The 57,671-nt window shown below is 40.6% G+C and carries 52 protein-coding genes (1 of these 52 running past the window's edge); 49 read left to right on the forward strand and 3 right to left on the reverse strand.

What is annotated here, in order from left to right:
* Positions 1 to 402 precede the first annotated feature (402 nt).
* The 36 genes from VXK47_RS19115 (at position 403) to VXK47_RS19290 (ending at position 32,493) form a co-directional block, all read left to right on the forward strand.
* Positions 403 to 1,032: a polysaccharide biosynthesis/export family protein gene (locus VXK47_RS19115; RefSeq protein ID WP_435550384.1), complete on the forward strand. Its 630-nt coding sequence runs from the start codon at positions 403 to 405 to the stop codon at positions 1,030 to 1,032.
* 38 nt (positions 1,033 to 1,070) lie between these two features.
* Positions 1,071 to 2,288, forward strand: coding sequence for a hypothetical protein (locus VXK47_RS19120; protein WP_435550385.1), 1,218 nt, complete (start codon positions 1,071 to 1,073; stop codon positions 2,286 to 2,288).
* Positions 2,289 to 2,309: 21 nt separating this feature from the next.
* A complete protein-coding gene (locus VXK47_RS19125; protein WP_435550386.1) occupies positions 2,310 to 4,070 on the forward strand; it encodes a GumC family protein in 1,761 nt (586 codons plus the stop codon).
* 106 nt (positions 4,071 to 4,176) lie between these two features.
* Positions 4,177 to 4,959, forward strand: a complete 783-nt coding sequence (locus VXK47_RS19130) for a CpsD/CapB family tyrosine-protein kinase (protein WP_435550387.1) — start codon at positions 4,177 to 4,179, stop codon at positions 4,957 to 4,959.
* Between the two features lie 52 nt (positions 4,960 to 5,011).
* Positions 5,012 to 6,613, forward strand: a complete 1,602-nt coding sequence (locus tag VXK47_RS19135; protein ID WP_435550388.1) for an MraY family glycosyltransferase — start codon at positions 5,012 to 5,014, stop codon at positions 6,611 to 6,613.
* Between the two features lie 19 nt (positions 6,614 to 6,632).
* Positions 6,633 to 9,023: a tetratricopeptide repeat protein gene (locus VXK47_RS19140; RefSeq protein WP_435550389.1), complete on the forward strand. Its 2,391-nt coding sequence runs from the start codon at positions 6,633 to 6,635 to the stop codon at positions 9,021 to 9,023.
* A 35-nt stretch (positions 9,024 to 9,058) separates the two neighbouring features.
* Positions 9,059 to 10,066, forward strand: coding sequence for a peptidylprolyl isomerase (locus tag VXK47_RS19145; protein WP_435550390.1), 1,008 nt, complete (start codon positions 9,059 to 9,061; stop codon positions 10,064 to 10,066).
* Positions 10,035 to 10,325 (forward strand): hypothetical protein, encoded by a 291-nt coding sequence (locus tag VXK47_RS19150; protein WP_435550391.1) that lies wholly within the window; start codon positions 10,035 to 10,037, stop codon positions 10,323 to 10,325. The genes VXK47_RS19145 and VXK47_RS19150 overlap by 32 nt, the downstream gene beginning before the upstream one ends.
* 46 nt (positions 10,326 to 10,371) lie before the next feature.
* Positions 10,372 to 11,082 carry a hypothetical protein gene (locus tag VXK47_RS19155; protein ID WP_435550392.1) on the forward strand — a complete coding sequence of 237 codons (711 nt, stop codon included), beginning with the start codon at positions 10,372 to 10,374 and terminating at the stop codon, positions 11,080 to 11,082.
* Positions 11,083 to 11,093: 11 nt separating this feature from the next.
* A complete protein-coding gene (locus tag VXK47_RS19160; protein WP_435550393.1) occupies positions 11,094 to 11,297 on the forward strand; it encodes a hypothetical protein in 204 nt (67 codons plus the stop codon).
* Between the two features lie 18 nt (positions 11,298 to 11,315).
* Complete coding sequence (locus VXK47_RS19165) at positions 11,316 to 11,531, forward strand: hypothetical protein (protein WP_435550394.1); 216 nt, start codon at positions 11,316 to 11,318, stop codon at positions 11,529 to 11,531.
* A 164-nt stretch (positions 11,532 to 11,695) separates the two neighbouring features.
* Positions 11,696 to 11,848: a hypothetical protein gene (locus tag VXK47_RS19170; RefSeq protein WP_435550443.1), complete on the forward strand. Its 153-nt coding sequence runs from the start codon at positions 11,696 to 11,698 to the stop codon at positions 11,846 to 11,848.
* A gap of 40 nt (positions 11,849 to 11,888) precedes the next feature.
* Positions 11,889 to 12,974, forward strand: a complete 1,086-nt coding sequence (gene gmd, locus VXK47_RS19175; RefSeq protein WP_435550395.1) for a GDP-mannose 4,6-dehydratase — start codon at positions 11,889 to 11,891, stop codon at positions 12,972 to 12,974.
* Positions 12,967 to 13,890, forward strand: a complete 924-nt coding sequence (locus tag VXK47_RS19180; protein ID WP_435550396.1) for a GDP-L-fucose synthase family protein — start codon at positions 12,967 to 12,969, stop codon at positions 13,888 to 13,890. The genes gmd and VXK47_RS19180 overlap by 8 nt, the downstream gene beginning before the upstream one ends.
* Positions 13,891 to 14,050: 160 nt before the next feature.
* Complete coding sequence (locus tag VXK47_RS19185) at positions 14,051 to 14,299, forward strand: hypothetical protein (RefSeq protein WP_435550397.1); 249 nt, start codon at positions 14,051 to 14,053, stop codon at positions 14,297 to 14,299.
* The gene (locus tag VXK47_RS19190) at positions 14,299 to 14,703 is read left to right on the forward strand and encodes a type II toxin-antitoxin system VapC family toxin (RefSeq protein WP_435550398.1); all 405 of its coding nucleotides are present in this window, start codon (positions 14,299 to 14,301) and stop codon (positions 14,701 to 14,703) included. Before VXK47_RS19185 ends, VXK47_RS19190 begins: the two co-directional genes overlap by 1 nt.
* Before the next feature lie 346 nt (positions 14,704 to 15,049).
* Positions 15,050 to 15,295, forward strand: a complete 246-nt coding sequence (locus VXK47_RS19195) for a hypothetical protein (protein WP_435550399.1) — start codon at positions 15,050 to 15,052, stop codon at positions 15,293 to 15,295.
* Positions 15,274 to 15,675 (forward strand): PIN domain-containing protein, encoded by a 402-nt coding sequence (locus tag VXK47_RS19200; RefSeq protein WP_435550400.1) that lies wholly within the window; start codon positions 15,274 to 15,276, stop codon positions 15,673 to 15,675. Before VXK47_RS19195 ends, VXK47_RS19200 begins: the two co-directional genes overlap by 22 nt.
* Positions 15,676 to 16,130: 455 nt before the next feature.
* Positions 16,131 to 16,322: a hypothetical protein gene (locus VXK47_RS19205; RefSeq protein WP_435550401.1), complete on the forward strand. Its 192-nt coding sequence runs from the start codon at positions 16,131 to 16,133 to the stop codon at positions 16,320 to 16,322.
* Positions 16,303 to 16,551, forward strand: coding sequence for a type II toxin-antitoxin system PemK/MazF family toxin (locus VXK47_RS19210; RefSeq protein WP_435550444.1), 249 nt, complete (start codon positions 16,303 to 16,305; stop codon positions 16,549 to 16,551). The genes VXK47_RS19205 and VXK47_RS19210 overlap by 20 nt, the downstream gene beginning before the upstream one ends.
* A gap of 379 nt (positions 16,552 to 16,930) precedes the next feature.
* Positions 16,931 to 17,155 (forward strand): hypothetical protein, encoded by a 225-nt coding sequence (locus VXK47_RS19215; RefSeq protein WP_435550402.1) that lies wholly within the window; start codon positions 16,931 to 16,933, stop codon positions 17,153 to 17,155.
* Positions 17,155 to 17,439 (forward strand): type II toxin-antitoxin system RelE/ParE family toxin, encoded by a 285-nt coding sequence (locus VXK47_RS19220; protein ID WP_435550403.1) that lies wholly within the window; start codon positions 17,155 to 17,157, stop codon positions 17,437 to 17,439. Before VXK47_RS19215 ends, VXK47_RS19220 begins: the two co-directional genes overlap by 1 nt.
* A gap of 385 nt (positions 17,440 to 17,824) precedes the next feature.
* Positions 17,825 to 18,796: a Gfo/Idh/MocA family oxidoreductase gene (locus VXK47_RS19225; RefSeq protein WP_435550404.1), complete on the forward strand. Its 972-nt coding sequence runs from the start codon at positions 17,825 to 17,827 to the stop codon at positions 18,794 to 18,796.
* A 23-nt stretch (positions 18,797 to 18,819) separates the two neighbouring features.
* Positions 18,820 to 19,359 carry a DapH/DapD/GlmU-related protein gene (locus VXK47_RS19230; RefSeq protein WP_435550405.1) on the forward strand — a complete coding sequence of 180 codons (540 nt, stop codon included), beginning with the start codon at positions 18,820 to 18,822 and terminating at the stop codon, positions 19,357 to 19,359.
* Positions 19,360 to 19,368: 9 nt separating this feature from the next.
* Positions 19,369 to 20,550 (forward strand): O-antigen ligase family protein, encoded by a 1,182-nt coding sequence (locus VXK47_RS19235; protein ID WP_435550406.1) that lies wholly within the window; start codon positions 19,369 to 19,371, stop codon positions 20,548 to 20,550.
* Positions 20,551 to 20,590: 40 nt separating this feature from the next.
* Positions 20,591 to 22,060 carry a lipopolysaccharide biosynthesis protein gene (locus VXK47_RS19240; protein ID WP_435550407.1) on the forward strand — a complete coding sequence of 490 codons (1,470 nt, stop codon included), beginning with the start codon at positions 20,591 to 20,593 and terminating at the stop codon, positions 22,058 to 22,060.
* Between the two features lie 74 nt (positions 22,061 to 22,134).
* The gene (locus VXK47_RS19245; RefSeq protein WP_435550408.1) at positions 22,135 to 22,776 is read left to right on the forward strand and encodes a hypothetical protein; all 642 of its coding nucleotides are present in this window, start codon (positions 22,135 to 22,137) and stop codon (positions 22,774 to 22,776) included.
* A gap of 116 nt (positions 22,777 to 22,892) precedes the next feature.
* The gene (locus tag VXK47_RS19250) at positions 22,893 to 23,813 is read left to right on the forward strand and encodes a GNAT family N-acetyltransferase (RefSeq protein ID WP_435550409.1); all 921 of its coding nucleotides are present in this window, start codon (positions 22,893 to 22,895) and stop codon (positions 23,811 to 23,813) included.
* Positions 23,810 to 24,955, forward strand: coding sequence for a polysaccharide deacetylase family protein (locus VXK47_RS19255; protein WP_435550410.1), 1,146 nt, complete (start codon positions 23,810 to 23,812; stop codon positions 24,953 to 24,955). Before VXK47_RS19250 ends, VXK47_RS19255 begins: the two co-directional genes overlap by 4 nt.
* A gap of 102 nt (positions 24,956 to 25,057) precedes the next feature.
* Positions 25,058 to 26,308, forward strand: coding sequence for a glycosyltransferase (locus VXK47_RS19260; protein WP_435550411.1), 1,251 nt, complete (start codon positions 25,058 to 25,060; stop codon positions 26,306 to 26,308).
* Between the two features lie 32 nt (positions 26,309 to 26,340).
* Positions 26,341 to 27,249 carry a glycosyltransferase family 2 protein gene (locus VXK47_RS19265; RefSeq protein WP_435550412.1) on the forward strand — a complete coding sequence of 303 codons (909 nt, stop codon included), beginning with the start codon at positions 26,341 to 26,343 and terminating at the stop codon, positions 27,247 to 27,249.
* Positions 27,250 to 27,262: 13 nt separating this feature from the next.
* Positions 27,263 to 29,440 carry a right-handed parallel beta-helix repeat-containing protein gene (locus VXK47_RS19270; protein ID WP_435550413.1) on the forward strand — a complete coding sequence of 726 codons (2,178 nt, stop codon included), beginning with the start codon at positions 27,263 to 27,265 and terminating at the stop codon, positions 29,438 to 29,440.
* 11 nt (positions 29,441 to 29,451) lie between these two features.
* Entirely contained in the window at positions 29,452 to 30,228 is a 777-nt protein-coding gene (locus VXK47_RS19275) for a WecB/TagA/CpsF family glycosyltransferase (protein ID WP_435550414.1), read from the forward strand.
* A 26-nt stretch (positions 30,229 to 30,254) separates the two neighbouring features.
* Positions 30,255 to 31,331, forward strand: a complete 1,077-nt coding sequence (locus VXK47_RS19280) for an exosortase/archaeosortase family protein (protein ID WP_435550415.1) — start codon at positions 30,255 to 30,257, stop codon at positions 31,329 to 31,331.
* A 31-nt stretch (positions 31,332 to 31,362) separates the two neighbouring features.
* A complete protein-coding gene (locus VXK47_RS19285; RefSeq protein ID WP_435550416.1) occupies positions 31,363 to 31,848 on the forward strand; it encodes an exosortase C-terminal domain/associated protein EpsI in 486 nt (161 codons plus the stop codon).
* Between the two features lie 102 nt (positions 31,849 to 31,950).
* Positions 31,951 to 32,493 (forward strand): hypothetical protein, encoded by a 543-nt coding sequence (locus VXK47_RS19290; RefSeq protein WP_435550417.1) that lies wholly within the window; start codon positions 31,951 to 31,953, stop codon positions 32,491 to 32,493.
* A gap of 288 nt (positions 32,494 to 32,781) precedes the next feature.
* Here VXK47_RS19290 and VXK47_RS19295 read toward each other — a convergent pair whose 3' ends face one another.
* Positions 32,782 to 33,084, reverse strand: a complete 303-nt coding sequence (locus VXK47_RS19295; protein WP_435550418.1) for an AbrB/MazE/SpoVT family DNA-binding domain-containing protein — start codon at positions 33,082 to 33,084, stop codon at positions 32,782 to 32,784.
* A 384-nt stretch (positions 33,085 to 33,468) separates the two neighbouring features.
* Between VXK47_RS19295 and VXK47_RS19300 the strand changes: the two genes are divergently transcribed.
* The 6 genes from VXK47_RS19300 to VXK47_RS19325 all read left to right on the forward strand — a co-directional run bounded on the left by VXK47_RS19300 (position 33,469) and on the right by VXK47_RS19325 (position 40,369).
* On the forward strand, positions 33,469 to 34,119 hold the full coding sequence (locus VXK47_RS19300) for a hypothetical protein (RefSeq protein ID WP_435550419.1): 651 nt from the start codon (positions 33,469 to 33,471) through the stop codon (positions 34,117 to 34,119).
* 283 nt (positions 34,120 to 34,402) lie between these two features.
* A complete protein-coding gene (locus tag VXK47_RS19305) occupies positions 34,403 to 34,672 on the forward strand; it encodes a hypothetical protein (protein WP_435550420.1) in 270 nt (89 codons plus the stop codon).
* 849 nt (positions 34,673 to 35,521) lie between these two features.
* Positions 35,522 to 36,322: a hypothetical protein gene (locus VXK47_RS19310; protein WP_435550421.1), complete on the forward strand. Its 801-nt coding sequence runs from the start codon at positions 35,522 to 35,524 to the stop codon at positions 36,320 to 36,322.
* 79 nt (positions 36,323 to 36,401) lie between these two features.
* Positions 36,402 to 37,865: a hypothetical protein gene (locus tag VXK47_RS19315; protein ID WP_435550422.1), complete on the forward strand. Its 1,464-nt coding sequence runs from the start codon at positions 36,402 to 36,404 to the stop codon at positions 37,863 to 37,865.
* A gap of 302 nt (positions 37,866 to 38,167) precedes the next feature.
* On the forward strand, positions 38,168 to 38,995 hold the full coding sequence (locus VXK47_RS19320; RefSeq protein WP_435550423.1) for a hypothetical protein: 828 nt from the start codon (positions 38,168 to 38,170) through the stop codon (positions 38,993 to 38,995).
* Between the two features lie 57 nt (positions 38,996 to 39,052).
* Positions 39,053 to 40,369 (forward strand): thioredoxin family protein, encoded by a 1,317-nt coding sequence (locus tag VXK47_RS19325; protein ID WP_435550424.1) that lies wholly within the window; start codon positions 39,053 to 39,055, stop codon positions 40,367 to 40,369.
* 187 nt (positions 40,370 to 40,556) lie between these two features.
* Here VXK47_RS19325 and VXK47_RS19330 read toward each other — a convergent pair whose 3' ends face one another.
* A complete protein-coding gene (locus VXK47_RS19330) occupies positions 40,557 to 40,928 on the reverse strand; it encodes a hypothetical protein (protein WP_435550425.1) in 372 nt (123 codons plus the stop codon).
* Positions 40,929 to 41,030: 102 nt separating this feature from the next.
* A complete protein-coding gene (locus VXK47_RS19335; protein WP_435550426.1) occupies positions 41,031 to 41,210 on the reverse strand; it encodes a toxin-antitoxin system TumE family protein in 180 nt (59 codons plus the stop codon).
* Between the two features lie 474 nt (positions 41,211 to 41,684).
* On the opposite strand from VXK47_RS19335, the gene VXK47_RS19340 reads away from it, so the two are divergent.
* The 7 genes from VXK47_RS19340 to VXK47_RS19370 all read left to right on the forward strand — a co-directional run.
* Positions 41,685 to 42,038, forward strand: coding sequence for a hypothetical protein (locus tag VXK47_RS19340; RefSeq protein ID WP_435550427.1), 354 nt, complete (start codon positions 41,685 to 41,687; stop codon positions 42,036 to 42,038).
* 92 nt (positions 42,039 to 42,130) lie between these two features.
* Entirely contained in the window at positions 42,131 to 43,813 is a 1,683-nt protein-coding gene (locus tag VXK47_RS19345; RefSeq protein WP_435550428.1) for a ShlB/FhaC/HecB family hemolysin secretion/activation protein, read from the forward strand.
* Between the two features lie 141 nt (positions 43,814 to 43,954).
* Positions 43,955 to 53,755, forward strand: a complete 9,801-nt coding sequence (locus VXK47_RS19350) for a filamentous haemagglutinin family protein (protein WP_435550429.1) — start codon at positions 43,955 to 43,957, stop codon at positions 53,753 to 53,755.
* Positions 53,756 to 53,899: 144 nt separating this feature from the next.
* Positions 53,900 to 55,702, forward strand: a complete 1,803-nt coding sequence (locus tag VXK47_RS19355; RefSeq protein ID WP_435550430.1) for a MotA/TolQ/ExbB proton channel family protein — start codon at positions 53,900 to 53,902, stop codon at positions 55,700 to 55,702.
* A gap of 5 nt (positions 55,703 to 55,707) precedes the next feature.
* Positions 55,708 to 56,115: an ExbD/TolR family protein gene (locus VXK47_RS19360; protein WP_435550431.1), complete on the forward strand. Its 408-nt coding sequence runs from the start codon at positions 55,708 to 55,710 to the stop codon at positions 56,113 to 56,115.
* A 7-nt stretch (positions 56,116 to 56,122) separates the two neighbouring features.
* Positions 56,123 to 56,824, forward strand: a complete 702-nt coding sequence (locus VXK47_RS19365) for an energy transducer TonB family protein (protein WP_435550432.1) — start codon at positions 56,123 to 56,125, stop codon at positions 56,822 to 56,824.
* Between the two features lie 238 nt (positions 56,825 to 57,062).
* Positions 57,063 to 57,671, forward strand: partial view of a putative porin gene (locus VXK47_RS19370; protein WP_435550433.1) — the 5' end (the start) only. It continues 1,065 nt past the right edge of the window; only the first 609 of its 1,674 coding nucleotides appear in the window; its start codon is at positions 57,063 to 57,065; its stop codon lies beyond the right edge, outside the window.

A 57,671-nucleotide genomic window follows, 5' to 3' on the forward strand; every position in this document is an offset into this window, starting at 1 on the left:
TGCGCTGAGAAAAGATGGTTACGTCTCCACTGCCCTGAACGATTGGCTGAAGTAATTAAAGGAGTCAAATTTGTGAATGGAATTGAAAAAAAATGGATCGCCGCCTAATTATTCCATACACAACTCTTGACTATAACTCAACGAAAATGATATCAAGGTTCTGAGATGCTGAATTTGGTTTCTTCCGAGTAGATCCGAAACAATCTTGCAAAGCTTTGGTCTTGTAATCGAAAGAGCGGAGCTGTAACTTTTAACCGGTTACTGCTAAAGTTTTTAGTTCAGTGACTGTATCAGTCTCGGATTTTGCATTAAGATAACTATGGCAGTAAATATATTCAAATCTCACATTCCTTGAACTTGATTAAAGTCCGGCATTCTTCAACTTTTAGAAAGTTAAATAATATGCATTACAAAATCTTTAAAAACAAAAAGGTATTAACAAGAATAGTATTATTGCAAACTGTTTTTTTACTTTTTCAATTTATGCTTGTTCGTACGGCAATATGTGAAGAGATCAGCAAGCCCCGGCTTATTCTTGTTAATCAAAACGACAGGTACCGGCTTTCTGCCGGAGATGTGATTGAAATATCGGTTTGGAAAGACGAAGCTTTGAACAAACAGATGGAAATTCCCCCTGACGGTATAATTTCTTTTCCTTTAATGGGAGATGTTAATACAGCAGGAATGACCGTCACTATGCTAAGAGATACCGTTGAAAAAAAGATAGGCGAATTTATCCCTGATCCAACTGTAACTGTGATATTATTAAAATCAGTCAGTAATCGTGTCTATGTAATCGGTAAAGTAAATACTCCGGGGCAGTTTGCAATTGTCGGTAACACAAATGTAATGCAGATTTTATCGATGGCGGGAGGGCTTAATCCTTTTGCCGACAAAGAAAACATTTTAATTCTAAGATTAAACGGTACTAAAACTATCAAGCTTAAGTTTAATTACAAAGAAGTGGAAAAAGGCGAGAGTCTTGAACAAAATATTGTATTGAATAGAGGCGATGTAGTAGTGGTTCCGTGAGACAATTGCATAACAATTTGTCATTCTTGAAACATCTCTTGGTGAGATTAAAAATAGCATTCATATTTCTTCTGATTATCTGCTGTACACTCAAAAGTTTTGCTGCTGATATGACTATAGTTCCTTCAATTTATTTAAAAAATGAGTATGATGACAATGTGGGTTTCAGAAGTCATTCTATTGAAGATGACTTTCTGATCAGTATTATGCCATCATTAACATATGATTATGCGACTGAAAGAATCGGATTGCATTCAAAAGGAAGTATTGATTTCCAGCGTTATGCTTCAAAAACATATGATGAAACCGAGAATATTAATTTTGAATTCGGAGGCAAGGCCTTATTGAATGAGCGCTTCAGATTTAATGCCGATTTATCTTATCTTAAGGATACAACCCTTGAATCCGAACTTCAGGAAACAGGAATCATAACAACGCGCCAAAACAGAAAAAGATATACAGGCACCGGCGGACTTACTTATAATATAAATGAAGATTCAAGCTTAGGAATGGATTTTAAACACCAGGAAACATATTATGACGGAAAATCCGTCGATTATAAACATGATACTGTTACCTTAAACTATATAAAGCAATTGCCTGATTTAAAAAACGTTATAACAGTAAAACCCTACTATGAGAAATACTGTTCCGATGTAAACGATATCGATAACTATGGCGTTTATTTAGGCTGGAATCATATGTTTACCCGGACCCTTTCAATGAGTGCTTTTCTGGGAGGGCGCTATACGGAAAGCCTTTATAAATATGATATACACATGGGTGACGTTCGTGATTTCAGATTGCCGTATCCTTACTTGCGTCCGATAATAATAAAGGTTGAGGAAAGCGATCACAATATAAATGGTTTGGCAGATATTTCCGTTGAAAAAACCGGAGAAATATATTCGATACTACTGGGGTTTAACTATGATTTGGGATACAGCGCTAATGGATACCCAATCACCACAACCAAGGGATATTTTGAATATACCATGCGCTTGAGTGAACGGCTTAATGTGCAATTAAAAACAGAAGTCTATTCAAATAAGTCTGATGATCCCAATTCAAAAGAAGAAGATTCAAGGCATCTTAATATAATGCCTGTGCTGAATTACCGGTTAACGGAGAATTATAATCTGCAGTTGGGAAACAGCTATGCGCTTCATAAAGATATGAATGCTTCAAACAATTCCGGATATGACCGGAATCGTATATGGATAGGGTTAACATTTAATTTTCCGGATAAATTATAGTAACGAACGGATTTCAATATTATGCAGGAAACAACGATAGATTATAAAACTATCAAAAGAATTATCAGGCGAAGATGGAAAACTTTTGCAGCCGCTTTTTCTCTGCTTATTTTTATCGGATGTGCGATAGCCTTTATTCCGCCGTCAATATACAGGTCTAAATCGACCATACTTATAGAAGGCCAACAAATTCCGCCGGAATATGTAATGACTACAATTACAAGTTATGTAGAGGAAAGGCTTCAGACGATTACCCAGAGAATTATGAGCAGGTCACGCTTGCTTGAAATCATTAACAGGTTCGACCTATACAAAGAAATGAGGGAACACTATACTACAGAAGAAATTGTAGAGGAGATGCGTGATGATATAAAGTTTGATACGATCAGCGCCGAGGTTATAGACAAGCGAACCGGGCGTCCTACTGCGGCTACAATTGCATTTACGCTTTCCTATGAAGGGAAAAATCCTGCAACTGTGCAAAAAGTTGCCAATGTTTTGGCTTCTTTGTATCTTGAGGAAAATCTGAAAACGCGGGAACAGAGCGCATCAGATACAGCCGCATTTTTTCAGCAGGAGATAAACAACCTTAAGGCTGAAATAGATGGGTATCAAAGCAAGATAAGCCACTTTAAGAATATCCATTTAAATGAACTGCCTGAATATAGCGCTTTGAACCTTCAAAACCTGGCGGCGTTGAACCGGAACTTTGATCAGATTGCTGATCAGTTAAATACATTGAAGGACAGAAAAATTCTTCTTGAAGGACAGCTCAGCAATGTTGATCCTTTAACTCCCATTTTGACGGCGGAAGGTAAAACGGTCATGAATCCAACCGAGCGGCTGAAGTACCTTCGTCTGGATTTAATAGGCAAACAAAGCCTTCTTTCTGTAAAACATCCTGATATCAAGCGCTTGAAAAAGGAAATAGCTGAGCTTGAGGCACAGGTCGATATCAAAGATGATTCAGTTGAAAAAATAAAGAAGCTCGAAGATCTTGAGACAAAACTGGCTTTGATGCAAAGTAAACTGGGTTCTAAACATCCTGATGTAATAAACCTTTCAAAAGAAGTAAAAGCTCTTTCAGCCGAAGTAATCTCTCATCCGGAGGAAATAGCAAAAATTGATATACAGGAGGAAAAACCGGATAACCCGGCTTATATCAACATAAAAACTCAGATTATTTCAAGTGAAGCGGAAATTCGGAACATTAAAGAGCAGCAAAAGGAACTGAAAGAAAAAATTGCGGACTATGAAAAACGCCTGGCTCAGGCGCCTCTTGTAGAGAAAGAATATATGGCGTTGATGAGTGATTATGAAAACGCAAAGAGAAAATACACGGAACTGATGAATAAATATATGGAAGCAAAAGTTGCACAGGGGATGGAAGAAAGTCAGCGGGGTGAACGTTTTACAATAGTAGATCCGGCGCAGTATCCTGAAAAACCGTATAAACCTAATCGGGTTGCAATTTTGCTTATCAGTCTTTTTATGTCTTTTGGAGCCGGTTTCGGACTTTTGGCTTTACTGGAAGCTTTTGATACATCGGTCAAGGATATAGGCCAACTGGGTAGTATTACAGGACTGCCCGTTTTAGCTGAAATCTCCATGATGACAAGTCCGGAAGAATTAAAAGCACGGCGTCTGAAATCTATCGGAGCTGCTCTGGCAATTGCTGCTGTGATTGCTCTGGGATTGTTTCTTATTTCTATCTTCTATATGCCTCTTGATATATTGTGGATCAAAATACAGAGGGTAGTAAATAAAATTATGATATTTTAAAAACTATATGGTGCATCAGCGGCTGCATATAAAATGCTGTCTATGAAGAATGATGCAGGGCCGGGTTTTACACCCAGCCGCCATACTTATAGGGAAAAAAATGAGCATGATGGGTGAAACTGCAAAAAATAATAAAGTGGAAGAAAAGAGTCCCATTTCTTCCGGGGTATCCGATCAAACAAATTACAAAAGATGTGAAGTCAATCCTGTTTATACAAATACCAAAAAAATAGAGATTGATACCAACATGTTAAAAAAGCGCAAGATTGTTTCATTATTTCAGGAAGATAATGTTTGCGACCAGATGAGGATACTATACACTCAGGTGTTAAACAAACTTGAAGCAATCGGAGGTAATTCACTTCTTATAACAAGTCCTAACCCGAAAGAAGGAAAAACTACTATCGCAATTAATATGGCAGTCAGTATATCATTCAAACTCGACCGGACAGTATTGTTGATAGACGCAAATCTGCGTAATCCATCTGTGCATAAATTTATGGGCATAACCGGCTGCGCAGGATTGGATAAATATCTGCTTGGTGATTCCGGAATCGATGATATATTGATCAATCCCGGCATTGATAAGATGGTGATTATGCCCGGTGGTTCTTCACTAGTAAATTCTTCCGAACTTCTTGACTCTCCCAGAATGGAAGCTCTTGCCAGGGAAGTAAAAAGCCGTTATCAGGATCGTATTATTATTTTTGACTGTTCAAGTCTTTTGACAAGTGCTGACCCACTAATACTTTCAGGATATGTTGACGGAATTTTGCTTGTGGTAGAATCGGAAAAAACATCTGCAGCTGATGTTAAAAAAGCTATTGAGCTTTTGCAGGGTAAACAAGTAATCGGCACTGTTCTTAACAAGTCAAAAGAAAAAAAGTAAGTTTGTGCAAAGTTCTAATAATACTATTTATTTTTTACTGTGTTTATTTTCCATGCTGACAACAATTGTAGCAGTGCAGTTGTTAAAAAGTATTGCTCAGAAAGTAAATGCAGTAGATATTCCTAATCCCAGAAAGATCCATACTTATCCAATCCCTAAAATCGGTGGAATCGGTATGGCTTTGGGTATATTTATTCCCTTTATTGCATGGCTTCCTTTGGATAACTCTTTAGCATCAATTTTAATAGGTTGCGCAATTGTGGTTACCGAAGGCTTTATTGATGATACAAGAGATCTGAATTATAAAATAAAATTCATTTCACAAATTGCGGCTGCATTGGTTATCATACTTTATGGTGGTATAAAAATCCGTTCACTTGGCATGCTTTTACCCGAAGGTTTCATTATTCCGGAAATTCCATCGATCTTATTGACTTTGTTTGTAATTGTAGGTGTAACAAATGCAATTAATTTATCTGATGGTCTCGACGGACTGGCAGGTGGTATTACTCTTCTTAGTTTCATCTGTATAGGCTACCTGGCATTCCGTGTGGAAAATCAAGCCGTATTAATCATTTCAATGTCTGTTAGCGGTGCCATTTTCGGTTTTTTACGATTTAACACTTTCCCTGCCGAAGTATTTATGGGAGATGCCGGAAGTCAGTTGTTAGGCTTTCTGGCAATAACATTATCATTGGCGATTACTCAGGGACACACGGCTCTTACACCTATATTACCGCTTATTATTCTCGGATTTCCTGTCCTTGATACTTTAACTGTGATGGTGGAACGTGTCAGAAACGGCAGGCCTCCTTTTGCGGCGGATAAAAATCATTTTCACCATAAACTTATGAAACTTGGATTGTATCATAGTGAAGCAGTATTCAGCATATATGTTCTGCAAACATTTCTTATATCTGCTGCGCTTTATTTAAAATATTATTCCGCTATAGTTGTGCTGCTGCTTTATTCAGCATTTTCTATTGTGGTGCTTGCAGGTTTTAATATTGCTGAAAAGAATAATATTATTCTGAAAAGATACGACCTGATTGATGTCGTTATTAAAGGTAAGCTTAGAAAATTAAAAGACAGCCAATTTTTTATAAAGATATTTTTTGGAGTTATAAAATACGGATTGCCGGTATTATTGATTATTGCATCATTAACACCTGCTAAAATACCCCTTCAATTTTCGCTGGTGGCAATTTCTTTAGCTGCTTGTGTTTCCTGGGTGTTGTGGTTCAAGGAACAATGGCTTGCTAATATATTAAGAATAGTAATTTATTTCAGCATACCTTATCTTATTTATCTTGGCCAAAATAACAAGTCTCAATGGATGAATGGTGAAATCACAATAATTTATCATACGCTTTATATTCTGATGCTGATATCAATTGTAATGACGCTTAAAAGCACAAGACGCAAAAAGGGATTCAAGATAAATCCTACCGATTTTTTAATATTGTTTATTGCAATTGTTGTTCCTAACCTTCCGGGTGTTAAAGTCATGCAGGCTGGGTTTATTGTTATGAAAATTATTATTTTAATGTTCGGTTATGAAGTATTGATAGGTGAACTTAGAAGTAGATTAAAATGGTTGAGCAGCGCAACTGCAGTATCTATGGTGATAATTTGCATAAGAGGTTTGTTGTAATAAAATGGAGAATTCTAAAATGAATAAAAGAGTTGCCGCATTATTTTTATTGATCCCGTTCATATTTTGTATGCTTGCATGCAGCGGCCCTGAAGAAAAAAAGATGAAATATTTCAATAAAGGCAAAAAGCTTTATGAAAACAGTGATTATATAAAGGCAGGATTGGAATTTAAAAATGCACTGCAAATAGACCCCAAATTTGCGCAGGCTTATTATATGCTTGGAATGATAGAAATTAAAGCAACGGAATTCCGGAAAGCCTTCGGAGATTTTTCCAAGGCGGTGGAGCTGGACCCGGAGTTGCTGGATGCTCAAATTCAGCTTGGTAATATATATTTGCTTGCAAAATTAAAAGACAAGGCCAACGAAAAGCTTGAACTGGTAATCAGCAAAAAGCCGGATTATCCTGACGCTTTATTATTGAAAGCAGGTCTGTTAATGGCTGATGGTAAATTAACCGAATCTGAAACCGTTTTAAAACAAATCATCAACAGTAATCCCAAAAAAGAAGAAGCATATTTTATGTTGGCGGCAATTAAAAGAATACAAAAAGACATTGCAGGAGTCGCCGATATAATGAGAAGCTTATTGGCTCAGAATCCGGAAAATAAACGGGGGCGTCTGCTATTGGCCGGAATACTGGAGGGCGAAAAGAAATATGAAGAGGCAGAAAAGGAATACAGATACTTCATCGGCCAGGAAAAAGAAGATGGCAGTGTCCAATTGATTCTGGCAGGATTTTTTTCACGTACCGGACGAGTGGATGAAGCGGAAAAAGTAATTAAGGATCTTATTGCAAAATATCCTGAGCAAGTTAAATATCGTATTTCACTTGCTCAATTTTATGAAAAACAAAAAAGAGAAGAGCAGATGGTTGCGGTGCTTAACCGGTCTGTAAATGATTTACCTGAAGCTTATCTTCCTTATGAGGTTCTTGCAAAAATAAAACTATCTGAAAGTAAAGAAGAAGAAGCTGTAAACCTTTTGGACAGTTTTATGAAAAAGACTCGAACCGGTCCGGATTTCTTAAAAGCCAAACTATTCAAGGCTATAATTTTAGCTCAGGAGCAGAAGATAGATCAAGCGCTGGTTCTGATCAATGAGATAATAAAAGAAAACACAAAAGATATTGGTGCCCATACCCTGAAAGGAGATATTCTTGTTTCTAAAAGAGATTTTCCCGGCGCAATTGCAGCTTATAGAGCGGTTATAGGTGAGCAACCGGGAAATACCGATATGTCTTCAAAACTTGCGATGGTGCATTATTTAAACGGTGAACCTGCCATAGCCGAAGACATTTATAAAAAACTGCTTGTACAAAACGATACTCTGCGTTCAGCCCGATTCGGTCTTGCAAATATCTATCAAAGGACCAATAAAATTGATATGGCAAAGGAACAGATGCAAATAATACTTAAAAAAAATCCTGATGATATTGAAGCTCTTGTCATGATGGGAGATCTTGAGATTTTATCAAAGAATCAGCGCAAAGCAATATCATATTATGAAGAAGTTATAAAACATGATCCTGGATCGGTAACGGCAAATTATAAGATGGGGGTTATGCATGCGGCGGAAAATAATTATAAAGAAGCAGTAAAATATTTTGAAAAATCACTTTCTGTGAATCCTGATTATTTCCCTGCTATGAATATGATTATAAAAATTAAGCTAAATGAAAAGAAACTTGATGAAGCATTGGCAAGATGTTTTAAACAAGTTGGGATAAGTCCTAAAAATACGGCTTTCAGGCTTATGCTGGGTCAGCTTTATGTATTGAAAAAAGATCCTGAAGCGGCAAGAAACAGTTTTGAAACCGCTTTAACTATAAATCCGGATAGCCGGGAAGTGCTTATGGCCTATGCAAATTTTGAAATGTCGCAGGGAGCTATTGATCAGGCAATTTTAAAATATGAAAAACTTCGCAGTAATAATCCTGATAATCCGGGATATGCTATTTTGACAGCCGGTCTTTATGAGAAAAAAGGCGATATTAAAAAAAGCAGGCAAATCTACGAAGAAGTATTAAAGAAATACCCGGGTCATATTCTTGCTTCAAACAATCTTGCCTATTATTATGCCGAATACGAACCAACAAAGGAAAATCTTGACAAAGCAGAAAGTCTCATTCTGCCATTGATTGAAAAATATAAAGAATCGCCGAGTGTAATGGATACGGCATCATGGATTTATTATCACAAGGCGCAATACGATAAAGCACTTAATATATTAATTAAAATAGAAGATAAAGGCGATCTGATTCCTGAGATCAATTATCATCTTGGAATGATATATCAAAAGCTTGGCAATTTTGAAAAAGCAAAAGAACATTTAAATTCGGCTATAAACAACCACAGAGCTTTTGCAGGTAAGGATAATGCCAAGAAAATATTATTGAAACTTGGATAGCATAAAATAAAAAATTAACAGGGGGTAAAATGAGCATGAGCAGGATATCGGGATTCAGGATATCAGCTATAATTATCAGCTTAATAGCAGTAATCTCATCAGCACAGGCTGAAGTAAAAAAGCCGCCGTTGGATGAAAAAGCGGCAGTAGTCAACGGCATGCCTGTTTACAGGGAAGAGCTTGATGAAGAGATTATAAAGATTCAAAAAGCCATACTGGGATATGGAAAACCTCTTACCGTGAGCAAGGTAAAATCTGTTCAAAAAGATGTATTGGAAAGCCTGATCCGCCAGGAGATTCTTTATCAGGAAAGCCTGAAATCCGGAATCAAACCCGATGAAAAAAGTATCGACAAAGAAATTAAAACTTTGATAGGGCAATTCAAGAGCGAGACGGATTATAAGAATGCATTAAACAGGCGTAACATATCTCCGGAGATGCTCAGATCTCGTCTGCTGAAAAATAATGTGCTTCAGCAATATATTGGACGTCTTGCTGAAAAGACAAGCGTGTCAGACAATGATATCATCGAGTACTACCAGGGCCGCATCGAGCTTTTTAAACAACCGCTTCAGGTGCGTGTCAGCCATATCTTTATCCGGACTGATCCGAAATGGGACGCCCCCCGTAAACAGGAGGAGCGTCGCAAAGCCGAGCAGATACTGAAGGATATTAAACAAGGGAAGGATTTTGCTGTCATTGCGGGAGAACATTCGGACGGGCCCACAAAAACAAAAGGCGGGGACCTTGGTTATATCAAAATGGGACAACTTGATAATAAACTCGAAGATGCGGTTTTCAAGCTGAAAACCGGCGAACTGAGTAACATTGTTGAGACCGACAATGGTTTTCATATTTTTAAAGCCACGGACAAAAAACCTGAAACCGTGCTTTCGTATGAAGATGTCAAAGAGAAAATAAGACAGTTTCTCCATGAAGAAAAAGCAAAGCGGGAAGCAGATCAGCAGGCTGGAAAGTTACGCGAAAAGGCGACGGTTGAGATTCTGCTGAATGAAGAAGGAAGTTTGGCAAAGATTCAATGATAAATTAAATCGACGAAGCGATCTTGATTTCTATCGACTGGATATTGAATCATTTGCTGCCTGCCCGAGCGATTCCATAGATTACGCGATAATGGAAAAAACATCCTGCGGAGTTATTATTGCCCTTGAATCGGATTGGAATGACCTTTTGGAAAATCCCGGTAAAATACCGCTGGAATTGATTGAGATACAATCCGGTCGATATTTGCGTGAAGACGATATCGAACGCATGGATGATATTTACGGGCGATCTGAATAAAATCTAAGGTCCCGACAAATGGGAAATGAAACCACGAAAAACTTATATGGCATTTATTATTGGTTTGAGTATTGTATTTCTTGTTCTATTTTTCCCTCAGATTCTGGTTTATACGAACCGTCCGGTCAAATCCGATGCAATTATACTTTTTGCCGGTCCTGATTTTAAAAACAGGCAGCAGGAAGCATACCAATTATTAGAAGAAGGATATGCCAGGTTTCTGCTTATCCCTAACAATTATCAGGTATTTCAGATGGTAAAAACATCTGACAAACCGCTGCTGAACCGATCTCATCCTGCAAAAACGGATTTTATTGGACAAACTAAACAATATGCTTCAGCGAAGCCCGGAGGTATGAGCATATTGGTTCCGGTACCCATCAATCTTCAATTTATAAGCGGGATCATAAAAAAGCGCTCGGAAAGATTTGAAGACACCCATCTGGAAATACTGATTGCCAGGGAAATGATGAAACAACTTCATCTTAAATCGGCTATCTTCGTCAGTTCGCCTCACCATATGCTAAGGATCAGAATAATTGCAGTCAGGGTTTTCCATGAAATATTATTTCCTGCTTGGCAAGGAAGGAAAAGTCGGGACGGGTTCATGCTGACATTTGTTTCGAGCAGATATTCGGATGCATCCGGTAATATGCTTTCACTGATAAGAAATAATCGTAACTTAAAGTATATTTACCTGGAATATATAAAAATAATATGGTTTCTGATTTATCAACCTTTTACAGGCTGTAGCTAAACAGGTATATTATGAAAGAGAATAATACTTTAGATTTGAACTGCTTTAAGGCTTACGATATCCGCGGCAGAGTGCCTGACGATCTTAACGGGGATATCGCATATCGTATCGGAAGGGCATATGCTGAATTTCTGAAGCCATCCGGAGTTGTTGTGGGCCGTGATATCCGTCTTACAAGTGCATTACTTGCCGATTCCCTGTCACTTGAACATTGAGTCTGCATATGTTCCCATATGCTTGGGTATGTGGACATATCCAACCTGAAACCGCTTAAAATCGTAGTCAACTCCGGCAATGGTTGCACCGGCAGAATTATTGATCTGCTTGAACAGCATCTTCCTGTTTTGTTTGTCAAAATAAATCATAATCCGGATGGACACTTTCCAAACGGCATACCAAATCCTTTGCTGCCCGAAAATCGTGCTTCAACGATTGCTGCGGTAAGATAAAATCAGGCGGATATAGGGATTGCATGGGATGGTGATTTTGATCGCTGTTTTCTGTTTGACGAAAATGGTATTTTTATTGAAGGATATTATATTGTCGGACTTCTATCATCTGCTATGCTTGCAAAACACCTTGGCGAACGGATTATACATGATCCGCGTTCTACCTGGAATACGATGGATATAGTAAACAATGCCGGTGGCGTCCCGAGCGCTTCAATCTTCGTTGTTCAAATACAGAGCCGGTAGTGAGGCTTAATGTTGACGCCAGGGCTGATGAGCACCTTATGCGGGAGAAGACCGAAGAGATTTTAGCCTGATAGACTTATTAAATTACCTCAACAAAAAGAAAGATTTATCATGAAGAAAGCACTTATTACCGGCATTACAGGACAGGATGGAGCATATCTCGCAGAGTTTCTGATTGAGAAAGGATATATAGTACACGGAATTAAACGCAGAGCATCACTTTTTAATACCGATAGAATTGATCATTTATACCAGGACCCTCACGAGGGCCGGATGAGCTTTGTACTTCATTACGGCGATCTCACCGATTCAACCAATCTGATCCGTATCATACAGGAAGTTCAGCCCGATGAAATATATAATCTTGCAGCTCAAAGTCATGTTCAGGTATCTTTTGAAACGCCGGAATACACTGCAAACGCCGATGGCTTAGGTACACTGCGCATTTTGGAAGCCATTCGCATACTTGGAATGGAGAAGCGGACGCGATTCTATCAGGCGTCAACTTCCGAGCTATATGGAAAGGTGCAGGAAGTGCCTCAAAGAGAAAGCACACCTTTTTATCCCAGAAGTCCTTATGCTGCGGCAAAACTCTATGCTTACTGGATTACGGTCAACTACCGCGAAGCCTATGGTTATTTTGCCTGCAACGGTATTTTGTTCAACCATGAGTCTCCGTTGCGAGGTGAGACATTCGTGACACGGAAAATAACCCGCGCCGTTGCCCGAATCAAGCTGGGGCTTCAAAAAAAAATTTTTCTTGGCAATCTTGATTCGCTGCGTGACTGGGGTCATGCAAAAGATTATGTCGAGGCCCAGTGGCTTATACTTCAGCAAAACGTTCCGGATGACTATGTGATTGCAACGGGCGAACAGCACTCTGTCCGGGAGTTTGTGGAAACGGCTTTCCGTAAAATAGGTATTATCATTGTTTGGGCAGGAAAAGGCATTGATGAAAAAGGGATTAAAGAAAGTACCGGCGAAATACTGGTGGAAGTCGATCCGAGGTATTTTCGTCCTACTGAAGTAGAGACACTGCTTGGAGATCCTAAAAAAGCCAAAGAAAAGCTTGGTTGGAGTACAAAGGTAAGCTTTGATGAACTCGTTTCCGAGATGGTGAGAGAAGATTTATGTGAAGCCGAGCGGGATTTACTTTGCAAGAAGAAAGGGTTTAAAACATTTTGCTATCATGAATAAATCATCAATAATTTATATTGCCGGACACAATGGGCTTGTAGGTTCGGCAATTACAAGAAGGTTGAAGTCAGAAAATTATTCCAACCTGATTATGTGCGCCAGCAGCGATCTTGATTTGAAAAAGCAGGCTGATGTGAAGACTTTCTTTAAAGACAACAGGCCCGAATATGTATTTCTGGCAGCTGCGAAAGTAGGCGGCATATATGCAAACAATACCTATCCTGCCGATTTCATTTATGACAATCTGATGATTCAGACTAATATTATTCACTCATCTTATTTATTTGGTGTAAAGAAACTGTTATTTCTTGGAAGCTCATGCATTTATCCCAAAAATTGCCCACAGCCGATGAAAGAAGAATATCTGCTTTCCGGATATCTTGAGACTACAAACGAACCCTATGCAGTTGCCAAGATAGCAGGCATTAAAATGTGTCAGGCTTACAACCGCCAATACGGAACAAATTATATTTCCGTAATGCCGACCAATCTTTACGGTCCCGGCGATAACTATGACCTGCATAATTCCCATGTTCTTCCTGCGCTTATACGAAAATTCTCCGAGGCTAAAGCTGAAAATATACCTTTTGTGGAAATATGGGGCACAGGAACACCGCGGCGTGAATTCCTTTATATGGACGATCTTGCGGACGCCTGTGTTTTTCTAATGCAGAACTATAATGAAGGAGAAATCGTCAATATAGGAGTTGGCAAAGATCTTACCATTAAAGAACTGGCCGAACTGATCAAAAAAATTGCAGGATATAAGGGCGAATTGAGATTTGATCACACAAAGCCGGACGGCACATTGAGAAAGCTGCTGGATGTTTCGAAGCTGACTGCTATGGGATGGGAGGCGAAAACAGGACTTGAAGAAGGAATCAGTCGCACCTGCATATCTTACGAGAAGATATAAAACAAATAAAATTTGGCCCAAGACGTGCTTTGACTTTATACAGATTTCATAACTCAACACTCAAAACCTTAAACTGTGAACTCTTTGCATAAAATAATTTAAACTTGACATATGGCCTGACGAATCATAATATGAATCAAAATGATGTAAGGAGAGATTCATGAGTCAGATAACCATAAGGGGAATAGACCCTGAAATTGAAAAAGAAATTAGAAAAATTGCAAAAGATAGACGGCAATCTATAAATAATGTTATCTCTGAGATTATTCGTCAAAAATTTCAAAATAATAAAAATAAACATAGAGCGGAATCACTTATACAATTTGCAGGTGGATGGAATCGTGAAGATGCTCTATCATTTATGGATTCAATAAAGTTTTTTGAGCAAATTGACGAGACAATGTGGTAATGAAGCTTTTGCTGGATACAAACGGCTATGTTGGATTTAAAATGGGCAATTCTGAGATTGTCGAATATCTTGTTCAAGCGGAAAATATTTTTATTTCTCCGATTGTATTGGGGGAATTGATGTTTGGTTTTCTTAACGGCAATAGATTCCAGGAGAATATGATCGAACTTAAGCGCTTCATTAACCATGAAGCAGTTGAGGAAATACAGATTGGAGATGTTACCGCAGACCGATATTCGAGGATAGCAATGCAGTTAAAACGGCAGGGCACACCGATTCCAAGTAATGATATATGGATTGCCGCTCAAACAATGGAGTATGGTGCTGAGCTGGTTACAATGGACAGACATTTTGAAAAAATCACCGGTTTGGTTTATCGTTATTTTTCTTTTCCGAACATTTGATTCTTTATAACTGGTACCTTTCCAAATTATAGATGTTGGGGAGGTGAGCGAGCCCTTTAGGGTGAGCTCGCGGAGCCTCCCCAACTCTATAACTTGGGACATCATGAGATATTTTGGTTGTAGCTATTCATCATTCCAATTGAATCCGGGAACCTTCGCCCCCTTGAACCTTGAATCGTGAACTCTTTTTATAACACGAAACTCAATACAATTTTCCGTTTAGTCCTGAAAATCATAAGAAAGTTTAAATAGTTAGAATGTCTCCCAATCGGACTTGACACAATTATTAATTTACATTAAAATATTTATAAAAATTCAAAAATGTTCTTTACCCATAGGAGTTTTTATGAGAACAGCAGTAAATTATAAAAAACAGATAAATGATTTAACCAAAGAGTTGACAGAAGAAAAAATCCAGCAGTTGATAGCTTTCGGGCAGTTTCTTAAGGCAAAACAAGCAGGGTTTTCTTATACACAGATATCAGATAGTGCCGAATATGTGAGAGAGTTGAGATCAAAAGAGTCAAAACGAAGTAGGTCAGCGAAAAATTTCATCCAAGAGCTTATGGAATGGCAAAAGTCAGACTCTTAGTCGATACGGATATTCTTATCGACTTTTTGAAAAGAATAAAACCAGCCAGGGAGATATTTTTCTCCGACTCCATTGAAATCTATTGTTCAATCCTCAGCAAAAAGGAACTCCTCATTAAGCCTGGATTAAGTTCTTCCGAAAAGAAAAAAATTAACGATATATTATCGAAAATTAAGGTCTTGAAAATTGATAGCGATATAAACAATAAATATATGATGCTGCTTGAGAAATATGGAACGCATCGCGCTTCAATGCCGGACTACGTCATAGCCGCCACGGCATGGGCCAAAAACCTTCCACTGCTTACACGCAATACAAGGCATTTTAAGCATATAAAGGAAATAAAACTCGCTCCTGCCTATAAATATGAAAATAATTAATTGCTCCGGAGCAAACGCTTCCCAGCTTTCCGGATAGTTTCAACTATGAACAGTAAGCACAAAACACAAAATGCAAAACCCAAAACACAACACAATGTTCATGGTTTATATCAATATATGATACCTCAAGTCGGTCCGGTCTGACATCAGGCGATGGCTTATTGCCTGACCGGCTTCCAGCCGGCCGGCAACATCCTGTCCATCCTGTTAATCCTGTCAAAAAACTTTTTAATGATGACACTGCAAACGAGTGATACCGAGACATCCATCGAACTAAATTTTGTGGAACACCATGAATCCCGGAAATCATAAGAAAGTTTGAATGTTTAGAACGTCTCGCTATTGCACACAGTTTGTTTCCGCCGCTTTCATAACTCAAAACCTAATATTGACTACAGTGATGGGTTGTGTCATAATTTAAAACAAAATTCGAATAAATTGATAAATGGTGAAGCATGAATGTGGCAGATAAAATTTGTGAAAAGGCTAGGGATCTTCCGGAGCCGTTGGCAAGAGAGGTACTCGAATTTATCAAGCGTATTCATGCTCAACAGGATATTTGTGTTGAAGACATGAAAAAGGCTCAGGTGCCGGTAATGAAACGGATTTGGGAAAACAAAGAAGATGATGTCTGGAATAAGTTCTAGCCCCGGCAACATAGTGGGTATTCCTTTTCCATATTCGGATCTGAAAACGGAGAAAAGACGTCCTGTCTTGGTAATAACTCAGCCGGATCGGCATGGAGACTTTATATGCGTTGCTGTGACTTCGGTGCCCACACCTGAATACACGATAGCAATTGATAATGCCTCAATGAGCATCGGGAATTTACCTCGCAAGAGCTGGATTCGCTGTGACAAGAGCTCTTTACCCTGAGTGGATCGTTAATAGTAAGGCATTACGGAAGTCTTAAGAACGCAATCTTCAATATTGTCAGAGAAAAGATCTGTGGTTATCTTGGGTGTGTATGACCAGAGGCGTTACCTCTTCGCGCCTTTGTGCTCCCAAAATGGCACTCGTCTGATCTATTACTTCCTTGCACCTTTAACCCTTTTTATGACACAACACTCAATCCAATCTTCCGTTTAGTCCTGGAAATCATAAGAAAGTTTAAATGTTTAGAACGTCCCCAAAACTGTCCCGCAGTTTTTCGTTTTTGCTGAATGTTGACAAACAGGTTGATTTAAAATATCATAAAAATCGTTAAGGTTTTTATATAATAAGTATTTACTGAAAAAGGATTACAGAGGAAAATATGATTTCCCATCAAGAAACATCTTTTCAAAAGGCTATCGATGCTGTGGAGTCACTTCCATTTGATGATCGTGAGGAACTACTTGAGATACTTAGAATGCGGGTTGCCGAAGAGAGGCGTGATGAAATTGCAGCCAATGCAAAGGAAGCGTTGCAAGCTGTCAAAGAAAAGAGAGCGCACTTCGGGACAGTGGAAGATTTAAAAAAGGATCTCTTGAAAGATTGATGTATACTCTATCATGGTCAAATGGATTTCGTAGGGGGTTTAAAAAAGCTACGCGAAAAGACCCTGTTTTACAGGAGAAGATTTTCTCTGCACTGGAAAAGCTTTCAAGAGAACCATTTGATCCTTCACTTAAGGCTCATAAGTTGCATGGAAAATTGATCGGACTTTGGGCCTGCCAAGTCGAGTACGATTGTCGCATTGTATTCACATTTGACAAAGATCCGGATAGCGGGAAAGATTTGATTGTTCTTGTGGATATAGGAAAGCATGATGAGGTGTATTGAAAAAATCCCGACTTTTGTATCCGTATTATGACCCCTGTTTCAATGCTTTTTTTATTCTTTTAACCACAAATCAAAACGCCAACAATAAATAACACAAAACACAACACTCAACACAGCTTTTTGTTGAGTCCTGGAAATCATAAGAAAGTTTAAATGTTTAGAACGTCCCTGAAATGTACGCGTCCCTGAAATGTACACGTCCCTGAAATGCCCGGAAATGCCCACAAAACCCAAAATCCATGAACAGCTTTTATACAGAAGAACGTCATCCAAATATGTAACTGCACTACAATAAATTCTATTATATCTATTTGTTATCTTATATAATGTGTTTTAATTTATAATTCAGTATGCAAAAATTAATTTTCTATTGGAGGGAAATATCTTGGGAAAAGCTACATTAAAAAGAAATTTTGCACTTATCGGCGCTGGCGGTTATGTCGCTCATCGGCATATGAAAGCCATTAGAGACACCGGGAGCTCTTTGATTGCAGCCCTTGATCCTGCAGATTCGGTTGGAGTTCTCGACAGTTTCTCTTTTGAAGTTGCCTTTTTTACAGAATTTGAGCGTTTTGATCGTCATGCCGAAAAGTTGAGACGATTAGGCGAAGATCAGAAAATACATTATGTCAGCATATGTTCTCCTAATTATCTTCATGATGCCCATATCCGTTTTGCCCTGCGTATTGGCGCAGATGCCATATGTGAAAAACCGCTTGTCCTTAACCCATGGAATTTGGATGCGCTTCAGGAAATTGAACATGAATCAGGTCGAAGAGTATACAATATCTTGCAGCTTAGAGTTCACCCCACTATCATTGCTTTAAAAGATAAAGTTTGTAATACATCAAGAAAAGAAAAGTTTGATGTGGAGTTAACTTATATCACTTCTCGGGGTAAGTGGTATTTCACTTCTTGGAAAGGAGATATACATAAATCAGGAGGTATTGCCACAAATATTGGCATACATTTTTTCGACATGCTTATGTGGATATTTGGTGATGTTAAACATTATGAAGTACATTTCTCAGATGAAAAAAAGATGTCTGGTTTTCTTGATTTAGAAAAGGCAAATGTTCGATGGTTCCTCTCTGTCGACAGAAATGATGTTCCCGAAGACGCTAAACGGAGAGGCAAAACAACTTTCAGATCAATAACCGTGGATGGCGAAGAAATTGAATTTTCAGAAGGTTTTACTGATCTGCATACAGCTGTCTATAAAGATATCCTTGATGGTCGCGGATTCAGTATGGAAGACTCTCGACATGCAATAAATCTGGCACATAAATTACGTAATGCTAATCCCAAAATTAATCTTGACCATTCACATCCTTTTCTGGCAAGACCAAGGCCATAAGATTCTACTTTGAGGCGACTAATATGGATTATTTTGTTCATGAATCATCGTATATTGATGAGGGTGTTCAGATCGGAAAAGGGACGAAGATCTGGCACTTTTCCCATGTCCTTCCCGGATCAAAAATTGGTAAGAGCTGCAATATTGGCCAGAATGTTGTCATCGGACCTGATGTTACGATTGGGGACAATTGCAAAATCCAGAACAATGTATCCATATACAAAGGGGTTACTTTGGAGTATGGTGTTTTTTGCGGGCCATCCATGGTTTTCACCAACATCTTTAATCCCAGAGCTGAAATTTCCAAAATGGATCAGGCCCGCCCAACTCTGGTAAAGAAAGGGGCTACTTTGGGAGCCAACTGCACCATCGTCTGTGGTCATACCATAGGACAGTATGCCTTTATTGGCGCAGGTGCTGTCGTTACCAAAGATGTTCCCGACTATGCTTTGATGGCAGGGAATCCTGCTCGACAGATCGGTTGGGTGTGTGAATGCGGAGAAAAGTTGAACGATGAAGGGCATTGTCACGCTTGCGGCAAGCTTTATCAACGAGAAGGCTAACAATACAATATGTATGTAATATTTTTTGCAGCCACCCTCTTCTTTTTTTACAATTTTGGAACATTATTTATACCATTACTCCAACGCATGAGCATCCCCAGTGGTTTCTATTCTGCGCCTACATCAGTCATCGCCGCTTTTTGTGCGCTTTTGTTTTTTTTTCAAACCCGGAACAAGAAGCAATTTCTCCGCGAATTTCTATTCACAATAATAGCGTGGGCACCATGGTTGATTTACCTGACGTATCGATGTGACTTTAATGACCGATACTCTTTGCAAAAATTAATCTTAATGTTTCTTTCTTTTGGCTATGTGTTAATGTTCTGTTGCGCTTTCCATAAAGACAAGGAAAAATTCTCCAGGTATTTCTGGGTTTGTAGTGTAGCTATGATTGCCAGCACTTTAATTTATTTCTTTTTCAAACATTCTGTACCCGTCTTACATGGTTATCGATTTGAGGGACGACTTAGCATACAAAGTGCAAACTCAATAGGTATATCTCGCAGTTTTGCTATTGGTGCATTAACTTTGTTGGTGTGGGGGCGTTTCAGTTATTGGATAAAAATTGGTTTATGTTTGCCTTTTTTCATTGGCATGTATATGACTGGAAGCAGGGGACCTGCCATATCACTTTTAATAATAATTATTTGCCACTTTTTATGGATCAATGGCCATAATAAATTGTTGAATTGGAGAATTTTATTAGCCTGTTTATCGCTAATAATAGCTGCTTGGACAGTAGATGTGTTTTTTCATAATCAGATCGAAAAATATTTTTCACGTGGCGACAAACGCGGGATGTATTTACAGTCAGGGAGATATGCAGGTGCAATTGAGACTTGGAAGGAGTTTACTTCAGCGCCATTTTCAGGGGTTGGCCTTGGTAAATATGGTAAGCCGGGTACGCAGATTTTCTCAACAGTAAGTCAATCAAAGAAAAATATCGAGAGGGAATATCCCCATAATATTTTGTATGAAGTTGCAGCGGAACTGGGTATAGTTGGCGCTATACTATTTATCTTTCTTTTAAGACCCGGCCCATGGATGTTTGATTTCTCTAATAAATTCGTTTTGTTGTTTCTATTGTGCTTTCTATTTGCAATGACAAGTGGTGATTTCCGTGACAATTCAGGTGTGTTTATTTTTGGCTACATTGCAAGATTCAACAGGAAATATTTTTCTGCGGAATAGATAGAATCCGATTACTCACTATATGTTGGACTAATAAGAATTGCGTAATATCCGTTCAATAATTCAAAAAAGCCTACCAAAGGGAAAGCTTGTTAGAAACGCAACCATTTTAAGCGGTGGAACAGTGATTGGTCAGGGGCTTGCTATTATAGCGGCGCCGATTCTGACTCGGCTATATAGTCCGGCGGATTATGGTGTATTCAATCTCTTCAGCTCTATTAGCAACATAATAGCAGTGGTAGCTTGCTTGAGATATGAATCCGCGATAGTCTTGCCTGAAAAGGACGAAGATGCCGCGAATGTTTTTGCGCTATGCATTACCATATGTCTGTGTATAGCAATTTTTATGTTTGTGATAGTTGCATTCTTTCACAAATCGATTACTGTTTTATTTAATGCACCTAAATTGGTATTTTGGCTGTGGTTTTTGCCTATAAGTATAATTGCTTCTGGTTTATTTATTGCTTTCAACTATTGGAGTACACGACGTAAGCAGTTTAAGCGTCTGGCAGCGAGACAGGTTACTATCAGTACAGTAACGACATTGACACAAATCGGAGCAGGAACAACAGGATGGCATCTTGGGCCAGGAGGATTAATAGGAGGAGCACTTATAGGACAACTGGCAGCAACTGGACGTTTAGCCTGGCAGATATTCAAGGATGAGGGCAAGCAAATCATTTTGGCCATCGACAAAAAATCGATGAGACGGATGGTCAGCAGGTATAAAAAATTTCCATTGTATGATTCATGGTCAGCATTATTGAATACCAGTTCGAATTTGCTGCCAGTGTTATTATTGGCTTATTTTTTTAATCCGGTTATAGTAGGACTTTACACATTAGGAAGCAGGATTTTAGCGGTGCCAATGGGACTCATAGGCGATGCGGTGTCACGGGTGTTTTACCCGAGGGCAGTTGAAGCAAGAAGAGCGGGAGATTTAGATTATGTAACTTTGAAAATGTTTAACGCCCTCTTAAGCTTAGGCTTTGTACCCATTTTATTGATTGCGGTTGTTGCTCCAGATTTATTTAAAATAGTGTTCGGAGCGGAATGGGTTATTGCAGGGGAATATGTGCGGTGGTTAAGCGTGTTCATGTTGCTGATATTTGTTTCTTCACCGATATCAAGCGTATACTCTGTTATGGAACGGCAGAGAGAAGGGCTAATTATTTATATATTTGTGTTTTCTATTCGCCTGACTGTACTGATTATAGGAGGAATGAAAAGAGACGCTTTATTTACTGTGGCGCTTTTTGGCGTTACTGAAGCTGTTTTTCGACTGTTTAATTGTTGCTATATATTGCACATGGCAGGTATTCGTGTTTCCAAAACTATGAGCAGCTTCATAAGACAATTCCTTTATGCTGCTCCATATGCCTTTATTCCATTGTTATTTTGGCAATTGAGCCATGATTCGTCAGTGTTTGTAATAACCGGAATAGGTGCGGGTATATTGTTTCTTATTTTAAAAGCTTATCAAATAAAGAAAACAGGCGTATTTTTTTAGTATGAGGTTTAATAGATTTTAAACCCTTAACACGATATATGGAGGAATGGTCATATCTTCGGTTAGGTGCAACCATGACATTTTGCTCTACACTAATAAAAGCAATTAAAAATCCTAAATTGGTGCTAAAGATACTTTTTTATCGACTGAAACCATATCATGCAGTAGTAATTACTTTTAAGTTCAAAGAGACTAAAAACGTTAGAACTCCTGCAACTATATACAGAGTTACGAATGACAATATTGATGATGCGCTAATATATGAACCACCAATTAATGTTGATAAATTCAGGCAGTTTTTAAAACAGGGTGATTGGGGTTACTATGCATATATTGATGATCAATGGGTACACCGTTCATGGGTAACATTTGGTCCGCAAACAATTACTCAGTGGGATCGTTTTGCAAATTTAAAATTAAGCATAAATGATGCAGGAATAAGATGGTGTGAAACTAGTTTAACGGGCAGAGGTAATAATGTTTATCCTGCTGTTTTGAGTCAAATCGCAAGAGATATTTCTAAAGATTTTAACAATGTTTATGGTTTTACAACCACTGATAATATTGCTTCGTTTAAAGGTCTCTTGAAAGCGGGCTTCTTTCCAGTCAAAAAAACGACGGTATATAGCTTTTTTGGAATCAAATATGAGCGTATGCGACAACTGAATGGAGTCGATTATAAACTATGCAGTGTGAAAAACAACTATGGCACTTGATGAACTTAGTGAAGATTGGCTGAAGTATTTATCATCCCCACGGGGGATAGAGGCGACCACTAATAGGGCGATTTTGAGTGCTTCAAACACAATAAAGTCTTCTTAGGAAGGATAGAATGTATAACTCCATATTTCAAAAACCCTGGTGGCTGGATGCGGTAGCACCGGGACAGTGGAGCGCGGTAGAGGTAAAACATGGTGATGAAATTGTAGCGCGGTTTCCATATGTAATGAAAAATCGGTTTGGGAACGTCATGCTTACACAACCACCCCTGACTCAGACGCTTGGCCCTTGGCTGCGGCCATCGAAAGCCAAATACGCCAAGATGCTTGCTGAGGAAAAGGACTTGATGACAGAATTAATCAATCAGTTGCCTCTCTTTGATTATTTCTCCCAAAACTTCCATTACTCGATCACAAACTGGTTGCCGTTTTATTGGAAGGAGTTTTCGCAAACCACACGCTATACATACGTAATAGAAGAATTAACTGATTTGGATGTTGTTTTTTCAAATTTTTCGCATTCGAAACGCAAAAACATAAAAAAATCTGAAAGAATAATAAATATAGTTTTTGATATAGACCCAAAAACGTTTTACGAGAATCATAAAATGACTCTTCAAAAACAGAATTCCTCAATATCGTACAGTTTTGAACTGTTTAAGCGTATTTTTGAGTCAGGCTATGCTAATAACTCCGCATGTACAATTGGCGCATTTGATAGAGATGGTAATTTGCATGCTGCTTTATTCGTAATCTGGGATGAGAACAGCGCGTATGATTTGATTAGCACGATAGATCCAGATTTCAGAAATAGTGGAGCAGCCTCGCTGCTTATTCGTGAAGCGATAAAATTCGTATCCGCTAAGACAAAAAAATTTGATTTTGAGGGAAGCATGATTGAAGGGGTTGAAAACTCATTCAGACAATTTGGTGCTGTACGGAAAGCTTATTTTAATATTAGTAAAATCAATTCACGTCTTTTGAAAGCCAGCCAGGCTTTTCGTTTATTTAAAGAGGTATTATTTAATAAATGACGTATACTGACTCAACTATTGTAAGCGAAATCAATATTGACTATAATAAGCTCCTGCAAGGCCGGTATGAAGCTGAGTTTCTTCCGAATGATTTTTCTCCGGAGCGTATTGTGCCGGATTTCGGCTTCAATATATTAAACCGGCTGGGACTTCTTTATCGTCCCATCGTCGATGAGAATTATCTCGCGCAGGGTGGAAAAAAACCGGTATGGCCCGAAGGTAAACCTTTTGCCGTTTGCCTGACCCACGATGTTGACCATGTGACGCTTCATTCTCTCAAACAATCTATAAGGAGCAGATCTACGCGATTATTGAATGCGACAGACAGACTAAAAACGTTACAAGTAGGTATAGGATACGGCAAAGACGTAATTAAAGCCAGTATGCATATAAATAAGAAAGATCCTTTGCATTGCTATGAACGGTGGTTGGACGCCGAAGCGTCAATTGGTGCGCGCTCCACATTTTTTTTCTGGCCTGGCTGGAGCCATGTCACAAAAAAACATATTTCAGACTGTGAGTATGATCTTTCAGATATGATCCTTTTCGCCGGTCGGAAAATGTCGGTTTCGGAAATGATAAAAGAAATTGATCGGCAGGGGTGGGAAATTGGTCTTCACCCATCCTGGTATTCTTTCGACAATCTGAATGAGCTAAAGAAACAGAAAGATGCCTTGGAAAGGGTATTGGGGCATGATATTGTTAGTGTCCGTCAGCATTACCTTCATTATGACATCCGCGTGACCCCAAAAATTCACGATGAAGCGGGGTTCGCATATGACTCGACGCTTGGCTTTAATGATAACGTTGGTTTCCGCTTCGGTACCTGCTATCCTTGGAAATTGTATAATTTGCAACAAGAAGCCCAATTGAATATTGTTGAAGTTCCATTAATAGTTCAGGAAGGGGCTATGTTACGGCGGGACAAGGGATTGCGACTGGATAATATAACTTCATTCAAGTATGTAAAACAGATAACAGAGAGCGTGAAAAATGTGGGAGGTGTCCTGACCATTCTTTGGCACCCGACTGCAATAATGAATCAAGACTGGTGGGGATTGTATTCTGCTGTACTTGAATATTTGAAGGGTGAGAATGCTTACATAGGATCAATTGCAGAAATTATGAAAGCTTTTGAATAAATCCTGAATAGGGCAATTGAAAAGAGAAAAATCATTTTTTGATTTGTGAGAATACACAACCTCTTCCGATGGAAAGTTCATAAGTATCGCCGAAAAGTTTATATGAAAAAAGTTTGTATGCTGCTTAAACGCAGCAGGTCAATGCTGGAAAAAGATAGCCGCGTATTACGTGAATCAAAAGCGCTTGCTGATGCAGGATATGAGGTAGTAATTCTTATTTACGATACGGAAGATAAGGAAGATTTCGTAATTGATGGCGTTATTGTAAAAACGGTAAAAATTGCTGGCCTTAAATTGCTGCTTAAATATAACTCATTTTCAGACAATATAACCGGCAAATATCAACTATCTTTTATTCAAAAAGCGTTTAGAAAAATCTATTTTTTTTATCTTAACAGGGTTTATCTCAATAATACATTAAAAAAAGCCTTATCATTGAAGTACGACATTTATCACTGCCATGATTTTGAAACATTAGAAATTGGATACCGGGTAAAAAAAATATTACCAATTAAAATAGCATATGATGCCCATGAGCTTTGGTTGGAAAACAGGAACTATTTAAGTACTAATTTTATATTAAGTTTATTGCGAAAATGTTTAAAACAAGTAAACATATTAAAAGAGCGAATTTGGATCAAGGATGTTGACTTAGTCATCACAGTCAATCAGTCACTTGCACAATATCTCTCAGACTTTTACAATATTAAAAAACCGGTCATCCTGAGAAACTTGCCGGATCAGATTAAAATCACAAATAATGGAAACAAATTCAGGCAGGAGCTAAATATACATGAAAATACTAATATTGTTCTGTATCAGGGAGCGCTACTGTCCGGCAGGGGCATAGAAAACTTAATAAAGGCATTTGAGAATATAAACAATAATACAATCCTTGTTTTTATGGGATACGGTGCTTTATATGACTACGTTAAAAATATTTCTCAACTTATTGAATTTAATGATAAAATATTTCTCAAAGATGCGGTTTCTCCATCGGATTTGTTGGGCTATACATGTGGTGCAGATCTTGGGGTCAGCCTCATTGAGAATACCTGTAAAAGCTATTATTATTCGTCTCCCAATAAAGTATGGGAATATATTGCCGCTGGTGTTCCAATTCTTGTCAGTGACTTTCCTGAAATGCGGCAATCGGCAATAGATGAACAAATGGGCTATACCGTCGACCCAGCCTCACCTGAAGATATCAGCAAAAAAATTAACAGCATTTTTGATAAAAAAAATTACTCTGATTACTTAATGCGTAAAAATAATTGTATTGAAAAAACTATAAGTCAGTACAATTGGGAAAAAGAAAAAGAGATATTGATAAGTGCATATCAATCTATGTGAATACATTTAATAATATGTAAGATATTCATGCGATGAAGGCTCCGGAACCGCTTGTAAGCATTTTATTGTGTGCATTTAATGAAGAAAAATATATCGAAGTTTGCATACAAAGCTGTCTAGACCAAACTTGGCCTAATATTGAGGTAGTATTATTTAACGATGGGTCGAAAGATGCAACTTTTGACATAGTTAGAAAAAACTACTGTGATAATGCCAAAGTAAAAATTCTTTCTTCTCCTGATAATGTAGGTAAAGTCATCGGATTTAACAATTGTTACGCCACATGTTCGGGGGAATATATTCATCTTATGGGCGGTGATGATGTAATGCTTCCACAATGCATCGAAAAATGCATCAATAAATCAAGAGAAATTCCGTCCGAGGTACTGTATCATGGGCTTGAAATGGTCGATGAACGGCTGATAACAATTAAAAGAAATTATCTAAACCCGAAGTTCGCTACCATAGCGCCAGTTAAGGCTATTGTGGAAATGGCGTCGGTAGCTTCCGGCTCATGGTTCATCCACAGAAGTATTGCAAATAAGATATTCCCGATTCCACTTGAAGTTCCATATGAGGATGTATGGATGAGTGCCAACATAAAGAACGACGCTCACAGAATAGGTGTTTTAAAAGAGGATCTGATTCTATATCGGCAGCATAATCAAAGCACTTTTTCAGTTGTTGATACATCATTCGCAAAAGTAAAATTTAGACACAAAAGGAACTTGCAATATTTGAACTATATCGTATCGGAAAACATATTTGATCTCAAAGAAAATGACTATGAGAAGCTGAGAAAAAAAATTGAGCAGCATGAAGCAATTATTGCCTGCAATAATTATAAAGAGGTTGTTTTCGCTGATTTACCATGGCGCATGAAAAGCAGAATTATTCTCAGAGCTTTATATTATACGATCAGATTGGCTTTAAAAAGGTAGAGAAGTATATAAAATGTTCAGATATAAATGTCTAGTATTGTATTTTATATTTTTCATGGCTTGTCCGCACCTTGTGTATTCACAAGGAGAGATTCAGATCAATCCTTTGATCCGTATGTTCTATGTATCAAATATGGGCAACGATCAGTGGACTGGAAGCTTGCCTGCGCCAAATTCACGCGGAGATGACGGACCATTTGCAACCCTTGAGCATGCCAGGGATGTCATTCGACGGCTCAGGCAAATTAGCCCCGACAATCAATTCACGGTTTTAGTGCGCGGTGGTGTTTATAGGCTTAACGAAACATTAACTTTCGGTCCGGAAGATTCTGGTACAGAGTCAAATCCTCTTATAATAAGAGCCTATGACAAAGAGAAGCCAATTCTGAGCGGCTCAAGACCAGTTACAAATTTTGTGACCCACAACGGTAAGATTTTTAGAGCTGATCTAAAAGGCACATCCGTTGAACCATATGTTTTCCGACAGCTATTTGCTGGAGGAAAAAGACAGACACTTGCACGGTTTCCTAACTACGATACACGCGATCCCATTGGCAGTGGTTTCCTATATGTTGCAGATTCAATCGGCGGGGACAGCAAGACAAAATTTAAATACAGTACGGGTTCTGTACATAGTTGGGCGGAACCCAGCAATGCAGAAATTGTTATTTATCCGGGACCTAATTATTGGAACAATATCATCCCTATTGCCGGAATTGAAAGAGACCAGAAAATTATCACCCTTGCTGGAAATACATCATATTCCATCGCGACAGGCGACAGATATTTCATTCAGAATTTGTTGGAAGAACTTGATTCGCCAGGCGAATGGTACTTTGACCGCATGGGAAAAATTCTCTATTACTGGCCAGCAGATGATAGGTCTCTTGGGACAGTAACTATTCCTGTCCTCAAATCCATACTTGAAATAAAAGGTAAAAAGTACGGGAATAAATACTACGGTGCTACATCATATATCCGAATCGAGGGCTTCACTTTCGAGGGATGTGAAAGTAGTGTCATCGTGATCAACGGGGCAAAAAAAATAGTTATCGCCGGCAGTTCGATATACAATGCCGGTCGCCATGGTATTGAGATTCAAGATGGTTTTAAAAATTCAGCAGTTGGGAATGACATTTATGATGTCGGAGGTGTCGGTATAAAGGTTACTGGGGGTGATCAAAAAACCCTCACCCCTGGAAACAATCGTGCTGAGAACAATTATATTCACCACGTAGGTGTGTTTGACAAAAATAGTAGAGGTATCGAATGCAGAGGAGTTGGGAATGTAATAGCACATAACTTGATTAGCTCGACACCGCGCATTGGGATTTTGTTTGATGGCAATGATCACTTGATTGAGTATAATCATGTTTGCCATGTAAATCAGGAAACTCAGGACAGTGGTGCTATCTACAGCGGAGCTCGCGACTGGACTAAACGGGGCAATATCGTACGTTTTAACTATATCCATGACAGTGGCGGTTATGGACGAAATAGTGCGCAAGAGCCTTGGCAGAGTCCATTTTATACTTGGGGCATATACCTTGATGACTGGTCAAGCGGAACAGAGGTTTACGGCAACATAATTGCCGATACCACTCGTGGTGCAATATTTATTCACGGCGGTAGGGATAATATAGTTGAAAACAATATCATTATTGACGGCGGTACTTCAGGACAGATGGTATATTCCGCATGGCGTCCCGATAGCCCTACCGCACAGAAATTTCTTCCTTTGATGTTTTCCAAGGTACAGGAAATCGGATATACAAAGTATCCTCTATTATCAACTATTACAGATATGGCTACAGGTGCCAAAATGTCAGGCAATCGTTTTGTGCGTAATATTATTTACTATAAGGATAAAAAAGCGCCTCTTTATGGGATTTATAATGATATAGATCTTGAAACGACGGTTTCAGATCACAATGTGATGTACCATGAAGAACTGCCTTTACTTGTTCCATTTATGAAAGTACCTGCAAACCTGCAATGGAGCGTATGGCAAGATAAAGGATTTGATCAACATAGTATTATTGCCGATCCGCTGCTTACTGATCCAATAAATGGCGATTATACTCTTTTCCCGGATTCCCCAGCTTTAAAAATTGGCATTAAACCAATCCCCTTCGAAAAAATAGGTCTTTACAAAGATCCGATGCGTGCAAGCGAGCCTATTAAAAAGTAATTTACCTTAGAATGTACAGCACTTTTCAAAACGAAAATATTTTTGGCTTCTTCATAAGCGGAAGAGGCGTTCGAGGCAATGTTGACCTATCCCTTAAACTGATAGGTTCCGGCAAAAAGGGTTCGTACATGGCTTGTGCCAATCCACACTCTCTTGTTGTTGCATCATGTGATTCTATATTCGATAATGCACTGAAAAACGCGGATATTCTTTTGCCCGATGGTACAGGGATAGTACTTGCTGCTAAAATTCTAAACGTTCCAATTCATGAACGAGTTGCGGGTTCCGAGTTTTTTAATGCATTTTCTGAAAATGTTTCAAAAAATGGAGGATCTAAGTACTTTTTTCTGGGCTCAAGCAAACAGGTTCTTGATTTAATCGTGACCCGGTTAAATAGTGAATATCCAAATATAACAGTATGCGGAACCTATTCCCCACCATTCAAAGAAGTCTTTTCCGACTTTGAAAACATTCGTATGATCGAGGCAATCAATCAGGCTTCTCCTGATGTCTTGTGGGTTGGCATGACTGCTCCCAAGCAGGAAAAATGGATATACCAGAATAAGGATAAACTTGAAGTGTCATTTATTGGCGCTATTGGTGCTGTATTCGATTTCTATGCTGGTACGAAAAAGCGTTCATCACCCTTCTGGCAGAAAGTTGGTTTGGAATGGCTACCCAGGTTTTTAAAGGAACCGAAAAGACTTTGGGAAAGAAACATGAGATCAACGCCAATTTTCTTAAGCTGGGTATTAAAAGAAAAAATAAGACAATTATGGAAGCTTTAGTTATAAATAGATAGTAGGAAATAGTAATGATATTGATATCTTTGGTAAGATCACATCTGATCAAAGCCGGAATATATGTATTGGCCTTGATTCTTGCATATTACTCTGTGCTTGAAAAATTGGTTTTTATTGACTGGGCCAGAGCGGATTATTCCCACTGCTATCTCATTCCTTTTGTTGTGATTTATCTTATTTGGGAAAAGCGGGACGCGCTGCTTGCAATTCCTTCAAAGACTTCATGGGTGGGTATATTACCTTTCTCTTTGGGTCTTATCTTTTTTTGGATAGGAGAACTTGGAGGAGAGTTATTCAGCCTTTATATTTCCATGTGGTTTGTCCTTGTCGGATTGATCTGGCTCCATCTTGGCTGGGATAAAATCAAGGCTTTGGCCTTTCCTCTTTTCATGATATTGACTATGTTCCCGTTTCCCTATTTTATCAATAACAAGATACTGTTAAATCTCAAACTAATCTCTTCGCAACTAGGTGTAAAGCTGCTTCAGCTTTACGGAATGTCTGTTTACAGAGAGGGAAATATCATCGACCTTGGGTTTACAAAATTACAGGTAGTGGATGCGTGCAGCGGATTAAGGTTTGTGTTTCCGATCATGGTTTTAAGCCTGCTTCTGGCATATTGGTTCAAAGCGCATTGGTGGAAGAAGATTATTCTTTTTCTCTCATCCGTTCCTATGGCAGTATTTGCCAACAGTTTCAGGATTGCGGCCACAGGAATTCTTTACAGCATGTTTGGCGCTAAAGTTGCGGAAGGTTTTTTCCATGGATTTTCCGCATGGATTATCTTTATGCTTACAATTCCGGTTCTTCTTCTTGAAATGTGGTTATTAAGGCTGATTCCGCCAAAATATGAAGGTCTCAAGGCCAGGAATATAAGGTATAAGGTTCAAGGTTCAAGGAACAAGGTTAATGAAAGAGAAGAAGAGATAGTAGATTGTAATTCGCAGTTAATGGGTAAAAGGTCGATATTTTCTCCTGTGTTTATGACAACAGTAGTAATTTTATTGCTGACCTTTGGAGTATCTCATATGGTCAACTTCCGTGAAAAGATTCCTGTAAAAAAAATCATTCAGCGAATTTCCGCTTAGCATTGGAGAATGGACGGGAGCACGGCAGTCTATGGAACAGAAAATCATCGATGAATTGGATTTAAGCGAATATATTATTGCTAAGTTCAGAAATCCGAAAAACCGGGAGGTCAATTTCTATGTTGCCTATTATGAAAGCCAGCTCGCAGGAGAAGCAATTCACTCGCCGGAATCCTGTCTCCCGGCCAGCGGCTGGAATTCCATACAGGAAGGTACAACCGGCATTTTGATAGATGATACAAAAACAATAAAAATCAACCGTAGTTTTATTGAAAAAGGTGGCGACAGGGAGCTTGTGTATTTCTGGTTTCCTCAACGGGGACGCATCCTGACCAATATCTATCAGATAAAATTATATGGTTTTTGGGATGCTTTAACAAAGAGGCGAACCGATGGGGCATTGGTTCGCTTAATCACTACAGTATACACTGATGAAGAGATAAAAGATGCAGATATAAGGCTTCAGCGGTTTGCTAAAGAGATTGTGCCCGTTTTAAATCAGTTCCTGCCGAACTGATTGGTTTTAATAAATCATTGCTATAATATGTACAAAATAAAAAAAAATGGTTTTATATTATATTTACTATTTTTTTTATTGTTATTGGCCTATTTATTCTTCATGCGAAATTACCTGTTTTATACCAAACTGCCGGTTCAGCCGGCAGATGTAGCGGTTGTTTTATATGGAGATGAAGCGGAGAACAGGGAAAACGAAGCTGTAAGGCTTATAAAAAACAAACTGGCATCAAATATTTATTATCCTTTGTATAACCGCAGCTATTCGGTATCATCAAATAACAAGATAGAAGAAAAATCGGATACTTTGCTAAGCATAGCGGGTTTTAACTATTTAAGAAAAGATCAGGCTATAAAGCATTATGAGAATACGCATATTGAATTGCTGGTGGCAAAAGACTATATTAGAAGAAATCATTTCAAAAAAATCATCTTTGTAAGCTCCTCCTATCATATGAGAAGAATTAAGCTGATTTCTGAAGAGTTATTTGATGAGAATGTTGAGCTTTATTATTCTTCACCCGAACAATACATAAAAGGCTTAGGCTGGTTAATAAACCGGCGGGAAATTAAATTTGTATTTTCGGAATATGCAAAAATTGCCTGGTTTTTATTTTACCGGTCCTTTATGCCCATTCCGATATAGCCGCAAAAATCCATAATAAGAAAAAGCATACCAATCCGGATTTTATAGAAAAAAACAAAAAAAAATAACTGGCAAGGGGTTCAAAGGTGTAAAAAACGGCTCACGGCTCTTTTCTTACGATTCTGAATCTATCGAAATCTTTGTCGTAACTGTAAAGGATATTTTGTTTATCACTCTCGAGGCAGGCAACTATATAGCAATCAACAATTTCTATATTGTTCTCCACCCAAAAGATGAGCATCCGTTCGACAATTTTTTTATCTTTTATAGTTATGCCCTTAAATTTAATTAGTGCAAGAAGGGATTCCGATATGGATTCTTTTGGGACCTTGTAGAATTAAACCCTTCTTTAGTCGCTTGAAGAATATCTTTTTTGGACAAATCATCTTGTATTTTTTTATGCATTGAAAAAATGCCGAATAATTTTTCAGCCATGGACTCCCTTGTGTGGGGTTTTAAAACCGGCTTCATTAAAATTCCTTCGGCGGAAAGAACAAGATCAACCGGGTCTCCGATCTGAATATTGTATTTTTTCCGTAGTTCAGCCGGAATTACAACCTGGACTTTCGGAAAAACTTTTCCTTTTGTCACGCTATATCTGTTATAGGATAAGCGAAGTAAAATAAAACAGTTACCTTTAAAACGTTCTGGCCGGTTTTCCGGTTCTTGTCTTTTTCTTTCTTGTTTCAGTATATGGTATTCTGTGTTCCAGCGAAAATATTGCTATGCCGTCCATCTATGTATTCTTTATTCCAAAGACAGGGATAGCTATAATGTAACTATAAGCAGGCTGCACTTGGCTCTTAATGCAATAAAAAAGACAATACTCATTATCTTTTTATAAGAACGATAACGACTGTCAGGCCAAATGAAGATATTAAGGAAGTCGAAAAACGATTAGATCAGTTTGTTCGTGAAATGATGATAACATCGCTGGATTTTATCGAAAAAAAGAAAGTTAAAAACTAACAATTTATGCGATTTTTTAAATATATTATCAGAAGCGTAAATCTTCTAAATATCATCCTCATTATTACAGTTATTTTTTTTGCAAGGTATGCTGTTCTGCCTGTATTAAATAAAAACATTAAAAATAACTTTCCGGAAATTAGTAATATATCATTAGCAGCAGCAGAGGAAGAAAAACCGGCCGGTCAGCCTGTTTCCTCTCTTTCGGAATTTGTGATAGTAGCCGAACATAATCTTTTCCATCAGGACAGAGTTATTCCGGTTGAAAAGATTACAGCTGATCCTGTTCCAACGCCCGAGATTATACTATATGGAACGCTTATTATGGATAATGAGAGCTATGCATACATAGAAGATAAAAAATCACCATATACAACACCCGGAAGAGGCAAAAGGCAATTGGTCTTTAAAAAGGGAAGTAAAATAGGTGGCTACACACTTACAGATATAAAAAGTAATAAGATTGAGCTGGTCAAAGGAGAAGATAAAATGACAGTAAATATTATGGATTTTGAAAAGCCAAAAACAAGAGATATATCAGCATCATCTATTGTTAGTGCTTCAAATAATGCGGTAAACAAAAAATCTGCAATCTCTCGTATACCGCCTCAAATAAAAGCAAAAATAAAACAAATGAAGAGAAATAATACAAACTGATTTTTTCCCTGAATTTTATATTTCTATAAAGCAAATGGATGACATATTGTCGATAAAATATTAATTGAAATAAAATAAATCGCTAATAATAATCTAACTTGCCCATCCTAAGCTTTGAAGCGAAATTAGTGTTAATGTGCCGCTTGTGATTTGTTCTTAATAAATCAAAAGACAATTCCGATTATGGCATCTCGTGCCGGATATTCCTGTGTAATCCTGCTGCAATGTTTGTCGGGTTACCCGAAGGGGCAGCAGCAGAATAGATTCAAACTGTGGAGGTAAGTTGGCAACAGGTGAAGATAAAGAGCTCGGTATTGGGGTTGATAAAGATATGAGCAATATCGAATTTGATGAGATGATCATGGAAAAGAGTCTAACAGAGAAAAATATAGCTGTTGACAAAAAACAAATCCGGAATAAAGAACGACTCCTTAAACTGTCGGAGGTCATGGAAGAAATGGCAAAGAATAAATTCACTGGCTATATAAGAGTGAATTACAGCCAGGGTATAGTCAGCAGAATAGAAAAATTTGAGGAAATATTGAAAAAATAGGAACAAGGTGAAAGGTTCAAGGTGAAAGGTTCAAGGTGAAAGGTTCAAGGTGAAAGGTTCAAGGTGAAAGGGAAAGGGCTAAATGTTCACAGTCAGCTGAAAACAGTTAACAATCATTTCATCATAAAAACGTGACAAAAGATTTACGTAATTCTAATTTGGAGAACATCATAATTTAACAAACAGGGTTTATAACCAAACCTGTAAAAGTGATTCACCGCTGAAAACTGAGATTAAGTGCGCAAATATAAGGGTGAAAGGAAAACGGTTTCCGGTTTACAGTTAAAAGCGGTAAATGATTTTCCTTTACTGTCAACCGGCAACTGTCAACCGTAAACGGTTAAAATCGGTTCAGGGTCGTTTCATCATGAAAACGTGACAAAAGATTTACGTAATTCTAATTTGGAGAACATCATAATTTAACAAACAGGGTTTATAAACTAAACCATAAATAACAAATGACCCTATGGGTACTTTGCTGACCTGAAATCCCCATCAGGCCCCAGAAAGCCCGAATTGAGAGCATATTGTTTCACGCTTTTAGTTCGGGTTTTTTGTTTTATCCCCACAAAGAAAGGAGGTGATGAAAACAAAGTAGGCTTGAGTGCAAAACAACTAAGGCGAAAAATTGAAAACAAAGATTACAATACCTCCAGAAAAAGCTAAAACCCGGGTAACCGGGTGACGGAAAGCCAAAGGGTCCGGGAAAGCGGTAAGAAAAAAACTTCAAGTCATAAAAAGTCATAAACAATTAAGACTTAAAATAAAGACCGCCCGAATCGGAAAGCCAGGCCGCCTGGGAAAAGACAAAAAATTTAATCAAATTTATTATCAAACTGGAGGAAAGAAATGAAAATCAAAAAATTAGCAGCAGGTATGAGAAAGAAGTTAGCAGTACTTACTATTGCATCAGTAATGTTTGTCTTCGGAGCTGCCGGGAATGCATCGGCTTATTTCGAAGATCTTAATCTGATCCGCAGCATTTACACCACTACGGGTGTTGTAGAAATCGGCAGCGATCTTGGTCTGAATGCAAGCACTCTTAACTCAAATAATGTATTCGGTTCCTCAGTCGCTCTGAGTTCTTTTGACGGAGATTTAAACAGTCTCGTTGCAGGTTATTGGGCGCATGATATGACTAACAGGGACTTTTATGCCACAGGTTTTGCCAATGATACCGATGGTCTTACGATGTTGGGACGTAAACAGGTCTCAGCAGACGCTACTTATAACTATGTGCAAACTCTTTATGCAGGTTCAGGTCTTGCGACAACAATTATCAATCCCAAAGAAACTGCGGATTCCTATTTTAAAGTGTTTGACGTTAATGGTAACAATATAAGTTCAATGGGAAGCAATCTGAAAAACGATTCTTATGAAATGACGTTGAGCCTTGCCGGTCTTACAACCATGGGTTATGTAGATCAAGTTTTGTATTTCTTTAATTACGACAATATTAGCGCTGACAAATCCGGAATAGAAAAGGGGATAATAAGAACTTTTCTTACAAGTGACGGAACTACAGTGGATCTTAACGGTCCCATGATTGCAACCGTAATCAATCCGAATGCAGTTCCAATCCCTGGAAGTATCATGCTTCTGGGTTCAGGACTTCTTGGGTTATTCAGTATCAGAAGAAAGGCAGCATGATTTAGTATTTAAGATTAAGGAAGAGTATTTTCCGGTTTTAACTTGTATATTAAATTTAATATTTTAAATGGAGGAAATTATGTTTAAAAAGGCTATTCAGGGCGCCTTGATAGGAATCGCAATGCTTGGCATGGTGGGTACGGCAGGAGCTGATGTGATTAATATCAACCTTTACGGCGCATCGGCCCAGCATCTGTTCTGGAACGATACTGCCGACAATTTTCTTAGCTCAAAGGGTTGCACAAATGTGGTTCAGGATTCCTATGATTCCAAACAGGGCATTTCAAAAGGAACTCTCGGAGCGGACACTATTTACATTCGTTATGCATCCAAGGCTTCATATGACGGTATAATGGCGGTAAAGGGTAGCGGTGGCGATCCGGACGGTTGCGGAAGCCCTTTTATGAGAAAGATGGTTGATGAAAACAGTTGCACGGACTGGGTTCTTGGCGGAACGGCCTGTTCTGCTCTTAAATGCGTTGAAATTACCCTTGGCGCATCCGATGTTGCAGGCAGCAGTTTCACACAGGAAAGCCATGGCGCATTGAAAGGCCCAAATGGCGGTGCCCAGACTGACAGAGTCTTTACCGGTATCGATGCCACAGGATTGGAGGACTACCAGCCGGTGGTTGTTCCTTTCGGTTTTTTTGCAAACAATACGGTATCAAAGACAAGATGCTTAGGTCCTGACCCTCTGGAGCCGGATATGAATGCTCACAAGGCGGTTTCAACATGGGGTTATCAGTGTTATGATCCTTCTGAAACAGGTCACAGCGAAGACTGTATCGGTTATTACAAATGTATAGCAGGAAAATGCTCAGGCGGTATCAATGGCCCAAGTCACACAGGTGGCGCACTTGACTGCAGCGCGGCTATTGACTGTCCGGATGTTGCTCTGGGAGACACTCATTGCGAACGCATTCCTCTGGATAATATTTCAAGGCTTCAGGCCGTTATGATTTACGACGGCCAGGCCTGGTACTGGAAAGATTTTGGTGACTGGTATGCGGATTATCCTATAGTTGCCTGTTTGCGCCACGCCGGTTCGGGAACTCATGCCACATTGGATTGGGCAGTAATGAGAAGTTCCGCTAAAGACTGGGGCTGGCCGCTTGTCACCAATCAAAGCGCTGCCGATCCTACAGTATGGTTTAACGACGGATCTTCCGATGAGATGGCTTGTGTTAACCAGCTTGAAGGCGCCATCGGATATGCCGATGCGGATCAGCTTGAAGGCACCTCAAATTATCCCAATGTTCATGCTCTTAAATACCAGGGCGTTGAGCCTCGCCGGACAAAAGTCCGCAACGGAGAGTATGATTTTTATTCAAACCAGTGGCTATATGGCAATCCTGACCGTACTGCATACAGCAATATAAAGACTTCCTGGATTGAACCATTGGCAGCGTATGCTTCCGATCCGGACCATATCCCGCCAACCAAGGCAAAGTTCTGGGCTACAAAAGGCGAGATGGTATACAACAAAGGTAATGACCGTGCATATCCTGGCTATGTCGGCGCCAGCAATCCTCAATTACCGTAATTGAATAATGCGGTTTGCCTGACAGACCGCGATTGAATTTTATAACCATAAAGGGCTTCCGAAAGGAGGCCCTTTTTTTATGAATTATATTTTGAGACCTTTGAATCAATGCCGGTTTCCGGCCTGTACCGGAATGACGGAAGTTAATATGTTTCGAATTATTACAAGGCCAACATAATCTTAACGGTAAAATAACAAACCGCTAATATTAACCTAACAGGGGGTAGTTAAATATTAAAAAAAAATGAACCCGCTAAAAAACGGATTAAATATCCTTAAGACAGAAGAGAGGGAAAAGAGAATTGAATAAGAGCAGTGCCAAAAAAATCATGGTTGTTGTTTGCATAGTAAATATGCTTGCCGGTTGTGCGACGATAAAACCTGCCGAACCTGTAAAAGCAGGGGAAAAGATTGCAGTTAACTTCACCTGCAGGCTTAACAATGGCGATATCGCGGCGACAACGGATTTTGGTTTGGATGCGAATCCGGATATAAAAAAATCGTCTGTTTTTGTGCCAAGAAAAACCGGTGATCCGTTGATAATAACTGCAGGAGAAGATGAGAAAATCTATGGGACTCCAGGCGAAAGGGGCTTTGAGGGAGAAATAGTGGCCGATGCTGCTAAGGCCGTTGTTGGGATGAAGATCGGTGAGATCAGGGCTTTTGAAGTCAGAAGGGATCGTATAAAAACTTCCGGCAATGAGCCTATGGTTATACAGATGGCCCGTGTCAGGACGCGGGCTAAAGAGATTAAAATGACTCCTGATGAATTTATAAGCAAGAAAGGAAAAGACCCGGAGGTGGGACAAATTTATACCATTGATCCTTCTGTGCCTGGAAAAGTAGTTTCAGTATCGGATGAGGAAGTAGTCATACGATTTAAGGCGGAACCGGGAAAGAAAATCAGAACAGCTCTGGGAGAAGCTGAGATCAGAGAAAAGGCCGGCAGTTATGAAATTGTTATTGATGCAAAGAAGGGAGATCTTATCAGAAGCGGTAATATGGTTGGGCGCATCGTAAACATTGATGACCGGATGATCACAATCGATTACAGCCATCCTCTGGCTTATGAAACTTTGAAGTGTGATGTCAAAGTTGAAAACAGGGAGCCGACGGATAAAAAAGAATGAAACCCGGATTGATTTTAAAAGCCTTATCTCAGGAGTAAATAAAGGAGAAATAATAAGATGGTTTGGAAGAATGGTTTAATAACAATTGTCACTGCTGCCTTGTTTTTCGGATGCGCAGGAACACATCCTGGACTTAAAGAACACAATCAGGTTGTTGAGCTGAATGCCGGTGTGCAGGAAGAATCACCTGAGAAAAAGGTGGCTATGAAGACGCTTGAAAATGCGTTTCAACAGGCGAAACAGACCGGAAAGTCCGTTAGTATTGATGTGGGACAGGAGGATCCCGCAACCGTTGAGAAAGGAGATCTTGCACTCGTAAACTATACTGCAAGTCTTCAAAACGGAAGCCTGATTTATACAACCATAGCCGATATTGCAAAGAATACAAAAAAGATAATAACCGACGGAGTTCCAAAAAACGAAAAATTCGGGCCTGATGAGATTGTGGCAGGCAATACCGGTTTTATACCGGCAGTGGGATCGCTTGTTATAGGCATGAAACAGGGAGAAAAGAAAACGGTAACTCTTCCACCTGAGAAAGCATTTGGACCAAGCGACCCGAAAAAGATAGCCCAATTTCCCTGTAAGATTGCAATGCCTAAAAACTTGATTCTTGACCCGCGCGCTTATGTGGAAAAGTTCAATGCTTTTCCGATTGTCGGCAGGGAAGTCGAGTTGACACCTTACTTCAAATCAAGAGTGACTGAGGTCGCAGAAAACCATGTCAAACTGTCAGCTATGGCAAAAGGTGGTGAGAGAAGCGTGGATAGTTTCGGGACCACAGTGGTAAATATCGAAGGGGATCAGATCATTATAATGCTGACCCCGATTCTGGGGGCTGACTTTGAGATGAATGACCGGAAAGGAAAGATCGTTTCAACTGATGGAACAACTTTAACAGTAGATTTCAACCCGCCGCTTGCCGGAAAAAGTGTTGTGTTAGATCTGGAAGTAGTTTCAAATACCAAGGCTTCCGCTTTTGAAGGCATGGAAATCACATGGGCACAGAATTACGAACAGGGTATTGAAGAAGCCAAGAAGGAAGATAAACCCGTGTTTCTTCTGCTTTATGCACCTTGGTGCGGCTGGAGCAAAAAGACCATGGAAGACACCATGGAAGATCCCAGGATTAAGATGCTCAAAGACCGGTTTGTATGGGTGAAGGTGAATACCGACGAGCGTAAAGAACTGTATGAATTTTACCAGCAGAAAGGTTATCCTTTGATGATTATTCTTGATTCGAAAGGAGAAGAAATAAAGAGGATAGACGGCTACAGGGACGGGGCAAAATTGTCCGCTGAGCTGAAGAGTATCCGGGATTCGGAGCAGCAATCATCAAAAAGAGCGCAGACGGAGAATAAGGTTAAAGGATGATGGATAAAGGATGAAGATAAAACGAGGTGCAAGGAACAAGGTGAAAGGGACAAGGTGAAAGGGACAAGGTGAAAGGAGCAAGGTGCAAGGTAAGAGGTACAAGGTGCGAGGTAGATTGCCTGGCAGGCAACAAAATCCTGCCTATCCTGTTCATCCTGTCTAAAAAATACTGAGGCCTTTGTCTCATCTAAACGGCTATCTCCAGCAATATCTTATCGTACCTGACCTGAGGCGAGATTTCTTTGCTGCCATCTTTTTTTGTATCGATAAGCCCAGCCTGTTTCAAAAAACGGACATCCGTTGCGACATTCTTAATATCCCTTTGCAGAATCCTGGCCAAATGATTTAGGGAAGACGGATGCTCCGTTTTGATTGCATGAAGCAGCTCCAGCCGTTTCTGTGTCAATGCCTTGCGAAATGCCTGGATACTTGTAAAGTGCACGCCCCGTTCATGTTTCACTTTTTTCCCGGCTTCAAGGGAATCTGCGGCATCCCCAAATTCGTTCAGTAGTGTTTCCACATCCTTTATTCCGATCTTTACTTTTCTTACTTTCATCATTGCCTCTTATTGTATAAAACTATATCGCTATAGAAATCTCGTATCAATTGATTGATGCCTGCGAAGGCATATGGCTCCATCCTGTTCCCGAAATGCCGGTGATCACCCTTTTTGTTCGGCATTATCGTAACCGATCACACGTTTTGAACCTGCTATGTAAACCAGTGAATATTTATACCCATGTGGTTTGTCAGAAGATTTTTCAACTTTCCAGAGTTTAATCTCAATAATATTGCTATACTCGTCTATCACCTTATTATGAATGATAAGTTCGGCTTTCATATAGGTGTATTATACCAATGATATTCAGGATGTCAATTCTAAAATAGGGAGCATTATTTATTATCAACTATATTTAACAAACAGGGTTTATAAACAAACCTGTAAAAGTGATTCACCGCTGAAAACTGAGATTAAGTGCGCAAATATAAAGGTGAAAGAAAAACGGTTTTCAGTTTGCAGTTAAAAGCGGTAAATGATTTTCCTTTACTGTCAACCGGCAACTGTCAACCGTAAACGGTTAAAATCGGTTCAGGGTCGTTTCATCATAAAAGCATCACAAAAGATTTACGAAAATCTAATTTGGAGAACATCATATAAAATACACAGGGCTTAAGCGATGAGGCCTCCTCTTATTTAGACTGATAATTCAGATATTTATAATTATTTAGCATTTTAACACAAAAACAACAAATTGCTAATATTCTTCTAACAGACAATTATTAAATACTTTAACTTAATAAAAGGAGTGAAAAGATGATCTGGAAAAATTGTGTGGTGCTGTTATTGGTTTTGGGATTTATGTGCGGAAGCGTTATGGCGAAAGACAGGCTGAAGAATGAAAAGGCAGAAATGAAGACAGCCATTAATGCACTCGAAAAAAATTTGGGACAGGTTGCAGAAAAGAATATGATACTTGGCCCGGATATGGTTTACCTGTCCGGGTCTTTCGCATTCAAGGACATAGATATAGATTGGCTTGCACTTTACGAACAAAAAGGATTTCCCTTGATCGTGTTTCTTAACCCGGATGGTAAAGTGATCAAGAAGATAGGCGGATACAGGGATGTGGCCAAATTAGCCATGGAGCTGAATAGCCTGGAATATTAAGCACAGCATTGAAGCTTTTCGTCATACCCGCGAAAGCAGGCATCCGGCACCACTATATATTCCGGTTTCCGGTTTTCACCGGAGCGACGGTTTTGGGGTTACAACATTACAAGAAAAGAAATATAAATATTTTGAACTTGAAATCCGGAATACTTGAAAAATGGAGTGATGATCAACAATTGGTGATCTTCCTCCTTGGTACAGTCCTGATCTTTGCCTTATTATTTAAACTAGCCGTGTCTTCGGTTTATGCCGGGGAGAATGAAGATGCCGTCAAATTTGAGATCAGGGGTTTTGAGATTGAGGGAAACACACTGCTCAAAGTTGACGAGCTTAAGAACGTCGTTAAGGATTTTGCCGGTCCGGGAAAAACATCTGATGATGTGGAAAAGGCCAGAGACAGCCTTGAGAAGCTCTATCACAAGGCAGGCTATCCGACAGTGCTTGTTAATATCCCGGAGCAGACTCTGGACAACGGCCTGGTAAGGCTGGTTGTTCTTGAGAGCAAAATAGGAAAGGTCAAGGTAACGGGAAACCGCTATTTCACGATGGAAAAAATATTCAGGGGCCTCCCTTCCTTCAGGCCCGGTGAAATACTTTATATTCCCGGCGCTCAGGGGGAACTTGCAAAGATCAACCGCAACAAGGATTTCAAGGTGGCGCCCGTTCTGACGCCGGGCAGAGAGCCCGGCACTGTCGATGTTGAGCTTCAGGTAAAAGACAGGTTGCCTCTTCACGGTAGCCTGGAACTGAATAACCGCAACACTCATGATACTACCGATCTCAGGCTAAACGGCATGATCAGTTTTGATAACCTCTGGCAGAAGGAGCACTCCATATCGTTGCAGTATCAGACCTCTCCACAGGAACTGAGCGAAGTGGAAGTATTTGCAGCTTCCTATGTTTTGCCTGTGCCCTGGAAGGATGGCGATATATTTGCTTTGTACGGAGTATTATCCGACAGCGAAACGGCTTTCGGTGAGGGATTTAACGTTATAGGAAAGGGGAAGTTATTTGGGGCGCGGTATGTGAGCCCTTTGCCGCCCTCGGACCTTTATTCCCATAATATTACAATAGGACTGGACTATAAGGATTTTGACGAGAGCCTTGGATATAATACGACAAGCGGTGATGAGCCTGTGAAGACTCCTTTGACATATTTGCCGCTTTCTTTTGCCTACAGCGGGTCAAGCCCGGATACACAGGGTATTACCCAGATCAGCGCATCGTTTAATATGGTGTTCCGCGGTTTGGTGACAGACAGAAGGGAGTTTGAGGACAAGAGATATAAAGCATCAGGAAATTATCTTTATGCAAGGGCGGGGATCGAGCGGTCCCAGAAATTGCCTTTAAGCTTAGGCCTTTTCATTAAACTGGACGGACAGATCGCCAATCAGCCCCTGCCTTCAAATGAGCAGTATTCTGCCGGTGGAATGGAGAGTGTGCGGGGTTATAAGGAGAGCGAGGTTCTGGGAGATAATGCGATACATGGTATTGCTCAGATATCGGGACCGGATCTGTCCGGGATATTAGGTTTTAGGGAAGAATTCGGATTTTTGCCGTATCTGTTTTACGATTATGCAAATGTAAAGACCCAGGATTCTCTTCCCGGCCAGGATGGAGAGGCAACGATCCATGGTGCGGGAGTGGGGATGCGGGGAAATATCACCCGGTTTTTGGAATATGAGCTGGATTGGGCGGTAGCACTTAAGGGTACTGATAAAACCAATGCCGGTGAAAGCCAAATCTATTTTAAGATGAAGGGCCTATTTTAAATCAAGGTTGAAGGAGCAAGGTAAGAGGTGCAAGGTGCAAGGTAAAAGGCTAAAGGAGCAAGGATCAAGGTAAGAGGATCAAGGTTCATTACCAGTGAAGGACTGTAAAATTCCAAGCGTATAAAATATCAGTGGGGTCTTATGAAAATAAATAAAAAAGAAAATAAATATATGATGAGACCGGTTATATTTTTATTGATACTATTAATGCTTTCCGGAAATGCTTTCGGAGGACCTTCTATTCCCGGATTTTACGGCTCTGTTCCAGACTTTTCGTCTGTTTTGCCAACTGCTGTTCCAATACCCCTGCCTGGTGGAACTATTGATGGAGCCACCATAGGGCAGCCTTTTAATAATAAATTAGTGATAAATCAGAACAAATCGAAAGCAATTATTGACTGGCAATCGTTTAATATAGGCAAGGAGGCATGGACTCATTTCAATCAGCAGGGAAATACTGACTGGGTGGCGCTGAACCGGATCTATGACCAGAATCCGAGTCAGATATTCGGAAAACTGACGGCAGACGGCAAGGTATATCTCATCAATCAAAACGGCATCCTGTTTGGCGTTAATTCGCAGGTAAATGTTCATTCATTAATTGCTTCTTCTCTCAATGCCAATGACGATGACTTTCTGAATGGTGCTCTTAAATTTAAAGCAGAGGATTTCAGGGCCAAATTGGGCCCAACAAGAGAACTGGACACCGTTTATGACTCTGAGACCAACACACCCGGCATGGTTTCCAACCAAGGTTATATCGAAACCGATCCGCTTGGCGAGGTATTTTTAATAGCTCCTGTAGTAAAAAACAGCGGCACAATCATAAGCCCTGTCGGCCAGGTGGGGCTTGCGGCAGGAACCGAAGTAGATATCTATCGCGACACGGGACGCTCCCCTTTCTTTGTAAAGATTAAAGCCGGTGCCGGAGAAGCCGGCAATTTAGAAGCCGGAGAAGCCGGCAATTTAGAAGAAGGCTGGATACTGACGGATGCAGGTCTTGCAGGCATGTATGGCCGGGTAGTGAACCAGAATGGACTGATCCGCTCGATAACAGCAGTCAAGAAAAAGGGTGAGATCGAACTTTGTGCATCTGATAAGGTATCCACAGGCGCAAATAGTATAACATCCGTTGCTGTTTTGGACTCAACTGAAAAGGTTAATGAATCCTTTGAGTTTCATCCCGGTGAAATAAGAATTCAGGGACTTGACCCTGATCCTGGTAATTATGATGGTGTAAAGGATTTTGAGCACCGCGGTATAATGGAAGCACCTTCGGGTCTAATCAGCATCACTGCCGTTAACAGGGTGTATATGGAAAAAGGTTCCATATTGGATATCAGCGGAAGATGGTTGGATATGAAGGCGGAGGGTAACATCATTGAAAGCCAGCTTAACAGTGTAGAACTGAGGGACGACTATGGCCAGAAGGAGAGTATTCTTAATGGTCTGAAAATCAAGTTTGACGCATATCTTGGATCAGCAATCGGAGATGTATCGGGATCTCTGAAATCCAGGGATGTAACGGCGCTTGAGCAGGCTACAAAAGGCGGTACTATTACGATTCAAGGGAACTCTGTCCAGGGGCAGGGTCTGGAAGAACTTATCATAAGGGATGGAGCCTTAATCAATTTTACAGGCGGAGGTATCCGGTACGCGGCCGGTCATGTTGAGACTACAAAATTAAAGACGGGAAACCAGGTTTATGATATCAGCGAGGCTCCGGAATACATAGATTATGACGAAGTGCTCGGACTCACCAAGATCGTTCATGAACGTTTCGGTATTACAGAAGAGTACCAGGGCCTTTATGCGGGCGGGGCCAATAAAATCATGAATTATTCGGGTAAAAGAGTGCAGGGAGATGATGCCGGAACCTTGAAGCTTATGGCTGAAAGAATCATACTGGACGGCACCCTTGCCGGTTCAGTGAATAAAAGCCCTTTCCAGACAAAAGAAGAAGAGCCGACAGATGAACAGGATAATCAGACAGCTATCGGATGGAAGGAACCAAGTCGCGGTATCGTCCAACTCGGAGTTAATGATCCGGATGCAAACCCACTTGATATAGACTATTCACTTTATGGAGTGGTCATCCGGTCTGATGTTGTACCTTTACCTTCAGGTTTTAAGCCGGACGACAGCCTTTTCGGAACTGGTACGGACACGAATACCACTTATCTTTCCTCGCGCATTCTTAACGAAGCTGATTTGGGCGCTCTTACTATCTTTATCAACACAAGCTTTGTCACGGAAAAGGATGCGGTTTTGTCTTTTAAGCCGGATACTGAAATGAATGTTACCGCCAGAGTAGTTGATCATCAGGGGGAAATACTCAGTTCCGGTGGTTCGGTATCTCTTAAAGCAGTTAATAATGTCACTACGGGGGTTGTGCCGGTCGTCGGAGACGGGAGAGTCTTTCTGGCTTCCGGCAGCAAGATTGATACTTCCGGGGAGAGAATAGATAATTTTGAAGCGGTCAGCACCGGAACAGATCTTGTAAGCTCCGGACATCTTGAAGGCGGAACGGTATCCTTAAGCTCGGAAACAACAAAAGGCGGAGGTGTAATTATATCAAAAGATTCGCTGATTGATGTCAGCGGCGGATATCTTATAGATGAAAAGGGTTCCGTCACCGGAGGAGATGCGGGTAATATAAGCATCGCTCTGAAATCCGATGGAAAAGGAGCGCTTGTTCTTGACGGTGATCTTAAGGGGTATTCACTGCTGGGAAACAACAGCGGTGCAATTTCTATTCTTGCCAGGCAAATATCGGTGGTGGAATCTGCATCATTGTCTCCTGTTGAACTTGATATCGATACACAAATCCCGGCCGGATTTGTCGAGAATTTTGTTTTAAGTCAGGATAGGTTTAGTGCTACGGGATTTACAAATATTGAACTTATGGCCAATTATGATCTTGAAGTAAAACCCGGAGCAATGCTCTTTCCTTCAACAGTCAAGATGGCTCAGCCGGTTGTTATGGCCAAAAAAAAGGATGCAAGTCCTGTTTTAAATTACGTCTATAATGAAAAGAAAAATGATAATGAGTATGTGAAAGCAGATCCTGAATTCATGGGCGATTCATCGATTACACTCAGGGCGGGCGTGGATGACGGACTCAGCACCTCGGGAGCAAATGACAAATCGATGATAGATATCGGTTACGGGTCTATGATCGGGATATGGCCGAAAGGTACTATCCGGATGGAAGCCCCCGGTATGAGAGTGGCGGGTTATCTGGATGCACCAGGCGGAACGATTGATCTTAAGACCTCCGGCCCGAACATGGATCTGGTTATAGTAAGCGGAGCAGTACTTTCAGCCAGTGGGTATAACATACCTGAATCAGGGCCTGTGATCAAGGGGTACCCGGTAGGGTATAAGCCTGTAGCTGCAGGAGAGATTGATCTTGAGGCAAGCCAGGGCAGTCTTATTTTGGAATCGGGCAGCCTGGTGGATGTTTCCGGATCAAAGCCGGTTAAATCATACGCAAAATATTCCGTATTGGGCATGCTGCCTTTAGAATATACGGTTGCAGGCGAGCCCGGCAGTTTAAGCCTCGGCTTTTATAATAATCTTGTCATAAACGGAACAATTGATGCCCATGCAGGCATGAAGGGTCTTAAAGGAGGTTTTCTGACTCTGAGCAGAACACATGGCGACAAAGGGCTTATGGTATCTTCCGATAATATCGCATTTTTCCAATCTCTTGGATTTGACGCTCTTAAAATGCAAAGCAAAAAGAATATTGCGTTTTCAGGAGATGCTAATATCAGCATGGGAAGATATCTTATCATGGATGCACCGGAAATCCTGGGATTTAATGATCAGCATGTTTCTCTTTTTTCACCGTGGGTGCGTATTATTAATGATACGGAAAAGTATGATGTTAATAGTGATAACCCATACAACATGATCCCTGCGGCGGCTTCACCGGGTACAGGTTCATTGTCTGTTGCGGCCGACTGGATAGATATAGAAGGAAGCATGGCGCTTTCCGGTTTTGGTAATGTTTCACTAACAGCCGCAAACGACATCCGTGTTTCAGATAAAGTTTACAATGATTCAAACAGTAAATTCCACTGGTCAGGAAAGATAAAGACACCGGGCGATCTGACACTCAAGGCAAAACGGATATATCCGACCACTCTTTCGGAGTTTACTTTCTTGGTTGCAGGCAAGGCTTTGATTCTGCCGGGCAGCGAAGCAGATAACAATCCTGTATATTCCGCCGGTGGGAGTCTGACAATAGAAGCGGCAAGCATCGAACATCAAGGGTTTCTGGCAGCGCCTCTGGGGAGGATAAGCCTTCAATCAACAGCAACCGGAGGAAGAGTTTATCTTTCGGAAAATAGTGTCACAACTGTTGCAGGTATGGATTCCGTTAAATATGGAATTTTGTCGGGTGAATTCTGGCAGGCGCTGGATCGCAGCGCAACAAGCGGAGCAACTGTAACCAGGGATATAACGGAAGTTCCCGCAAAATCCGTAGAAATAGACGGTGACGAGGTTATCGTGAAAAATGGCGCCCTTGTTGATCTTTCAGGGGGTGGTTCAGTAATAACTTATGAGTTTCTGAGTTCACCTATGGGTTCGGAGAATCCTCTATCAAAGCCGGGCAGATATGTAATTCTTCCCGATAATTCCGTACTTTTGCCCGGAGAGGCGGTATACCTTGAAGGAGGTTCCGGGGTTCCGGCCGGCGTATATTCATTGTTGCCGGAAGAATATGCCTTTCTGCCCGGAGCAATGATTCTGACCGATCTGAGTAAGGCGGGCCAGAGCTATATACCGGGACAAAAATTGTCGGAGGAAGGATACCCTGTTGTTACAGGGTATGCTACTGTTCGGGGAACGGATGTGAAAGCCATAAATCCCGGCGGCTATTCTATCCGGTCTGCAAAAAATGTTCTCAATGAAGGTTACTTTAATAAGTGGACGCTTGCCGGTGGGAATGCGGGAAGCCTCAGCATTACAGGAAATACAACTATACTGGATGGTACTTTCGAAAACAATGCTGTGCCCGGATTTGAAAAGGGCATAATCACGTTTGCGGGAAACCGGATCGAGATGGGTGATATAGCAGGAATTCTTCCTGCAGGATTTGACTTTAACACTGATATACCGGCGGAGCTGAAGAACAAACTTCTGATTCAAAAGGATATCTTTAAGGGAATGGATCTCAGGGAGATAGTGCTTGGGGATACGGAAAGGACGGAGGTTGTTGTTTTGAAGGAAGGCTGTTCTATCCGGGCTGAACAGGTAACACTTAAAGCGAAGGATGAGATTATTCTTCGCAGTGGCGCTGAAATTCATGCAGTATCTGAGACAGGAAACGGTGTAGCAAGCCTGATTGTACCTGACCCTGACAACGACGGAATAGCCAAAGTCACACTGGAGCACGGCAGTCTTGTGCATGCTTCGGATGAGGTGGTTCTGGATATGAAGACTTTTGCCTACCTGGGTGAAATTCAGGTAGATCACAGTGATATAAAACTGTCGGATCGCAACGATATAACACTGGTTTCCAGAGTGATTTATTTCGTGCCCGAGACTTATGATATACCTGAGAATCTTGACGGATGTTATATCAGGCAGAGCAGCTGGGATAAGTTTAAAACTTTTAAAAAGATCGGCATAAGAAGTGATACCAATATCAATTTCATAGGCGATTTTAATCTTCATGCCGAAGAAATGCTAAGCCTGGACAGTTCCCGTATCACAGGCACAGGAGCAGATCCTGTAATTGATCCGGTGGCTGAAGTCTTTCTTCGCGCACCTGTTATAAGGTTGCTGTATAGCGGGGAAAATCCTCTGACTGATACCGGTTTATCTGAGACCGGCATTATGAATGTTGTTGCTGACGAGGTGCGTATAGGACGCGGGCAGGTGTTAATTGACGGTTTTTCCCAGATAAATATTGCAAGTAATAAAGATACAATCTTTCAGGGAAAGGGATCTTTAACCACACAGGCAAATCTGAATATTACTGCAGCAAGGTTGACCACTTCCTATGATAAAGACAGCGTCGGTAACTATCAGACTGCTGATTTCAGCGTAAATACTGAGACAGGTTCTATAGGAATATACTCTAACGGCGTGTCTCCTGTCGCCGGTATCGTTCCGGGAGGATTATTAAACCTTAATGGCCGAAGTATTGTTGTAGACGGACTTATAGAAACATCTTCCGTCGGCCTCACTCTGAATGCAACCGGTTCGTCTGATGCGGATGGTATTTTTGTCACCGATACGGGGCGGATTATAAACCGCGGAAGTGAATACGGTAAAGGTGGCCTGGTGGAACTGAGATCGGAATTTGGGAAAATAGATCTTGCCGAAAAAAGCCTTATAGATGTGTCTGCAGGAGCACAGGGTGATGCCGGAAGCATTGCACTTTTCGGGCCAAAACAGAATGTAAAAATAAACGGCGAACTCAGGGGTTATGCCGTTAACGGTGGAAACGGCGGATCATTTTACCTGGATACATTGAGTCTGGCAAGTTTCAACATTCTTAACGAAAAAATATCTGCCGGAGGTTTTAACAATGATATCGGTGTTCGTTCACGAACAGGGGATATTATCATAGGATTATCCTCACCGGTCGCACCACAAGAGTATGTGAAGGCAAAAAATCTTAAAGTCGTTTCTGATGAAGGTTCAATCTTTGTTCAACAAAACGCCTATATCGATGTTTCAGGAGATGAAGGCGGAGGATCTGTGGAGCTCTATGGAAAGGATGCGGTTGTTCTTTTTGGGGGAAGTAAAATTAATGCAAAGGGGACTTTAACGGGAGCGGACGGTGGTGATGTTACTCTTGGTGCATCGGAAGGATATGTAGTTCTTCTTTCAGGTTCGGAAATTGATGTATCATCGGGTGATGGCGGACAGGGCGGCACAGTATATATGAGAGCGCCGAGATCCGAAAACGATGTATTGGTTTATCCGCTGGGTGGAACAATAAAAGGTGCATCAGGCGTTTATGCGGAAGCGTTTACAATTTATAATGATACCTCAATTACAACTTCTGATATCAATACCTGGAAATCACAGACACAAACTTATATGAACAATGCCGGAACCATCAGAAGCCGGCTACTTTCAGGCCTGGTGTTGCAACAGAATGACGGTTCTCAGGATACATCAGACAAGCTTCATTTTATTCCTGGTATTGAAATCAGGAGCGCAGGAGATCTTACACTTGCCAATAACTGGGATTTGAATACCTGGCGATTTGGCGTTGAACCCGGTGTTTTAACATTTCGGGCCGGAGGCAATCTGAACTTGAATTCCAATCTTACGGATATGCCGAATATAAACCCATCTCCCGTTTCATCAAGGGATAGCTGGGCTATAAACATGGTGGCAGGAGCGGACCTGTCCGGCGCGGATGTGCTTGCTGTGAAGAAAAATGTGGGGACGTTGGCTGTTGCTGATAACAAAACCGTATATACCGAAAGCGCTCCATTAAGGTTTGCTTCCGGCGGAAATATGAAAGTAGGATTGGGTCAAGTGCTTTCAAGCAGCACCACATGGTGGGCGCTTAAGGAAGCATTTAATATTGGAACTTTTGACGGGTCCATTGAAGTAAATGCGGGCGGCAATCTCACTCTTAACGGCGGAGCCATTCTTTCCGGCACAGGAGACATCGATATAAGAGTGGGTCAGGATCTTCTTATCGGCAAAGGAACAGGCTCGATTCCGGGAGCCATACTCTCTATGGGAAGAACTGCGGAATTAACCACTCTTCGATACAGACGCCAGGATGCGGGAAATATCTATCTGGATGTCGGAAGAAATCTTGAATCTTTGGTTCCACTCACCGAATACCCCTGGGATTTCAATTATTCAAAGCGTTCGGATGGTGGAGCTTCAGACTGGGGTCCAAGCTTAAATGGCCAGGGTAGTTTCGGTACTAAAGCAACAATGGATATCCGGGGTATTGCCACCCTGGGAGGCGGTGATCTGGAAATCAATACCGGTGGTTCTTTCCGCGCTGCTGCAGGAAGTTTTGGATATGTGAAGGTAGTAAGGACGCTTGTGGACACGGTTTATAATTATGAATCGGATATTGAAGGCGCAGGAGATCTCAGACTTTATGCCGGAGGTAATGTGGCGGGCAGATTTCTGGTGGTTAACGGAGATGAGGATATCAATGCCCTGGGAGAAATTATTGAGTATAGCCAGGAAGGCTTGTCAAGTATAAGCTCCGTTTTTGAGGGATTCGATACCAATTTCAAGGTAAGCGGGCAAGGGGATGTTCATATAGGCACAATCCTGAATCCCACTCTTGTGTCAGGCCAAAATCTTTTTCTTTACTCGGATAAAGCCTCGGCCTCGATTATTTCAGCGCTCGGCAATGTGATCTTTAACGGCAATAGCCCTTACGTCAGTGACACTCGTGAAACAATATTGCCACCCACACTGGAGATTGAGGCGGCAGGTAATATAAATTTTTTAAGCTCCCTCACATTGGCGCCGTCACCTGCTGGGAATCTTCGACTGATAGCAGGAGGCGATATTAATGGGTATATGCAGGGTTCATCGACACTTGAGCGTTATACTATTTTAATGTCGGATTTAGCAGATGCTTTTTCAAAGCCAAATCCAGGCATCGGAAACGCATCCTGGGATTTAATACATAAAAATGACCCGGTTCCGGTAGATATCCGGGCCGGGGGAGATATCAAAGGTCTTAAGCTTTATATTCCTAAAAAGACTCAAATTACGGCAGCAGGAAACATATATGACGTATATCTTGGCGTTCAGAATCTGAATTCAGGTGATGTGACCTTAGTTAAGGCTGGTGGTGATATTATTTTTCCCGAGAGGGGCGAGTTGCTTCAATCCTATGATTCGGGTTTTGAAGTAGCAGGTTCCGGCCTATTTATGGTTCAAGCCGGAGGGAGCATCAGCCTGGGCGATGCAAGGGTTGGGCTCAGAACCATCGGCGGGACCATAAATCCGAAGTTGGGCATTGATGGAAGCGCTCTGCTGGTAGCGGCAGGATTTGATAAGGATCTGAATGAGGATGACACGGCGGAGTTTTTTAGCAATCTCCGTGATGCCATTAGTCAATATACAAAGCTTCTGACGTCCGGCAACGAAGAAAAAGCAAATGAGGTTATACGGAAATCAAGGGCGGAAGTCATTTCTATGCTTGGCGAAATCAATAAGGAAAGCGGAGGCGACATCCTGATGCTTAATTCACAGATCAGCGCCATCTCAGGCGAGACCCCCATATTTATTCTTTCCAACGGAAGAATAGATGTAGGAAGAACCACCTTTTTTAAAGCTGAAGAAGACAGAGCAAACACAGGAATATATACGGCTATGGGAGGCGCCATCAATATATTCTCGGCAGGAGATGTGAATGTAAACGAGTCAAGGATAATGACTTTCAATGGAGGAGATATGACGATCTGGGCTGATGACGGGGTGATAAATGCCGGACGGGGATCCAAGACAGTTGTAAGCGCCAGCCCGCCGACTTTAGATCCAGAAACCGGACAAATCACTTTTAATCCGCCTGCGGTGGGGAGTGGAATCCGGGGTCTCGGCTTTGATCCGGACGGAGAAGGAGGTCCGCTGAAAGCAAATGAGCCGGGCAACATCTATCTTTATGCCAATTTGATTGATGCCGGTGAAGCCGGTATTGCAGGAAATAATCTGTTTCTGGGCTCTGTAACCGTGCTTAACGCCCAGAATATCAGTTTTTCCGGCACAGGCCTTGGAGTTCCGACATCAACTGAAAGTGTTAATTTGGGCAGCCTTACGGGGGCAGGAGCTCTTTCCGAGGTGAGCAAACTATCTGAACAGATGGCCGGGCTTGCTTCTGAGAAAGGTGAAGCTGCTCAACGGGCGGAAAAAATGCTTGATGACTTTGTAGCTAAATGGCTGGATGTGAAGTTTATCGGTTTTGATACTGTTTCGGTAGAATAAAATAACGGCAATGAAAAACGGGTAGTTGGAGTTGATTTGTTTTAAGGATATCCGGAGAAATCTGAGCAAAGAGTATTAACTAAAGAAGAAGTAGAGACGGTAACGGGAATTGATTACGGACAAAGGACAAGGGACAAGAAACTTATGAGAAATCCAAAACGTATAATATTTGAATTAATCCTGACATTATGCCTCATATTTGGCATGGCTTCGGTTGCCAGTGCCTGGTGGAATAATCAGTGGGAGCACAGAAAGAAGATAGCATTTGACACGACCTCAACCGGGTCTGATATTAAGGAAAATTTAAACGAGATCCCTGTCCTTATAAGGCTCCATTCCGGCAATTTTAATTTTACCAATGCTAAAGATGATGGTTCGGATATACGGTTTGTATCGCAAGATGACAAAACCCCATTGAAATATCACATTGAGAATTATGACACCATAGACGGAATTGCACTTTTCTGGGTCAGTATCCCCAAGCTGCCTGCAACTTCAAATCAGGATTTCGTCTGGATGTATTATGGTAATAAATCCGCCGCAGATGGTCAGGATATAAAAGGAACGTATGATGTTAACTACGCGCTCGTTTATCACATGGCCGAGGTGGAAGACGCTCCCAGGGATGCAACGGCTTTCGGCAATAATCCTTCTCAGTTCACAGGCGGTCAGGGATTGCCCTCTTTGATCGGCAAAGGAATGACTTTAAACGGCTCAGGGGACAGAATCGTTATTCCGGTTACTCCATCACTGGATATTTCAGGTGGTTTCACTTTTTCAACATGGATAAGAATTTCCAGACCTCAGGATCAGGCATATATTTATTCATGGGAGGAAGGAAAGCAGGAAGTCAGGCTGGCAATTAACGGAACAAAACTTTACGCCCTGATTACGACTGATAAAAATAAAACATTCAAAACCGATCAGAGCGCCGATCTTACATTAAATACGTGGCATCACATTGCTGTTACAGTTGCACCTCACGGACGTATGACGGTTTACCTGGAAGGAATTGAGATGAACTGGATAAATATAACCGCTGAATTGCCGGTTTTAAAAGGCAATATTACTATCGGCGGTTCATATGCAGGAAACAATTTTTTACAGGCAGATATGGACGAGATCAGGATTTCAAAAACAGCCCGTTCCGCCTCGTGGATCAGAGCATGCTTCATGGCTGAAGGCACAGAGGGTAAAGAAGTTTCAGTGAGAGATGAGGAGGCCGGAGAAGGCGGGGGCGGCGGCCAGCTTGGTTTGGCCATAACCTATTTGAAGATAATATTGAAGAATATCAGTTTGGATGGATGGATGATAATCGGGATACTGATCATTTTTGGCATCGTCGGTACGATTATCTTCATTTATAAAACCTATATTTTATTTATAATTAAAAGAACAAACAATGACTTTCTTGTTTATTTTGATGGGGTCACAGATCTGAGAAAAGCTGAAAAAGTTAAAGAAGAAGATGATGATTATTTCCTTAGTTCCTCTCTTTATAGAATATATGCGGCCGGGAAAAAAGAGCTGACCAATAAGGTTGGCGGTTCCGGAAATCCCGATGAGTTGAAGAAGTTGACTCCCAAAGCGCTTAATTCCGTTAAGGCCGCTATAGAAAGGGCTTATGTGCGTGAAACTTTAAAGTTAAGTGCCTGGCTGGTCTTTCTGAGCATGTCTGTCGCAGGTGGCCCGTTTTTTGGCCTTTTGGGCACAGTTTGGGGGGTTATGAATACCTTCGCCGCAATGTCAGAGGCAGGTGAGGCCAATATCATGGCGATTGCTCCAGGTGTGGCTTCGGCTCTTGCAACCACAGTGTTCGGGCTGATTGTGGCCATCCCGGCTCTTCTTGCGTATAACTACCTTATGACTAAAATTAAAAATATAAATTCAGAAATGGTACTGTTTGTGGATGAACTTAACCTGAAAATTGAAGAATCGGAGGAATAGTTGTCGTGAGAAAAGAGCTTTATGATCAGAAAATCTTTGACGACCTGAATGTAACGCCATTACTGGATCTGGCATGGACGCTTCTGATAGTTTTTATAATTGCAGTTACAGCAACAATACAGGGGATCAAGGTGAATCTTCCAAAAGCAAGCACGACACCAAGCCTGAACAAGCCAAGCACCAAGGCTATTTCTATCCGCAATGACGGCCAGATCTATTTGGATACCTTTCCTGTGACACTCAAAGAACTGGAGGCCATGCTCAGGCAATACAAAGCTGCGGACCCCAATTTGCCGGTAGTAGTTAAGGGGGATGCCAAGGTTTATTACGAAAGCGTTATTGAAGTACTGGATCTCATGCAGAAGCTGGATATAACCCAACTAGGGCTTGTGACACAGAAACTGGTTAAGTGAGAAAAACATGAAGAATAAAAAAAGACAAAAAATAAGATCCAATACAGTTATTTGGATTATTTCTTCCGTCATCATAGTCATCCTCATTGGAGCCGGCGCCTTTCTGGTCAGGTTAATTAACTCCGCTGACGGAGTGAAAAAGGATCGTCAGATACAGATGGTAACCTTGCTGAAACCCCCTCCTCCAAAGATTCCGGAAAAGCTTCCTGAGCCAGAGATCAAAAAGGAAGAGATCGTTGAGCAAAAGATAGAAGTACCCAAGCTGAATGAAACGCCGGATCAATCCCAGGATAATAAACCTCCGGGCCAGGATCTTGGCCTTGATGCTGACGGAACGGCAGGATCCGATGGATTTGGCCTGGTGGGGAAGAAGGGCGGGCGTGCGCTGATAGGCGGCGGAGGAGGTGGAGGCGGTTCTTTAATGGGGCAGTATGCCTGGTACACAAAGATAGTCCAGGATGAAATCAGGAAAACCGTTAGGGAGCGTCTCGAAAAGACCGGGGGAATACCCAAAGGAAAGATACAGGTAGTTATAAGGATCGAGCTGGATCAGCAAGGAAAAATCATTCAGTGCAGTATTGCAGGTTCCTCGGGCAATGAGGCCGCGGACCAGGCCATAAAGGATGCTCTTGTAATGGCAAGGGTAAGCGAACCGCCGCCGGATGGAATGCCCAGAGCCATGAAACTTAAAATCAGCTCGCAGGGATAAAGAGAGATCTTTGAATGTAGAATAAGGAAACAACCCCCTTAATCCCCCTTTTTTAAGGGGGAATTAGAGGAAAATTATTAGGGAGGAATTAAAGAAAGCTCCTTTTCTAAGGGGGAATGATTATGAAGAAAGAAAAGGTGGCGGCATGTGAAATGTCGCCCTACGTAAAATAATGTAGGGCGGGGTTTTACACCCTGCCGTGCTTATGGGTTTTAAAAAAGGATTTGATGAGGAAATTATGAACAGAAAACTGGTGCTGATAAAAAAGGCTTTTTGTACTTATTGTTTAATGAGCCTTATAATTTTTCTTTTTTCCTTTGCTGCATTTGCAGCAGAAGAAAAGTTACCTGAAAGTGGATTTGACAGCAGCGAGGCCCTTATTCAGATCCTCAAAGAAAAGCATATTATCAATGAAGAGGAGGCATCAAGATTTATTGAAAGATATAGATCATCCGATGCCGGGAAAGAACGGAAAAACGTGATTACAATTATTCCTGAAGATAAAGACAAGGAATACATGGAGAAAATCACGAAACAGGTTACCCAAAAGGTGAGCGAAGATTTAAATAAAATAAAACTGGATATTAACCATATATCTGATGAAATGCAGGCTCATTCACAGACCACGAATCAGGAAGTAGAGACTATTAAAAAGAAGATCGACGAGGATATCTCGGATCAGCTCAGAAAATCTTCATGGGCGCAGAGAATCAGGTGGGGAGGAGATATACGCCTGAGGTACCAGGAGGATTATTTTGATAAGAATAATGCCGATCTTCTGAAACCGGATAATCCGTCAACATTAATGAACACCAAGGAAGACAGGAGCCGTGGACGCATACGTATT

The sequence above is a fragment of the Desulfobacterium sp. N47 genome (assembly GCF_051233685.1).
Classification (GTDB): Bacteria; Desulfobacterota; Desulfobacteria; order Desulfobacterales; family RPRI01; genus RPRI01.

Coding starts and splice junctions, on each gene's coding strand:
- VXK47_RS19115 (WP_435550384.1), top strand. CDS start 403: ATGCATTACAAAATCTTTAAAAACAAAAAGGTATTAACAAGAATAGTA.
- VXK47_RS19125 (WP_435550386.1), top strand. CDS start 2,310: ATGCAGGAAACAACGATAGATTATAAAACTATCAAAAGAATTATCAGG.
- VXK47_RS19130 (WP_435550387.1), top strand. CDS start 4,177: ATGATGGGTGAAACTGCAAAAAATAATAAAGTGGAAGAAAAGAGTCCC.
- VXK47_RS19135 (WP_435550388.1), top strand. CDS start 5,012: ATGCTGACAACAATTGTAGCAGTGCAGTTGTTAAAAAGTATTGCTCAG.
- VXK47_RS19140 (WP_435550389.1), top strand. CDS start 6,633: ATGAATAAAAGAGTTGCCGCATTATTTTTATTGATCCCGTTCATATTT.
- VXK47_RS19145 (WP_435550390.1), top strand. CDS start 9,059: ATGAGCAGGATATCGGGATTCAGGATATCAGCTATAATTATCAGCTTA.
- VXK47_RS19150 (WP_435550391.1), top strand. CDS start 10,035: ATGAAGAAGGAAGTTTGGCAAAGATTCAATGATAAATTAAATCGACGA.
- VXK47_RS19155 (WP_435550392.1), top strand. CDS start 10,372: ATGGCATTTATTATTGGTTTGAGTATTGTATTTCTTGTTCTATTTTTC.
- VXK47_RS19160 (WP_435550393.1), top strand. CDS start 11,094: ATGAAAGAGAATAATACTTTAGATTTGAACTGCTTTAAGGCTTACGAT.
- VXK47_RS19165 (WP_435550394.1), top strand. CDS start 11,316: ATGCTTGGGTATGTGGACATATCCAACCTGAAACCGCTTAAAATCGTA.
- gmd (WP_435550395.1), top strand. CDS start 11,889: ATGAAGAAAGCACTTATTACCGGCATTACAGGACAGGATGGAGCATAT.
- VXK47_RS19180 (WP_435550396.1), top strand. CDS start 12,967: ATGAATAAATCATCAATAATTTATATTGCCGGACACAATGGGCTTGTA.
- VXK47_RS19185 (WP_435550397.1), top strand. CDS start 14,051: ATGAGTCAGATAACCATAAGGGGAATAGACCCTGAAATTGAAAAAGAA.
- VXK47_RS19190 (WP_435550398.1), top strand. CDS start 14,299: ATGAAGCTTTTGCTGGATACAAACGGCTATGTTGGATTTAAAATGGGC.
- VXK47_RS19195 (WP_435550399.1), top strand. CDS start 15,050: ATGAGAACAGCAGTAAATTATAAAAAACAGATAAATGATTTAACCAAA.
- VXK47_RS19200 (WP_435550400.1), top strand. CDS start 15,274: ATGGCAAAAGTCAGACTCTTAGTCGATACGGATATTCTTATCGACTTT.
- VXK47_RS19205 (WP_435550401.1), top strand. CDS start 16,131: ATGAATGTGGCAGATAAAATTTGTGAAAAGGCTAGGGATCTTCCGGAG.
- VXK47_RS19210 (WP_435550444.1), top strand. CDS start 16,303: ATGTCTGGAATAAGTTCTAGCCCCGGCAACATAGTGGGTATTCCTTTT.
- VXK47_RS19215 (WP_435550402.1), top strand. CDS start 16,931: ATGATTTCCCATCAAGAAACATCTTTTCAAAAGGCTATCGATGCTGTG.
- VXK47_RS19220 (WP_435550403.1), top strand. CDS start 17,155: ATGTATACTCTATCATGGTCAAATGGATTTCGTAGGGGGTTTAAAAAA.
- VXK47_RS19230 (WP_435550405.1), top strand. CDS start 18,820: ATGGATTATTTTGTTCATGAATCATCGTATATTGATGAGGGTGTTCAG.
- VXK47_RS19235 (WP_435550406.1), top strand. CDS start 19,369: ATGTATGTAATATTTTTTGCAGCCACCCTCTTCTTTTTTTACAATTTT.
- VXK47_RS19245 (WP_435550408.1), top strand. CDS start 22,135: ATGACATTTTGCTCTACACTAATAAAAGCAATTAAAAATCCTAAATTG.
- VXK47_RS19250 (WP_435550409.1), top strand. CDS start 22,893: ATGTATAACTCCATATTTCAAAAACCCTGGTGGCTGGATGCGGTAGCA.
- VXK47_RS19255 (WP_435550410.1), top strand. CDS start 23,810: ATGACGTATACTGACTCAACTATTGTAAGCGAAATCAATATTGACTAT.
- VXK47_RS19260 (WP_435550411.1), top strand. CDS start 25,058: ATGAAAAAAGTTTGTATGCTGCTTAAACGCAGCAGGTCAATGCTGGAA.
- VXK47_RS19265 (WP_435550412.1), top strand. CDS start 26,341: ATGAAGGCTCCGGAACCGCTTGTAAGCATTTTATTGTGTGCATTTAAT.
- VXK47_RS19270 (WP_435550413.1), top strand. CDS start 27,263: ATGTTCAGATATAAATGTCTAGTATTGTATTTTATATTTTTCATGGCT.
- VXK47_RS19275 (WP_435550414.1), top strand. CDS start 29,452: ATGTACAGCACTTTTCAAAACGAAAATATTTTTGGCTTCTTCATAAGC.
- VXK47_RS19280 (WP_435550415.1), top strand. CDS start 30,255: ATGATATTGATATCTTTGGTAAGATCACATCTGATCAAAGCCGGAATA.
- VXK47_RS19285 (WP_435550416.1), top strand. CDS start 31,363: ATGGAACAGAAAATCATCGATGAATTGGATTTAAGCGAATATATTATT.
- VXK47_RS19290 (WP_435550417.1), top strand. CDS start 31,951: ATGCGAAATTACCTGTTTTATACCAAACTGCCGGTTCAGCCGGCAGAT.
- VXK47_RS19300 (WP_435550419.1), top strand. CDS start 33,469: ATGCGATTTTTTAAATATATTATCAGAAGCGTAAATCTTCTAAATATC.
- VXK47_RS19310 (WP_435550421.1), top strand. CDS start 35,522: ATGAAAATCAAAAAATTAGCAGCAGGTATGAGAAAGAAGTTAGCAGTA.
- VXK47_RS19315 (WP_435550422.1), top strand. CDS start 36,402: ATGTTTAAAAAGGCTATTCAGGGCGCCTTGATAGGAATCGCAATGCTT.
- VXK47_RS19325 (WP_435550424.1), top strand. CDS start 39,053: ATGGTTTGGAAGAATGGTTTAATAACAATTGTCACTGCTGCCTTGTTT.
- VXK47_RS19330 (WP_435550425.1), bottom strand. CDS start 40,928: ATGATGAAAGTAAGAAAAGTAAAGATCGGAATAAAGGATGTGGAAACA.
- VXK47_RS19335 (WP_435550426.1), bottom strand. CDS start 41,210: ATGAAAGCCGAACTTATCATTCATAATAAGGTGATAGACGAGTATAGC.
- VXK47_RS19340 (WP_435550427.1), top strand. CDS start 41,685: ATGATCTGGAAAAATTGTGTGGTGCTGTTATTGGTTTTGGGATTTATG.
- VXK47_RS19350 (WP_435550429.1), top strand. CDS start 43,955: ATGAAAATAAATAAAAAAGAAAATAAATATATGATGAGACCGGTTATA.
- VXK47_RS19355 (WP_435550430.1), top strand. CDS start 53,900: ATGAGAAATCCAAAACGTATAATATTTGAATTAATCCTGACATTATGC.
- VXK47_RS19365 (WP_435550432.1), top strand. CDS start 56,123: ATGAAGAATAAAAAAAGACAAAAAATAAGATCCAATACAGTTATTTGG.